Raw genomic sequence first — 57,671 nt, 5'->3', positions numbered from 1 at the left:
ACGGACGCAAGCCAGCCGATGAGAATATGCGCCGGAAAGTTGCCGAAAATTTCGTCGAAGATTCCGAAATAGCAGTGGCCATGTGACCCCCTAAGCAGTGCTTAGGGAAGACGTCTGATACAAAAGTTAACACTACGTATAGCAATTCCCGTACACTGCCTAAGGGGTTTTCCGTACACAGCTCCTGGTCAAACCAGATAGGCATTTCGTTTAACGTAACCAGAAATATCAATCCCGAATTCAATCCTGTTGTAAACTGCATTTATGATACGGATGATCCAGGCCAGCAATGCTGACCATGCCAAAGCCTACTTCAAGCAAGCCCTCTCCAAAGCTGATTATTACATCAATGATCAGGAGCTGAATGGGCAGATCCGCGGCAAACTTGCCGAGCGGCTTGGCATCACAGGTATTGCATCAAAGGAGGCGTTCTACGCCTTATGCGACAATATCGACCCGGCGACTGGCAAGCACCTGACGCCACGGACAAAGGCAGAGCGGACGACGGGATATGATATCAACTTTCATTGCCCGAAATCGGTGTCGATCTTGCACGCCCTATCCGACGACGATCATTTGATGAAAGCTTTCGAGGATAGCGTGCAGGCGACTATGCGCGACATTGAGGCGGACGCTAAAACCAGAGTGAGAAAGGATGGCCAGTATGACGACCGGCAAACTGGTGAGCTGGTTTGGGCGGACTTCGTCCATCAGACCGCAAGACCGGTAGACGGGCATTTACCCGACCCCCACTTGCATGCTCATTGCTTTGTCTTCAATGCAACGTGGGACGCAGACGAACAGCGGGTCAAGGCAGGACAGTTCCGGGACATTAAACGGGACATGCCCTATTATCAGTCAAGGTTCCACAAATATCTTTCCGATAATCTGATTGATCAGGGCTACGGCATTCGGCGCACAGAGAAGTCCTTCGAGATCGAGAATGTGCCTGAGCAGGTAATCGACCTGTTTTCGAAACGCACGGATGAGATTGGTCGTATCGCTAAGGAAAAGGGCATTACCGATATCGACGAGTTGGGCGAGCTTGGTGCCCGTACCCGCGCCAAAAAGCAGCCGGGTGTCGGCATGAACGAGCTCAGAGCGGATTGGCGTAGACAGATCCGCGAGCTCGAGCCGCCTCAGGACGGCAAAGGCGAGCGGATCATCCGCAACGCCCAGGAAAAGCAGGCCGAGATTGTTCATGCCAAGGACTGCGTTGATCACGCATTGCAACACAGTTTTGAGCGGGCCTCGGTCGTTCACGACCGCAGGCTGCTTGAAAGCGCTTACCGACAGAGCATCGGCCACAGGACCGTCGCTCTGGGTCAGATTACCGACAGCTTGAATGCCGATCAGCGGCTTATGAGTATTACCGAACGCGGCCAAAAGCTCATGACGACCAAAGAGGTTCTGTCCGAGGAGCATTATATGGTCAAACTCGCAAGGGGCGGTCAGGGCAAACTTCGGCCACTTTATGCGAAGAGTCCAGAGGTAAAGCTTGACGGCCAGCAAGGTGAAGCTGTCAAGCACCTTCTGACAACCACAGACAGAGTTTCGATCATTCGCGGCACCGCTGGCTCTGGCAAGACGACACTGATGCAAGAGGCCATCAAGCATATGGAGGAAGCTGGAAAAACAGTGACCGTTGTTGCGCCGACCTCCGAAGCTTCGCGAGGAGTTTTGCGCAAAGAAGGCTTCGCGCAAGCTGAAACCGTCTCTCAGCTCCTGGTCGATAAAAAAATGCAGGAAAAACTAAAAGACCAGGTCTTGTGGGTGGATGAAGCGGGCCTGCTTGGCACCAAGGATATGACCGCCCTGCTCGACCTTGCCACCAAACAGAACGCCAGGTTGATATTGGGAGGCGATACCAGGCAGCATAGCTCGGTCGTCCGTGGGGATGCCTTGCGCATCCTCAATACGGTCGGCGAGATTAAAACTGCCGAAGTAAGCAAGATTTACCGGCAGCGCGACGAAAACTACCGCAAGGCGGTTGAAGATCTCTCTGCGGGCAACGTTAAGAGTGCATTTGAAAAACTCGACGCATCGGGAGCCATTAAAGAAATCGATCCGCTTAGTCCGAACAAGCAACTGATCGACGATTATATGGTAGCCATTAAAAGTAAAAAGACGGCTTTGGTGATTTCTCCAACACACCAGCAGGCAGAGGATGTCACAGACAGCATCCGCCAAAAGCTGCGAAGCAGCGGCGAGCTTGGCAAACGGGAGATTACCATTGACCGGCTTGTTAACCGTAACCTGACCGAAGCGCAGCGGGCGGATTGGCGCAACATCAGTGAGGGCAATATTATTCAGTTCAACCAGAACGTCGCAGGTATCCAGCGCGGCAGCCGCTGGGAAGTAGCATACAGCAATGATCATCATGTCCTGATCAAGGATGATCAGGGCGAAACTCAAACTTTACCTACGGATAAAAGTGCCTGTTACGATATATACCGGATAAAACCGCTCGATCTTGCAAAGGGTGACAAGGTGCGAATCACACGCAACGGCTTTGATGATCAAGACAAGAGGCTGAACAACGGTCAGCTTCTTCAAGTCGCGTCGGTCAAAAAAAGCGGTGACGTTGAACTCTTAGGTGGTGACGGTAGAACCAAATACAAAATTGGAAAGGATTTCGGGCATATCAACCATGCATATTGTATCACAAGTCACGCCTCACAGGGTAAGACGGTCGATGAGGTGTTTATCTCACAGCCGGCGGCCACCTTCCCGGCGACGAGTTCCAAGCAACTCTATGTGTCGGTTTCTCGCGGACGCGACAAAGTGCATATCTATACCGATGACAAAGAAGAGCTTCTGACACACGCGCAACGCCTGGGCGACCGTCAGTCTGCCTTGGAGCTGATGCAAAAGCGCAAGAACATTCAAGCTATGGCAGAGCAAGTTGCGCGCGAGCGCAATGCTCCATACAAGGACAAAAATCCGACAAGAACGATTACTCCCAAACAGCGCACAATTGATATCGACTATGAGCCACGGATTTAAACTGCGCTTCGACCAGATGCGGGAGAACAGTCCCGCGAAAACCGACGGCGAAGAAGAACCTGTTCTTGGCGGGTCGGATGATGCCATGCATTCCTTGGGCCATGCCCGCAACCTATGTCTGGTCTGGCCTGACGGCAGGCGTGCGTTTTTCAACTATGCATACTTGATCTCAGCCGACTTTAATCCCGGCAACGAAATGAATTTGATCAAACTTGGTTTTTCATCGCAGACTGTCGTCTTGAAGGGCTACGGGCTGGAATCCCTGTTTATGCAACTACTCGACCATCTTCCAAAAATCATTGCAATGATTGATAAGCGCTACACCATGAATGATGAGAGCTCCCAGGTCTTGGAAATCATCATTGAAGAATAATTTCAGCAACTAAATATACTTGTTACATTCTATCACTTAAACACCCCCTCGAATGAGCAAATTTTCAATCCCCGAATTTTTTAGGCCCAAAAATGGTGTCTATTTCTGGATGACCATCTGGCCTCTTGCCGCCTTTGTAGGAACTTGGTTCATTTTAAAATTCCAAAACCTAATCGAACATAAGGCTGCGATGTTATGGATGACAGGATTAGCCTTGGCTAGCGCAGTCTTGGGTATGGTATTCGCGATTCCAAAGATTCTATCTGCTGAACCTGACTCGAGCAAGCAACAGAATACACGCAAACTATTACAGGAAAATACCAATCTGTTTCAAATATCGGATTGGCTGACCAAAACGATTGTCGGAGCAGGATTAGTGGAGATGAAAAGCATCCCTTCGTATGTGTTAAAAGTCGCAACAAGGATGTCGGAAGGAATAGCCCTTAAAGGGAATGTGCTAGGGGCGAGGTCATTTTGTGCAGGTATTATAGTATACGCACTTAGTATGGGATTTATCGTCGGCTACCTGATCACCCGCCTTATTATCAATCGAATTTTAGACGATCAGTAGTCAAGCGGGGCAAAGCGCTTTGCCCCGCTTGGATGAATTATTCCTTTGGTTTATTCTTGCGGATAACCAGAGAAATCTTTTGTCCGAAAACTTCCAGCGATACGTTCATGCCGTCTTCGTCGACGTGTGCCCAAGCTGCGCCTGTTTTGTTCCAGTCTTTCTGGTCACTGCCTTTCTTCTCTGTCAGGAAGTAAACAGTGTGGGTCGGGTATTTCTTTTCGGTTTGGTTTTCTTGTGTCATCGTAATCTCCTTTGTTTGTTGGTCGATGATGGCAGCAAAACAGCGCAAAGAAGACGTGAAAGCTCCCCGAAGCGAAGGGGAGTCGTTAGATGATTTTTTTGCAAAAGCGAACAAAATCAGGGATAAGCGCCGTCACGGATTTTGGGCTAGGCTGACAGCATATATTGACAGACAAACAAAGGTTCATTTCAATGACTGCATTAAACCTTCCGGAATTAAATAGAAAATTCATCCCACTCCTGCAACCTCCAAACGTAAAAAGAGCTGAAGTACAACACATTGCCTGCCGCCTAGGATGGGCATTTTATAGCAGTGCTTATCGACCATACAGAGTCATTGGCTAGGTTAACTGTCAGCCGCGATCTTTAAAAAATCTGCTTGACGTTAACGATCATTAGACGGAGCGAAGGAGTTTCCCTAACCGGGATTTAACTGTCAACGGAAAGAGCGTAGATTTTAACACTTGTAAGATGTTCACACCTGAACGAGCCATCTTTCTTTGACACCTTCTTTTTATATAAAATTGTCCAGTTTTTTGCAAAAAATACTGGACATTGATAACGATGTGTGCTATACTTGCACTATGAAAACCTCTGATTATGTAGCGCTTGGCGTTGATAAACTTCCTAAAGGGTATGTGTTTACCTATGAGAGCCTGATTGACAACGTCAATCAGCGTGAGGCCGTCATTAAGGCGCTCAACCGTATGGTTTCAGCAGGCAAGCTGGCAAAACTGGCAAAAGGCAAATACTATAAGCCGGAGCAAACCCCATTTGGTACGTTATCACCCGATGTCAGCGAGGTCGTTAAAGATCTTCTCGAAGAAGACGGCAAATCGATTGGCTATCTAACTGGGCTTAGCATCTATAACAAACTTGGCCTCACAACACAGGTCAGCAATATTATTCAAATTGGAAGAAATGATATTCGTTCCCCCTTCCAAAGAGAACGATACACCATTTCGTTCGTCAAACAAAAAAATACCATTACCAAAGACAACATCCCCTTGCTGCAGGTTCTGGACACGATACGGTATATTAAAAAGATACCCGATACGTCCATCGAATCCGCTCTTGGGCGGCTAATAGCTCTTATAAAGAGCAATTCTGAGAAGGAAATGTCACGGATGATGCGACTCGCCTTGAAATATCCGCCATCTACAAGAGCACTGCTCGGAGCCCTATTGGATCAACTGGGTATGGATGCCATGTCGGAAGCTCTTTGCCCGACATTGAATCCCATTACGCAATATGAACTGGCGGGAGCTAGTAAGGTTCTCGATTACACGGACAAGTGGAATATCAAATGAACTTACACGAAAACAAAGCACTTTTCCGACAAGCGATACAAGCGACGGCGGATCGTATGCGCATTCCGGCTATATATGTTGAAAAAGACTACTGGGTAACCTACGCGCTCTATACCATTTTTCAAAATGAAATTGGAAAGGAGACCATCTTTAAAGGAGGCACCGCGTTATCCAAATGCTTCAAAATGATCGAACGCTTTTCCGAAGATATCGACTTGGTCGTTCTTCGAAACGAACGTGAGACGGATAACCGTCTTAAAACGAAGCTCAAAAATATAAGCGCCTCAATTGAGCGCGTCCTGCCCGAAATCGAGCTTGACGGACTTACACACAAAAGAGGTATGAACAGGAAAACGGCCCACACATTTCCAAAAGAGTTCGCCGGCACGTATGGTCAAATAAGAGATGTGATTGTTCTTGAGAGCACCTGGCTCGGCAATCATGAGCCATATGGAGAGCAAACAATCATTTCATTTGTTGGCGACATGATGCTGGATGCAAACCAAGAACAAATAGCTATGCAGTACAACCTGCTGCCATTTACGGTTCAGGTTCTGTCACCGCTACGAACTCTGTGCGAAAAAATCATGAGCCTTGTCCGCTTTTCCCATACGGATACGTCCATAGCAGATCTCCGGAAGAAAGTTCGCCATATCTACGACCTTCATCAACTATTGAACTTGGAAGAATATTCCCAATTCCTTCAATCTGGCGACTTCGAGAAAATGTTGATAGAGGTCGGAAGAGACGACTTCAAAGGCTTTCGAAACAACAATCAGTGGCTCAGAAAACATCCGATGGATGCCGTGATATTCAGCGAGCTAGAAAATACCTGGAATCAGATTAGGGACGCTTACACAAGGGAGTTCAGAAATCTGGTCTTTGGCACACTGCCGGATGAAGCATCCATTCTAAATTGCCTAAAACTCATTCAGTCCCGTTTAACGACGATCTCGTGGATTGAGTTTGAATGACCACCTATGAGTGGTGACGTGAAAACCATTGCAAACTACGTTCGGCGACAAACTGATTGTTGTAGATATCGCGATACACCAGCCTTACGTCAATAATTGACAATTTGCCTCTCACCAGATCAATCTCTTCCGGTGTCAAAGAAGTCACATTTTTCGCAAAGACGTCCATCTGTCCGTTGGGTGTCAACACCTTCTTGATCTCGCTATCAATGCTGGCCGAGAAAAATGACCGGCTATCCAAATCCAGGTATTCATCAATTTTTGAGGAAACTTTTCCTTCCTTCGAAAATGAAAGGCTTTCAATGATCATCGGCCCCAGACCACAATTTTCAATCTGTACAGCGAGCTGCGTTTTCTGATCGACAAATTTGATCTGGCCCAAAGGCCTTAAAGATTTTTCGTTGTGGGTACGTTGTAGGTATAATTGATAAAACGTAGCGATAAGTGCTAAGACTGAAATAGCGATTGCCACGCTGGCCTTCCTTTCCTGACTATCAGGAGAAATGGGTTGCAGGAGATTGTAGTTACATGATCTGATAATCTCGAAGTAATTTCAACCGCTCTTTTGCCAGAAGGTCATAAATGCGAGGGATAAATTTATGATAAATACTGCATTGGGGGTCCTTGCCATTGACACGGTATACAGGGCACCCACTGGTGCACACTGAACGGTATTTGCATATTTTGCAATCGCTGGACCGATTCGTCTCGATATGTTCGCCCTGCTCGATCATATCAACCAGGTCCATCTCCTGATCGAAGATGGAGAACGATTGCTGGGTATCGTCACCGAACTGAACATGGCAGTAGTGCATTGAACCGTCCACGTAAATCGCCCCGCCAGAAAACCCGGACGCACAGGTTTGGAAGCCAAGCTCTGCGGGTTTGAGATCACAGAACTGGTGTTTCTGCGAAAAGCGCCACCCGTTGTCGATCGCCATCTCGGCGATCTTATAAGATTCCAACAGTTCCAGTTCCAACAAGTCCGGATCAACCGGAGTACCTTTCACAATTGAATATCGGAAGGGAATATCCAGGTCAATTAAATAACGGGTTAGTTCGGGTAATCCTTCCAGATTCTCATTGGCAACGACTGTATTGACCGACACCCGGATATCATTGTCTATCAACGTCTTTAAATTTTGCTCGACTCGCGCGAATGTTCCATTCCCGGAATGAAACGAACGCGTCTGGTTTTGATACTGCGCGATACCATCCAGGGAAACACCGAAACCAACGTTGTGTTCTTGCGCAAACGAGACAATCTCGTCATTGAGGACGGTGAGATTGGTGAGGAACGAGATTTCCAATTCACATCCCAGCCCATGCAACCGGGTTTTCGCTTCACGAACAAATTCCGCCCATTTTTTGAATTGCAGCAATGGTTCGCCCCCGGCAAAGCGAAGCTTGATACTTTTGATATCCTTGGCGGCGACTGTTTCAACGAGCTTCCGAAGCAGTTGGCTACGGACGGGTTCACTCATGCCACCGGTGCTCTGCAACGTGGAGATATAGCAGTACCCGCAAGACAGGTTGCATTTGTTGGTCGTATGTATCCATATGTTCAGTGCATCTGTGCTATCAGGCCTGCCGGGCTGTCTGAACCTGTCGTCAAACCGCACGATTTCGGTACGTGATAATTGTGTGAAATACTCCCGTAATGCCAAACCATCCAGACCGAACCTTTCGGCCAGCCTGGAAACATCCGTTTTGCCATCCACAGCCGTCAGGACATCATATTGCCTGGAGTTAAGGATACGCAGTGAATTGGGGTAAAAACAATTCACTGCGTAGAACTGATTGCTATCAATGCTCCTGACCAGCAAACCGGGCGATTTCTTCGGTATCAATTTGTACGCGGTTTGAGGTAGAACCATAAGATACGCAGTCGCAATCGTTGTTTACCTTGGCGAAAAGCTGCAAATCGGTTTGTACGGCTTGCCCAAGCGCAGATAAGTCGTCGAAAAGCAGATCTGTTGAGGTTGTGTTGATCATGTCGGTTAGTTTTTAATTGCATTAGTGCCATTACGTTCTACGCAGTGAGTGCTCTACCCCCCCACAAAGGGGCACTTACTGCGATGTTTACAAAGATAAGAATACGTCCAGATGTTATAAGATCTTATAACATATTTTTTACTCAAAACTTCTTCATTCGCGAAAAAACGGAATGAAAGAAGATCGAGATCTATCAAGGCTGAAGGAAATCGGACTGTACCTCAAAGAATTGAGGAATCAGGCCGGATTGAGTCAAGATGAGCTCGCGGCAAAATGTGACCTGACGAAAAGCAATATCAGCAACATTGAAAACGGCAAAAAAGATTATTTCTTCACCACATTCTTGGAATACGCAAAGGGCTTGGAAATGCATCCCCAAGCACTCCTGGCAAAGGATTTCGACTTCATCTCACAGTACTAGCTGCTTCTGAACCAGAAGGAAGGCACACGCTGGCGGAAGTAGTAAAGCGCTAACAACATCATCAGTAAGGGGAATCTTCTCTGAAATTTTAAGCATTTTTGAATTCAGTTCCGCATAGCGTCAGGCTTGGGAAACCCGTTTTATCCGTCACATAGAGAAGTAACAAAGCACCCGTTGGAATATTCTGGCACGGCCTATTCCTTCACTTTTTTATCTTTCTGGACTGATTTCTCGTGCGGTTTTTTATCAAACGCACTAATCTCCCTTGATTTAATTTTGGATGAACTCAGCATGCTATTAAACCTTGTAGCAGGCTCCTGCGCCTTTTCTCCTTGCCAAACACCATTGATTCGAATGCTCGCGCTGTCGTTTACCCAACGAGCAAGATCCGGATCTTCAGGCGCCATTTCCTCTTTAATGCAGTTGAGAATCTCTCGCGCATAGGCGTTTCTCGCATTTTGCAACATAAATGTATGCCGCGCCTTGATATCATAGCGAAAACGCTCATTCAAGACCAAAGCCTCGCCCATGTCCGGCAAATTGCGAATAGTTTCATTCATTTGCTGGATTTGCAAACTCGCGGAGTAAACAAGGTCTCCGATGTGTGAGTAGGGTTCTGGAAAACTGTCATCGAACTGCTTTGGCATGGGTTTTAACTTTAAAGTGCCGAAAATTAGTTCAGCCGTAATAACCGGATTTCCCTTGGTTTATGGGCTTTAATCGCAATCTAACATTGTAAAACTAACGACCTGTTGCAAACCCTGGGGCATCGATCGATTTTGGAAGGATTCTATTTGTGAATAATCCGCTCCATTCTACCAGAGTCCATGGAGGCCGCTTCCTTCTCCAGGTATTCTATCCGATCAGGTAACGCCATCAAATGGATCATTCCAGGCGTCTCGGTAGGAAGGCCTTCTTTCTTTAATAACATTCTTCCCAGAAACACAACAAGCCCGTAAATGAGTACTCCGAATACAAATTGCAGAACGACCTTTGCAGGAAACTCAGTCACCAAATCCTGTTCTTTCCCAAAATAGTGTCCGGTATCAAAAAAATGATCCTTTTCTAGATCGTATCCAAGAATTCTACCGTCGTCACGCAAAATACGAAAGCCTAGACCAATCAATTTCAAAATGATAACCTTATGCTTCAGCGTCAGAGGGTCATCTGCGAATTTGGGATCGATAAGGGTTCTCCATACTGATTCAGAAATCCGATATTCCTTTTCCTGGAAGTTGTAGATTGTATCCATGAAGCCCTATTTTTTTGTTAGCTACCTCACCATCAGTTACATAAATATACGTAAACCGATTTTGTAACAAAACTTCTTCGTCACAAACATCGCAACAAAAGACATTAGAACTTTACGATTGCAGCAATATCGATGATCGATGTTTCAACCAGTTGCCTATTGGGGCGCAAACAGGAACTCAACCGCTTTTTGAGCATGTGACGCGGCGGAAAAAATAAACCGTTTGTCGTCTTTTAATACTTTCAACCATGACTGGATATAGGCGGCATGCTGCTCTTCAGGCATTGGTTCAAAATCTAACGTCACGCCGAGAAAGCAAGCCCCAGTTCTGCCACCAGTTCTTCTTTCCGTTACGGTCGTCGCCCCAACCTCGCAAGCCTCGCGCGGCGTACTCAAAGACGAAGGCTTTGACAAGGTCGAGACCGTGGCACAGCTGCTGGCCGATAAGAAGATGCAGGACAGGCTTAAAAACCAGGTGCTGTGGGTTGACGAAGCGGGGCTGCTCGGTACTCGCGACATGTCTGGACTGATTGATCTGGCACACCGGCAGAATGCCCGGTTGATACTAGGAGGAGACACCAGGCAACACGCTAGTGTTGCCCGAGGCGACGCGTTGCGTATCCTGAACACCGTGGGCGGGATAAAATCCGCCGAGGTCAGCAAGATTTATCGACAAAAGGGCGAGGCTTATCGATCTATCGTTGAAGATTTATCAAGAGGGAATGTCGCGCAAGCTTTTCAAAAATTGGACGATGCCGGAGCGATCAAAGAAATCGACCCACTCGGCCCCAATACGCAATTGATAGACGATTATGCGGAAACTATCCGGAGCGGGAAATCAGCGCTGGTTATATCCCCAACGCATGAGCAGGGTCATGAGATCACAAAATCGATTCGGCAAAATCTTCAGGAATCCGGACATCTTGGCAAAAAACAGGTCGAGGCAAAACAGTTCGTCGTTTTGAACCTGACTACCGCGCAAAAAGCGGATTGGCGCAATCTGCAACAAGGGCATATAGTACAATTCAACCAGAACCGCGCCGGGATCGGTCGCGGTAGTATCTGGACAATCACCAGTAGTACAGACCACAACGTCTTCATTAGAAAGGAAGGGGATGATGAAATTATCCCACTCCCTACGGAACATAGTGACTCCTATGATATTTACAGGGAGAGCAAGATAGCACTTGCCAAAGGTGATCTCATCCGGATCACCCGCAACGGGTTCGACAATCAGAAAAAACGGCTGAATAATGGTCAGATATTGCAGGTCAGTTCAGTCAGGAAATCAGGTGCTATTGCCCTGCACAATCCGGTCAGCAAAGCGGCTTACAGGCTCGATCAGAATTTCGGACATCTGGCTCATGCCTATTGTGTTACTTCGCATTCATCACAGGGCAGAACGACAGATGAGGTATTTCTACATCAGCCCTCCGCGACCTTCGGAGCAACGGATGCTAAACAAATATATGTGTCTGTATCGCGTGGGCGGGAGCGTATCAGGATTTATACCGACTATAAGGATGCGCTGCTCGAACATGCCAAAAAAATCAGCGACCGCAAATCAGCGATTGAGCTGATCGTCGGAGCACGGGAAGCTGCTATGCAGCATGTGCGCGAACAGATGGAAAAACGTCCCCTTCAAAAGGAAAAGGAACCTATCGATATCCACAAACCTATCCGCGTAACTAAAACCAAGGACCATGAGCCAAGGATTTAAATTGCGATACGACCAGCTCCGCGAAGGCAACCCGGCCCGGCCACAGCCGGAGCCGGAAGCCGAGCCGCAGGCCGAGCGGGAACAGCCCATCTCGGATCATGCATTTTACGAAACAGACGGCTCAGTTCGTAATTTGTGCCTGATCTGGCAAGATGGCAGGCAGATATTATTCAACTATGCCTATCTGCTTCCCGCCGAATTCTATCCTGGTCGTGACCTCAATGAAATTATCCTGAATTTTTCGGGATACCTTGTCTCATTGAAAGGTTACATGCTGGAGCCGCTCTTTATACAGCTGCGCGATCATCGTCCCCGGGTTATCCAGGCCGTAGACCCCAGGTATATAACCGAAGGTGATCCACGCGAAAGTATCGTCATTGAGATACAGGTGGCAAAACCGGAATGAACCGTCTGGATTTCAAAATGATGGGCCGTTTCCGGCCCATCATAAGGTCTAAAATGTATAAGGGTTATCGGAAGGGAAACATTTGTCGAGAAGCCGGACAATCAGGCGCGGGAGAAAGTCTCGCGGATTATCGTAACCGATCCTGGCCGTTTCTGGAATTTGCTCGATGCCTTCCTTCTTAATTGAAACAATTATCGCGTTGTGTAGTCCGTCCCCAATTACTCTGGCTTCGAAACCTGCTTCGGTCAAAGCGGCTTCAACCGTCCATGTTTCGACATGTCCGTCGCCATCGCCGAAGCCGAATTTATCGAACGCTTCCTCCCAGTTCCAATGGAAGTCTCCATCACAAGTGTCGCATTTTGATATGGGCATGAATTTTCTCCTTGTTCCTTGAAAAATGAAAGCCGGGCAGATTGCTCTGCCCGGCTTTGGGTTTAGTTTTCTTTTGGCTTGTATTTGCGCATCGTCAGCGGGATTTTCTGGCCCATCAGATCGAGCGAGATACTGAATCCCTCTCCGTCTGCGTGAATCCAGGCAGCCCCGACTTTGTTCCAGTCTTTATTGTCGCTGCCTTTCTTATCGGTCAGGAAGTACAGGTTGTGGGTCGGGTATTTCTTTTCGGTTTGGCTTTCAGTTGTCATCAGCAAATCTCCTTTGTTTTGTTGTTGATGATGGCAGCAAAATAGCTCGTAAGCACAGGACAGCTCCCCGAAGCGTAGCGGAGTCGCAGATGGTTTTTTTATGCAGTAAAAAAATCAGGGATAAGCGTCATCCTATGCGTTGAGCTATGCTGACAGCATATATCGACAGACAAATCAAAGAAGATTTACTTGCCTACGTTAAGCTAAGTGGAATCAAATACCCGAAGCGTCGAAATTTCCACCGCTAAAAGTGTGATGAAAGGTCTAGCATAAGTCCGGGACTTTCTCTCTGCAACCCAGACAAAAGGTGCATCAATGGCCCCATAAGCCAGGGCTCTCGCACTGAATGAGTTGATACAATTTAAACAAAAGCTGGCTGACTGGAAGGTTGCATCCATTGATAATGTCCGACACATAAAAATTTTAAGCCTTACTGTACCAGTCTCCCCGACCAACAGGCGTTATTCGTCCATCGGCGCTTCAAAATCAGATCTAAGTTGAGACTGTTGATACGGATCTGCCTTGGGATCTCCACCCCCAAAGCGCATCTCCATAATGGAAAAGGCCACAGGAGCTTCAAGCCCTTAGGGAAAATGATCCGCTCCTAGCGGTAGAGTGATCTGCATTTTATGTAACGGAACATTATTTTGGGGGGGGCGTTTTGACCAGTTATCATCAATCTTCTTTCTTTGTTAATGATGTCAGCAAAAGACGGTAACAGCTCCCCAAAGTGAAGCGAAGCCGTCAGGTGATCTTTGCGTAACAAAAAAATTCAGGACCTCCTGCCATTAGATTAATTCTACAATCGCAGCGAGATATCCATCCAATTGAAAATTCATTCTTCTCACCGTTCATGATTCTCTAATGAGCTTGCGGCATGTTTTTGCTAATAGATACGCCGAGTTTTACTAGCAATCAGACTATGTCCACGATACAGTGAGTAAATGCTGTGCCATGCGGATGTTGCAAAGTGAGGCCCAAATGGTACGGGGCAAACATAAAGTTGTGATAAATATAGTAATTTGTAACCGAAAAAATATTTACAATAACTCCCTTGTTTATTAAAAAATTCGACATAACATTGTAGCAATATTTCTATTACAATAGAGGTATTATCTCCATAAGCATCCTACACTTTTTGTATTTCGCTAGAAACACCTCGGGGCGTAACGCATTCCTATTATCCAATATTTATGAAAGTTACCGATTCGTACAAGTACGCAATAGTTGTTCTTTGTCTGCTCTTGTCAACAAATTCAGTTGCACAAGAAGAACCGAATAATGAAAAAAAAACACCGCTCTATAAATATGATTTAAGTATTGATCTGTATCAGCTTTTTTCAAATGGCGAAGCTACCGTAATGCTACGTTACGGATCTTGGGAAAAGGGAGCACTCAGAGCACAACTTGGAACCTCTTATTTCTCAAACAGAGAAAATAATTCTTCTCAATTTGATACCATACCTCAGCCACCAAGTTCAAAATTCAAATTTAAAACTGGAAACCTAAACTTACGAATTGGGTACGAATTTCATAAGAGCTACGATAAACATCAAATATTCTATGGTTCAGACATCGGATATGGGCATTACTTTGCAGACAACAGTTACATCAATGTTGGCGTTGCAAAAAATAACAAAATTTCGCTAACCCCATTTTTTGGAGTGAAGTATAAAATTATACCCAGATTGTCAGTTTCAATGGAAATGGCTCTATCTATGGAATACTTCGTTCAAAGTCAGTTCAACCATTTAAATATTAAACAAGGAGAAGATAAACAGCTATCGATATCATTTTACCCACTTCGATTTTTAAATGTCTCTTATCATTTTTAACCTTTATCAGCATGAAAGTTAAATACGTCATCATTTCAGTCATTCTCTTATTGATTTCTAATTTGACCTATGGGCAAAATCCAACTTTAACAATCGGTTGTACTGCTCCGGTAGCGAACAGTTTCGATGGCCGCCCAAATGGCCAGGGACATGTTTACGTTGCGGTGATTGCGCCGTATGCAAATTGTGGATTCTCTGGCGCTTCATGTAGGTTTAAATGGGAAGTTACAAATGGGAAAATTGTCGGCGCATTACCAACATCTCCCGGGCAACTTGAAGCAGATCAGCTAAATGCTATCACGGTGCAATGGAATAATGTAAACAGCCCAGGTAAAGTAAAGGTAACATCAAGTGCATCAAGTATTACTGGATGCTCAGACTGCCCCGGTTTGACGGCAGAAAAAGATATAAATATTAAGTACCTGGGAACTCCTGGCTCTATAAAAGTCAATGGTGTGACTCAGTCGGGCTCCGTCTCAGTTTCATGTGTTGGCACCAATATTACCTTGTCGGTAGATCCAGTAACAAACGCAACCAATTATCAGTGGGTAACACCGTGGGGAAACTATAATGGTCAAACTGTTAGTGTCACCACCACTGCAAATTTATCCGGAGGTATCAGGGTTTTAGCAAGTCGGTCCGATGTGCCGAGTTTCACTACTAATAGCGAACTATTTAATGTCTACCGCGAAACTCCTAAACTGGATGAATTAGAAGCCGCACAGGCAGTTTTCTGCAATACGTCCCAATCGCTTAACGTTACTGCTACATCCGAATACTATCCACCATACGGGTCGGACGCTTTCATCTGGACCACCACAGGGGGTGTCAAAGTAAATGGCCAATCAGGTACCATAATCACTTCAAATGCTTCCACCGGGGAAGTACATGCTACAATTTCTGCCACCTCTGATGGAACGTACTCTGTCCGTGCTTACAACTCTGTATGCGGAGTTTCAAGCGACAATGTTGAAACGAGAAACGTGTATTTTGGCCCGCCCGCATTGAGCAGTGGTTGGTATGAAACAAATGGTTTAACATATGGCCTCGCGGAATCAGAAGATCCACCTTACCCAAATGCTTTTTGTTACACAGGCCCTTCCTCACCGGCAATATCAAAAGTCAACTATTTAAGAGCAACTGGTACAACTTGGACCAAAATATCTTCCACTCCCGCCAATATGCCGTGGGCACCAAATCAATACGGGGGGTTGGATGTTACCTTTAAAGCAGTAAATCAACAAGGACTGTTCAGCGTGAATTATTCAAATATTTGCGGGAATACGACAAAATTTTTCGGATTTAGGTCCATCAGCTGCTCTCAGGCATTGACAATTTTTCCCAACCCCTCGACTCAGAACACAATCACAATTGAATTGGAAAATGTAGAAAACGAAGATGTAATGCCACAGAGCATTGCTCTTTTCTCGGAAAGATCAACATCGCCAGTAAAAACTGTATCGGCAATTGATGTTTTCAAGAGAAAGTTATTTAAAGATGACAATAAAATTGAAATTGACACCCATGGGTTAGCAAAAGGTGTTTACTACCTTCATATCGTACATGGAAAAATGGTCAATAAGGAAAAGGAAAAAATAAGGCTGCTCATCGAATGAAACACAGGAAAATGATTAGTTAATATTTCATTCTGAATGTTTCGCACAAAAATTAACGTCCAGAAACTAATAAAGCCCACAAGATAATGTGGGCTTTATTAGTTTCAATGGCATTGGATATTATTTAATTTTTATTAAAACGCTATCTATGACCTGTATTAACCCGTTACTAGCACTAACATCCTTAGTTACGACCCGATTCAAGTTAATCAATATATCACTATTTTCTGCGTCCTTTGTCACAGCGATCGTTTGTTTATTAATATTTGTCAGCTGCCCCTTTTCAAATCCGGAATAGTTCAATTGTTTGCCAAGTAAATGATACTTGACGAACCACTTTACTGAATCTTTTGGCATTCTTAAAATTGTCGATGCATCACTTATTTTTATCTTCTCTAGCGCAGAATTGCTTGGCGCAAACATTGTGAAAGTTCCGATAGCAAGTGTGTCAGACATGCCAGCATATTGTATAATGGACTTCAATGTTGTGAATTCCGGATTACTTGATATAATTTCAATTATTGACTTAGATTTCACTATATCCTTCTCACTTTCACTGCATGAAAACAATGACAAGGCAAACCCTCCAATAACAAAACAGCCAGCGCAAAAATATTTTCTCATATAAAAATTAAATTAATGATAATGGTTGCAGATACGTCTTAAAGCTTCAAATTTGATGATATTCCTTGAAATAAATAAGGTGAGGTTTATACAGACATTGTGAAACCCGTGTCATATCGTGTCTCAAATCTACGAAAAAATACCCGCTTCCGCTTCCATGGCCGCTCACAACAACATGAATTCCTAATCCAGTGAGCTACTATAGTCAATACAGCACCAAAAAAGCCAGGTGTAGAGCCACCCGGCTTTTGGTCACACAATCACCCATGAAGCCCTATTTCAATAGGACTTGAATTTTTTCGATCGTCTTGGAATTTGCATAGGTAGCGTGTATAAAATATTTGCCTCTGGCAAGTTCCCTTACATTGAACGACACTGAATTACTTGCCGACTGCCCCGTAGCCATTTTTGACGTCTCAACCGAATGTATTGGCATGGTAGACTCTTCGCTGTATAATTCTATTTTGCTTGGCATAGCTCCATTCACTTCTATCGTAATAACATCCTCAGCTGGATTTGGGTAGACGGATAACAGGGTTGAGGTGTTCCGAAAACGAGTGGTGCGTGAAGAACTGCCGCACGAATTAGTAGTATTAATGTTGAAATCAGCTTGCTGGCCAGAATTCAATGAAAAGGTATACTCATGACTGTCACTAACGTAACCATTGATAGAAGGGGTCACACTCCATGTTGTACTACCACTGATGATATTTGTTCTTACCCAGTAAAAGAATGGAGATGCATTTACATTATTTACCGAGAGTACAGACGACCCTGCACTTGTCCCTGTTACACCATAAGTCATATACGTTAGGACCGGTGATCCGACCCAAATATTTTTTACTTTCGTGAGCGCCACACAGCCAGATAAATTTATTGTCGCTGTGATGGTAATTGGTCCGCTGTAATTATTGACACGTGTCGCAACGCCGCTTGAAGTAATCGTTAAACCTGAGGAATTACTCGATGACCACGTTACTGACATTCCAGCAGGAAGATTGACAATACTAAAATTTCCAGAAGAGCAGATCAAATCGGGGCCGCTAAGATAGTGTACCCCTATTCCATTCATTGTCGTCGGATTCGCCGTTTTGGGGTCAAGCCAATTACTGAGCCTTGTTCCATTTGTTCCGTTTCCTGTCCATGACCAATCAAATTTGCCATACCAGTCGACTCCTCCCTGCGACGGCTCACATACCGAGGTACCGCCATGCAATTGTCCAATTATTAAGTTATTCTGATTTAACAGCGGCCCACCAGAAGACCCACCTTCGGTAGCTCCCAAAGTCCACTGAATTCCCCAGTGGCTATTGTCGACAAGTGCCCCATCGACCCAAGCGCTCTGGGAGCTGAAAGTAGCATTAGTACTTTTTGCAACTTTCATTACGTCACCGGACGGATGGTGAAGAGTTGCTACATTAGAAGTGGGCAGTGTGGATCGATCCCAACCTAAGTAAGTCAGCGCTGAAGACCCAAATAACCCACTTGGTTGGGAAAACAATTCCAAAAGCAGGAAGTCTGACGTAATCCCGTTTGCGCGGAACGTGGCACCATTAAATGTCAGATAGTTATTTGCGTCCTGCGTTGGATCACATTGTGGGCTCCAATACTGGAAAATAAATCTCCAGGTATTAAAACCTTCGGCAAGTGCGCAATGGTTCGCCGTTAGGACATATGGTTTGTTGTCGTTACATGTGTTATTTACTAATGATCCGGAACAGATCGCAGTACCATTACCGGAAAGGATGAGACAGATCGCATTTCGTTGAACCGAATAGCCATAGCATAAAACATTTTTATTATCCTGACAATTCGCAGAATCTCCAAATCCAAATACCTTACTAATTGACTTATACCCGAAGGCCGCACTACCGATAATAAGCTGAAGCTCAGGCCTCTCTCGCAAAGGAAGTTTAATTTCAATCCAAATTTTTCCGCCGTTAAAAATAGGACTACCCCACTTCAAGTCTGCCTTATTTTCATTGCTTGTGATAGGCCCTGCAACGGTTCCCTTTCCGTTGTAAATATGTAGCTCACAATGTCTGGGAAGCCAGAATCTCTCGAAGCTAATACTTACTGTCGTAGCCTTAGGAAGGTCGATAGCAAATCTCCCATATGCCGTGTCACCTCGCACCACCCATTTAGCATCTTTTGCAACGTCTAGCTTCGCTTGTATTAGAGTTGCAATGCGGTACCCTTTTGATTCTATACCTGCGCTGTCTTCCTTAAGTAATCGTTTTACTTCTTCTTGCGATGGACCAACCAGTGTAACAGGATTCTCTGAATAATTGATTCCATATATGCCGGAAGTCAGATCCATCTTTGAACTTTCAAGACTCTTCGTCACGATCTGAGCTGACGAAAATTTAACGCCCACCAATAAGGCTAGAATTTGAAGATAAAATACCCGCATGTCATTTGTTCAATTAAAGGTTCCAATTAAAAATTTGCAACTCGATAAGCAATAATTATTTGTAACCACAATTAAACAAAAAAGTTCGAACTGCAGTTTACGACATTGTAAATTCTCGCAATTCGACAAGCAAATATTACAGTTCTATTTGTTTAATATATAAACCAGATAGAAATCCTATCTACAACTAAGCAATTATCAATAAGACAATACTGATTCAGATAAGCCGGCATGGATGAACCAAAATAATTCCAGACGTACGAACGAAGCAAGAGGCCAGAAGAAAATGCAACACGACTAATATTGCTAACATTAAAATGGTTAGACCTTGTTTATCCATTTAAAAGCTAGGAAATAAAGCTGTCAGCAATAATGCCAAAAGTAAGGTAACCAAGAAATCCCTCACTATGAGGAATGTGCAAAACCTAGACGTATTCTGACGCCGTTCTCAATTCGACCTGGTTAGAACTCTTTTGATTATCGAAGGTCAAGCCTTCATAATGGTTAGTGTCGATTATTTTGCCGGCTTATTTATTTGAAAACTTAAATTTAGGGAAATATTCTTCCTTGAAATTTGCCTTTGGATAAATGAAGATTGATCGTACAAGGTTGCTTTGTCTGTCAGTGCGTCGCCCCAGTAGTCCTGATACTCAGCAGAAAAAATAAATCGATCCATTTTAACACCTATTGCTCCAATCCAGGCAGGCACCAGCGCATTGAAGCTTTCAGGATTCCAACTATGAAAATCTAAATCAGCATATTGATGCCGGAACCGAATGATTCTATCAGCTTTAAGTCCTCCATCCACAAAAATCTTGGCATTTTTTCCATGAGACAGATAGAATCGTCCAGCTACTGCCAATGCGAGCGAATTATGCCATTCTCGATATTGTTTACCTCCTCCAACCTTACTTATTGAGTACTGAAGGAGTTGGTCGTTAACTTGCAAGGAATGAAAACTTAACTTGGAATATAGCGATGCTATACGATTAAAACGCCGTTCAAACCAAAAACCACCGCCGATGGCATAAGCTGATCTGGCAGAACCCCGCTCATCTGGCAAATCGCCCGCAAGATGATTGAATGTTTGATCAAATTTCTCGAACGAATATTCGGCATTCAATCCGTAGTTCCAATTCTGCGGTACTTGAGCCACAGAAGTTACACATGCAATCAAGTTAGTCATTAGGAACAAAAAAGTAGATCTTTTCATAGTAATATCGTTAGTCGGAAATTAGGTTAAAAGTAGTAAATAATACGGTCGTTTATGCACATGTGACCTCAGGCTACAAAAGCATGTCTCGTTTCTAATTTTGAGCATGTGTCCCGAAGGATGGTTTTGACGAAAATAAAAGATCACATCACAGTTGTTTGAACTTACCGACTCCATTATTACTCAGTCATAAGGTCTTCAAAATTTCACCCAAATGCCTTCTTGATTTGTTATCTTTTTGTGAATTCTTCAGGTGCAAGGATCAATACATGCGGATCCGCAGACTTATTTCATTCATCGACTTTACTAACTCACATTTTCCACGATTTCTAAGATTTCATTCATTTTGCCTTGCAACGTTCAGAGTATATGCATGATTGACCATTACCCGTACATTCCTCCTACTACTGGCTTTGACGTCCGCAATATGGAATCCTTCACGATATTGATTGACTCATAGGTATTCGGTAAAAGCATTGATCTATACTGCTCTTTAAATGCTTTTTGCGACGCCAATGTATTCCAAATTAAGTATGTCCAGTTTTTTTTTACAAAAAACTGGACAATTTCCGTCATTTACAGTATACTTGCTGTATGAAAACCTCTGATTATGTTACTCTTACCGTAAGCAGATTGCCCTACGGCCATATATTCACCTATGAGAGTCTTGTTGATGATATCAACAAGCGGGAGGCAGTCATCAAGGCGCTCAACCGATTGGTTTTTGCGGGTAAACTCGCAAAGATGGCAAAAGGAAAATATTACAAGCCGGAACTAACTCCATTTGGCACATTACTGCCTGATGTCAGCCAAGTTGTAAAAGATCTTCTTGAAGAAAACGGCAAGCCAATAGGCTATTTAACGGGCCTAAGCATCTATAATAAGCTTGGCCTTACAACCCAGGTCAGCAATATTATCCAAATCGGCAGAAATGACATCCGCTCCCCCTTTCAAAGAGAACGGTACACCATTTCGTTCGTCAAACAAAAGAACACCATAACCAAAGACAATATCCCCTTACTTCAAATTCTGGATACAATCCGGTATATTAAAAAGATACCCGATACCTCTCTAGAAGCCGCACTTAGACGGCTCATAGCTCTTTTAAGGGTTTATTCAGAGAAAGAAGTGTTACGAATGATGCGACTCGCCTTGAAGTATCCGCCATCTTCCAGGGCACTGCTCGGAGCCTTGCTGGATCAACTAGGTATGGATTCCGCATCAGAAGCTCTCTATCTTACACTGAATCCCATCACGCAATATGAACTCGTAGGCGCTACTCATGTTCTCGATTACACGAACAAGTGGAATATCAAATGAACCTGCACGAAAACAAAGCACTCTTCCGGCAGGCAATTCAAGCAACAGCGGACCGCATGCGAATTCCCGCCATATATGTTGAAAAAGACTACTGGGTAACCTACGCACTTTTTACGATTTTCGAAAATGAAATTGGCGATGAGACGATCTTCAAAGGTGGCACTGCTCTATCTAAATGCTTCAAAAAGATTGAACGCTTTTCCGAAGATATCGATCTGGTCGTTCTTCGCAAGGAAGGTGAAACAGATAACCGCCTTAAAACCAAGCTCAAAAAAATAAGCGCTTCCATTGAGCCCGTCCTGCCTGAGATCGAGCTGGAAGGACTTACACACAAAAGAGGCATGAACAGGAAAACGGCCCACTTATTTCCAAAAGAATTCGCCGGCACTTATGGTCAAATAAGAGATGTAATTGTTCTCGAAAGTACATGGCTCGGAAATTACGAGCCATATGGGGAACAAACTATCGTTTCATTTGTCGACGAAATGATGCTGGAGGCAAACCAAGAACAAATAGCAGCACAGTATAACCTGCTGCCATTTACGGTTCAGATTCTGTCACCGTTACGGACTTCGTGCGAAAAAATCATGAGTCTTGTCCGGTTTTCCCATACGGGCACGCCCATAGTGGATCTCCGGAAGAAAGTACGCCATATTTACGACCTTTATCAATTATTGCAACTGGAAGAATATTCCCAATTCCTTCAATCCGCCGAATTTGAGAAAATGTTGACAGATGTTGGAATAGACGATTTTAAAAGCTTTCGGAATAATAATCAGTGGCTCAGAAAACATCCAATGGATGCTGTGATATTCAGCGATCTGGAAATTACATGGAATCAAATTAAAGATGCTTACACACGGGAGTTTAGAAATCTGGTATTTGGCAAACTGCCGGATGACGCATCCATTCTAAATTGCCTAAAATCCATTCAGTCCCGTTTAACGACGATTTCCTGGATCGAGTTTGAATAATCTTGTCTGTGAGTGATGACGTGAAAACCATTGCAAACTACGTTCGGCAGTAAACCGATTGTTGTATATATCGCAATACACCAGCTTCACACCAACAACCGACAATTTGCCTTTCACCAAATCAATCTCTTCGGGAGTCAAAGAAGTTACATTTTTCGCGAAAACGTCCATTTGGCCATTTGGTGGCAAAACCTTCTTGATTTCACTATCAATGCCCTCCGAAAAAAATGAGCGGCTATCCAAACCCAGATATTCATCAATTTTTAAAGAAACCTTTCCTTCCTTCGAAAATGAAAGGCTTTCAATGATCATAGGCCCCAGACCACAATTTTCAATCTGCACTGCGAGCTGTGCTTTCTGATCGACAAATTTGATCTGGCCCAGAGGTTTCAATGACTTCTATAAACCGTGTAAATTGATTGCGATCTCCCTGCAACATTTTGAACGGTTTATGCAGCTGAACCCAGACATGGACGAGGTCTACTATATAGCAATGCGGGAGACGGCTACCTTTCAGGCAAATTATATTCGCAATGCCACGAAACGGAACGGCTATCAATTGCTCAAAAAATTTAGCAGAGATTTCCCTTACCTGTATAAACATACCGATCCTGCCGAACTGGAAAAGATCATGTCGTTACCAGCAGGCCTGATACCACGCCCTTGCTGACAGGTTTATTGCCTAAGTTGGGTATTGATGCTTTTCTCACGCTTTGTCCGGAGCCGAGACGTACCAATACTTGTGTCCGATTGTTCATGTCCGTCAAAGAGGTGATGGTGCTAAATAATTGTAAGTCTGGTGTTTTTTCGAGAAGTCCCATAAACGGGAAAATCTGAGAGCCGATAGTGCAATTGAGGTAGTGAGTACGCGAACCCTTAGTGTGCGCGTTAGTATAACAATTATTTACCGGTAATAAATTTGAATATTTGTATATTATATTCACTGATATTGGAAGTAGTCTGAAAGAGCTCAATATCACATAAAGGTGTATTCAATTCCAAGCTGCCTAGCGAGAGTTTGCAGGATTTTTGTTTACAGGCTTACGTTTTGGAGCTACATCAGATACCGCCATAATCCAAGGTTATTTCAGATAATTGCATCAGTGTTTGCAGATGAAAACTTCCTTATCTTGATGTGCTTCAGTTCTATTATTATTCCAAGTTGGTCACAAAGCGTCCCGGGTCCTTTTGATACCAACTCGTTTAGTGTATTGAATGACAAGAGGACTCAGCTGAATGTGTTAATACCAGACCTCGAGTCTCAATTACTTAATTTCTCAACGGACTATCGGGATTCTGCACGAATACAACAGATCGACATTGTTAGAGAGTTTCTACGAACTCTTAACGCTCGTTGATTTTCACTCATTGGGACAGGCTGACTGGGTTATATACGATGGATTGACAAACGTGAAACGGCCCTGACGTGCTTATGGCTGTGAATACATTAGAGCTGGTGCACTATGTGGTGAAAGTGAGATTACGGATAGTGGTTATTGCAGGATTTTTAAGAACAGGCATATGATGTTATAAGCTCAAATGAGAGTACAGGTAGGTGCCAGGAATCGATTAATCTGGAACGAAATTGTTTAATAGAAACCTAGCAACACTGAAATTGTATTTGGAACGGGTAGAAATCGGGTAGAAGGATTATAATGAATCTCGGAGACGTTTATGCCACGCCGTCATAGAAGGTTTCGTTGAGTGCACTGATATATTGATGCGAGGAGCCTGGCAGGGAACTCGAAGGTGGCTATTATGTGAGTGCTATGACTAGGGGGAGGGATCCGTCGACAATAATTCATAGGATTCAAAAGTGATTACTATGTTAGAAATGAAGTAAGGGGACAAAGTAATTGTTAATCAGGAGCTGTGGAGAGATAACGGGTGTCAAAGTGCGGAAGGAAATCGGAAGAGGAAATCTTGTGAACTATCATAGAGCCGCTACAGCGACCTTCTAGAGTACGTGGAGGCCTGGGTGTTCAAACGCAATAACCTAGTGTCAACCCAATGGAGGCGCACGGCATGGCCACAACATCGAAGAATTGTACACGCGCCGTTTGTTCGAAATAACGGTTAGATTGTCGCCTAGCTTAGGTTTAACAAAGCCTTTAAAGATGTTCCGCTCAGGTCGCCCTGTCGGATATCTGAAATGTACCGCATTTGTGTGATTGACGACAGGACAACTGTCGCGATCTCAGGTTTTGTTACACAGTCGGCTGAGCTAGCATACGGCACTTGAAACGAAATGAAATTTGGGTGAAAGGTGACGTATTCGGAAATCTCCGGACAGAGAGGGATCATGTTATTGTCGGCTAGCTAGTTCAGAAAATACCAATTTCTACGCATCATTGTGATACTTAAAAAAGCTCTTGTTGAAAACTTCGGACATCTATGGAAAATACTTCAATTCCTGCATCAAATGCCGATAGCTCTGATGCAGGTAATCAGGATAATGCCAAACTAAGGAAAATCAAGCTAGTGGGTGAGCTAGTTGCCGTACTAGTGGCCATTTCCGGAATGGTGTATGGGGGTATCCAGTTGTACAATGATCATAGAGAGGATGAAATTTCTGAAAAACGGGAGGAAACCAAGCAAAAGGAGCAGGAGGCCATTAAAAGTGACAATGAACTCCAAGCAATTAAGGTCCTGTCTGCTGAGAAAGTAAGCTTAGTTACAAAGGAGATTGAATTGCAGAAAGAAAAGCAAAATTTGGCTGCAATTCAGGAACGTATAGAAGGCCAGACTTTGAGGAGCATCGAGGCTATGACGGGACAAAAGAGATATGAGCTGGATTTGGCAAAGCAAATTACGAAGAGAAATAACGATGAATTGGAATCGAAAATATCGATAGAAAAAGAGAAGACCGTTCAGATAGATAAGGCAAGGATTTTAAATGACAGCGCTCAGATTCAAAGAAATCGGCGAGATTTAGCAGATGCCATAAGCAAACTAGCCACTTCGAGCCCTGGTCAGGATGTTATGGAGAAATTGTCAGCGTTGGAACGGGCGATAAATTTGAATGATGGTTCCGGCTATGTTTTGTCATCATTGTTTAGTATAGATCAGGTACTCTTGTCACAACTGGTAAAATCAAGGAAAATGGAGGAAATAGATTTTATCCAGTCGATTTATGACCAGAACCATGACTTGTTCGATATGAGACTAAGCGTTGCTGCAAGAAACAGGGGAATAGATTTGCTCTTAAATACTAATAGGCAAATATTTGCATCAATTGGAGATAATCTTGGACAGGCTTTACTTGACGGAATGAATAGAGTAGCGTCGCGCACGTTGGGTCGCAGCCCAAGTGTTATCTATGGAAATATAAAAAGAATGTCAAATAGAGAAGATTTTGAGTTTAACTGTCAGGTAGCGCATTTTTTTTTAGAAAAAAGGGGGAAAATATTTCACAGAAACAGGTTTGTGGGTAATGAAGAATTAGGAGTAAATCAGAAAGGAAACATCCTATCGTTTTATATAAAAGGAATTAAAACAGATAAAATTAGGATTGATAGCCTTAGAAACGAGAACGATATAGCTTGGTATAAGCTGGATAGAATGATGGGAAATGTTGATGACTATGTCGACGAGGTCGATGGTGAGGAGCTCACGGAGACGTACATAGATCCTAGAATGTATAGGATCAGGCAGTCGAACAGAATTAATTTTTTAGATGATAGTTGGGTAAGAAAATTTCCAAAATCGTTTATACTTCATAATAATGATAGTGAATATATGCTAAATATTTTTTCGAATACGACGTTCCCTAACTTCGTTCCTAACTATGAATTCGTGAAATGAATATTCATTAGATATTCTCTCAGGATACATGATATTTTTGAGAATACTGAGCCGATAGAATAAGATGACCCTAAGCCATGTCAACAAACGGAATAATGACGTACGGGATCTTCGTGCACTTCCCTGGGTTACGAGAGGTTGTTATGCTCTGCCTATATAACCAATTGAGGCTTACTCAAATATTCAACCGCTTTTTGAGCATGAGATGCTGCCGAGAAGATAAAACGCTTGTCATCCTTCAACACCTTCAACCAAGACTGAATGTAAGCTGCATGTTGCTCTTCAGGCATCGGTTCAAAATCCAGCGCTGCACCAAGGAAACAAGCCCCTAATTCTGCCACCAACTCTTCTTTGGCATAACCATCATCACCAAAGTGCTTCCGCCCAAAGTCACGGTTCAGGCGCGTAGGATGTTTTGTCCAGTGCGTAAGCTCATGCGCCAACGTGCTGTAATAGTCTAGCGGACTACCGAAGCTTGCAAACGGAGGCATCTGGATCTTATCGGCGGTTTGGTTATACACCGCCTTGGTACCAGTATGAATTTCAGCTTTGGTGCTAGCGAAGAATTCTTCCAGCTTTGCTATGCGCTGAGCAGACCCATCTTTTCTAACCGCAGGAGTTTCGTAGTAGCTCTCCGGCAAACCGTCGATTTGCGATGCGTTGAAGACCGTGTAAGCCTTCAGGTATGGAATACGTTTTTCTTCAAGTTCGCCTTTGTCGTTTTCCTCTTCTTTAACAAGACTGTCAGCATAAACGACTTGGGTACCCTTCTCACCCTTGCGGACACTGGCTTTCATGTCTACGGCCTGCTTGAATGTCATCCAATGCGGTAATGCATAGCTTTGTTCTGCCGCAGTTGCCCACAAGACAATGATGTTGATTCCGGTATAGGGAATGCCGTTCCAGCGTTTGGGAACGGTAATCGATCCGGCCAGATGTTCGTTGCTCCAGGGTTTGCGCCAGGTCAATTCCCCTTTTTCAAGGTCGGCCAGAATCTTGTTGGTGACCCGAGAATAAATATCGCCAGCTGGCTGTCCATTGGTTTGTTTTTCGGATATGTGTGAATGGGAATGTAAAGTCATAGTAATCTCTCCGCAGGTTGGGGGATGTGAGTGACCAAAACCCGGCTTTAAGCGAATGAACCGGCAAGAATTTTGACGCGCGAGGAATGCCGAAGGCAGGGGAAAATTCTTGTTGGTGGAATGAGCGGGCCGGGTATAGTCACACAATTCCATCCCCGACCTGCGGAGACCGTGACGATATATTTCCGGCAACAGATGCTGTTACAGTTTCAGGTGATTTTTCCTGGTTTCTGGGGCGACATGCCAGGCATTTACAGAAAGAAAGTCCTCATAGACCCGGTTCATTTTCAAATGCACCAGTCCAGGCTGGCTGCGGACAAAGCCGTGCAGGACATTTGTCGTACTTTGACCAGCAGGGTCATTGTCCATCCAGGTATACAAGGTCTTATAATCGTAGTGCTGAATATACGGAGCTGCGAGTGCCGCATTGGAATTGGCGTGCAAGATGATTGTGTCGTGCTCCCATGCCTGGCAATCTAGCTGAGTAAGAACCGACAGAAAATCGAATATGTCCTTGAAGACATGTATGCCACTGGAGCGGGGGGGTTTCCCCCGAAAAAACGTAATACCTCGCTGCTGGACAAACCCGTTGAAAAATGGATTGCGCAGTTCATGCCCTCCGTTTTCATTTTCGATACCGATAGCGATAAACGTCTTGCCGGTTTTGTGGTTGAAAACTTTCAGCTCTGTCGCGTACCGACGGGCAAGCGACAGTGGGATGCCCAAGCCTTCAAGATATTTGATCAGGCCAATAAATCGGATTTGCTCTACAGATTTGGCAGTTAGGAAGGGTCCGTCTACTTCGTTGGGCGGGAAAATACTTTTGTCGAGTTGTTCGGTTAGAAGCCCTCCCCTCGCCATATTAACAATCCATCGCTCGACATCAACAGGTGTGTAGGCCTCTCCGGCGAATCTTAAATATCGCCAGGCGAGCTCATGAAGATCGCCGCCCGCCGGTATGGCATAGTCATACCAGGTATTTGTCTTGAAATAGACCCAGAAACTTGGCTGCTTCTCCTTGCTGAACGGAGAGTGGTATAACGCTTTTGCCTTGCCACTATGCTGGGGTTGGATTTGAAGCTTGTCCAGAATTTCGGAAATAGCTATACTGTCCGCATGGTCCTTGTCCATTGCGATCCTCCTGGGAAATCGATGTATAAAGGGCACAGGGGAAGAAAAGTTTGTCCAGAACCTTTCTTCCCCGTTTTTGATTTTGTGTTTTTAAGCGAAGAACATTCGGTTCAGGTGGCTATCGAGGTCGTCTTTATTATAGTAAACCATTCCTGAAATCTTTTTCGGCTTGAAGTCATACCTTTTCAGGCAATCCCAGACGGCCATCACACCTACCGTCGTACCAAGGTATTCAGCAGCAGCCCTTCGGCTCATCAATTGCTGTGCATCAGGTTCGTCGATTTTCATTTAAGCTCCTCAATCTATGTCGGGTTCGGCACCAGATGAATCAACCGGCTGTAACCAGTCGTTCATAGGATTTCTATCATAGATTGTCAATTTTACCTTAATATTCCCGAAGCGTTAAAGATTGATTACGTTCTACATAACCATACTCGATAAGGTTTCCTCCGCACTCCTCTTTCATGGCCCGAGAAGAGATTTAGCTGATGGTGCCCGATTCAAATTATGATGTTATTCCTGCGCTGCCAAACGACAATGCGGTTGCGGATGTGACTTAGTAATGCGCTTTCATTAAAGTGTATTTTCTTCCGATTGGCTTATCAGTCTCATACCTCGCGGCTTGCCAGTATTGGGTACCTTTTTTCGGCCGGTTGTTCTCCAAAAATGTCGAGAGCGTAGTGAGTAACACCCTCGTGTTGAAAGATTAATGTAGTAAAAATACATTTACGGTTCGCAAGGTCGATTCCGCCTTTCGAAAGGATCAATCGAGCAGAAGCGATAGAATAAAAGCCATTTGACTATTATTCTTCTTTGAAAGTTAGGTCCCAAATTCATCCGACGGCCTTTAACCTTTAACAAGACAAACATTTCCAGAAAAAAACAACAAGTTGCAGTAGAATTTAGGTGTCGCAATGCCACTTCTCAGGAACAATTCGGACGATCGTAATTTGAACTTTCTAATGAATAGTTGAGAAAGGTTGGGTGGCAACCAAAATTCAATTCTCTTTCCAAAGGACCCGCTATGGACGATTCATATACCCGTTTACCTTATCTCATCGGTTTCCTGAGACTTGAGCAAATATTGAAACTTATTCCTGTGAGTGAATCTACGTGGTGGAGAGGTTGTAAGTCGGGACGATTTCCCAAGCCCTATAAATTGTCTCAGCGAATTACGGCCTGGAAAATCAGCGACATCGTCGAATGCCAGAAGATTTTCTTAGCTTCTCCGGAGTAACTCGAGCCTTCACTAGATTCTTGTCTTTTCCCGAAACGCGATCAATATAATCAGCCCACTGCTGCATCATTTTTATCCGATCGGGAAGGAACATCGCTCGATCGTATGCTTTGTCAATCTTATTCTTAGGTTGATGGGCTAGTTGCCGATCCACCACTTCATGACGATAATTAAGTCTCTCTTTAATTGCGCTCATTGCTAATGACCGGAACCCGTGTCCGGTCATTTTCTTTTTGTAACCCAATCTGCCAAGCGCAGTTAAGATTGCATTGTTACTCATCGGCTTCCCTCTTTTAAAAGCACTTGGAAGAATATACCCATCCTCCCCATATAATTTTTTCAACTCCATCAGGATTTCGATTGTCTGGCTAGAAAGCGGAACAGTATGCGCTATACGCGTTTTCATCCGCTCCGGCGGAATATGCCAAAGTTTCTTTTTTAAATCGAATTCGCCCCAAGTTGCATTGATGAGCTCACTTGTTCGAACGAACGTTAATAAAATTAATCTAATTGCTAAAACGGTCTGTCTGAAAAGGCGAACATCGTTCCTTTCAAGCGCTTTCAACAATTTAGGTAACTCATCAATATCAATGGAGGCGAAATGCCCCTTCCTATATTTTTTTAGCGCACCTCTCAGATCAACTGTCAGGTCTCTTTCTGCCCGGCCTGTAACGACTGCATACCGCATAATCTGGCCTATCATTTGTAAAACCCGATGCGCCAGATCCGACTTCCCCCGGTTCTCTACTTTCTGAGCACAGACCAGTATGTGCTGAACCGTTATTTTTGATATCGGATGCTGACCGATAAAGGGAAACACATTTAGTTTCAGCCGAGATAATACATTTTTTCCATAACTAGGTGCCCAGGTCGACAGATTCTTTCGGTACCACTCCATCGCGATTAATTCAACAGTTTGAGCGTTCTTAAACTCGGCTAATTTCTTCTCGTCCTGTTTGAGCTGACATGGATCAAGGCCACTTAACAGCCTTTCCTTAGCAGCTTCGCTCTTTATTCTGGCATCTAATATGGAAATTGCTGGATAAGGGCCAATCGTTAACAGCTTTTCCTTTCCTTGAAAACGGTACTTCAAACGCCAGGTACGTCTTCCGGTTGGAGACATATCAAGGAACAGCCCACCAGAATCGACCAAGCGATAAGCCTTGTCTTTCGGTTTGGCAGTACGGCACTTCAAATCGGTCAACGACATTGAAAACTCTCGATCTGGGGGTAAAATTTTTAGAGGGTAAAATTTTACCCCCAATTTTACCCCCAAAATGGTGGGATTTGACGACTTCCAAGGAAAGCCCCTGACATACAGGATAAAAGAAAACCCCTTGAAAAACAAGGGGTTTTGACATCTTTTGACTGGTTGTGAAATGGTTAATTGGCTGGGGTGCTAGGATTCTAAAGTATGGGTCTAACTGTTTGATCTATATAAGCCTGAAACTTTCAAGCATCGATTTTACCCCCATTTTTACCCCCAAATCGAATTTTTCTTTAGTGATGTCAATATCTTATAATGACATCAGGAAGCGTCTTTAGGCGTCATATTCCGTCATGACACTTCAGAGCTAGATGGATTTTAGGTCACGATCTTCTTTTACAGCTAACTTTGGACCAGAGGGCGAGAGCAGAAGTCACTTGTAAAGCTAGCGGAATTACAAAGGAGCCATACCTAAGTGCATGTGTTTTCGATCTCGTCGCGACTGGCGATCAGAATATGACCAAGTCTTCTTTATGGGCTCAAGAAAATGAGACCAACAAAAATATTACGGAATTAGTCACTTACAACAATATCGATTACTTCCAAAATGTAAAAGTCACAATGTCTGAGTCTCAGGATAATATTGAAGATAGCTGTCTTGTCAATTATTCGACGGGTAAGGTTTTTCAGTTAAAGGATGGCGCGAAGTATGCGGATCAAATTGATGGTTTGTTTTTGATTTATTGCGGAGCTGCGCTCTATACACCACAAACCATAATTACATGTGGCGGAAGCTGTGGCGTTAGCAGAATGAATGGGATTATCGTAGAACAAAAATGGAAAGACTACCGACGCGGAACGATCGAATTCATGGCATTTCCCAGGGATGATGATCCTACAAATAACAGCCTCGTAGCTCGTAACTCCTGGAGTGCCATCACCTCTTCGGAAACCATTGAAGACGCCTTTAAAAAGGGAAATGGAAAGTATACTGTCGACAATGATTATACATCTTCTAACATCGTCAGTACAACAAATAATTGTAAACCTGATATCCTCATGAATAAAACATTGAGAAGGTTCCTGACACAAGATGGAAGGAAGGGATTAATCAGGTTAAACAGCTTCGTAGCTACTGAAAAAGGATATTCATTAACTTTCGATATTAAGATACAAAAATCGAAATAGGTAAATTCCTCTTGGCGCTTACCAAAAAAACAAAGCCCTTATTCTATGACATAGAAAAAGGGCTTTGTTTTAGTTCAATTATCACATGAAAAACCTGCGCAAAAAAAAATTTGTTGTCTTTAAGAAATAGCGCTCTTTAAGTGGACCCGCTTGCCCGGAATGTGGGCCCAAGTTCAGGCTCTTCGCCACTTTTGAGGGCCGTTTTCTCGATTTGAGCTGAGGTTGCCGTCGCTCTACTTGCTATATAAGCAACGTGCTTCGGCTTTTGCCACGCCGGATGAAAGTAGCAAAGGCACCTGATTCATCCAGCAAGAAAAGCACATATCAAATTTGTTAAGACGTGATTTCGACCGATGCTAGTACTTCAACCCTAACTATAATTTAAGCCTAAGATACAAGCGGTTTTGAATTTATTTTCCCTTTGAAAATCCTCGATTTACGCTCAATTGCGTAGTATGAGGGAGATAAAAAACTATATTTCCACTTCTCTTGATTTCTCCATTTACAATGTCGTTACCATTCGTTTCTTCAAGCATCTTTTTTAATCCCGAAATCCAGTTTCCACAATCGTTTCTATTAGATAATTTCGCAATAGCAAAGGCAAGTGAATCCGTAGATTTATATCGATTCCCAGTGTATCTATATTCCTGACTATCCTGAGAAATATCAAAGTCGCAACTATCTAGTTCCGCGCCATTTTGACTCTGAGGTGAACTACCATATTCAGACTGCTGAACAAACTCATCTTCTTCAACTTTATCTGTTTCTGAAAATATTGGTGCTGTAAGAATCCATAATATAAGAATCACCAGCAAACCAAAAATAAATGGAATTATCGGAAGCCTCTGATGCTTTTTGGCCACCTCTCCGTTCACAACTGCATCTGGCTTTCTCTTGTGTAACAGGCCAGCACGTATTTGTGATGCAAAAACAACAAGCTCATCAACAAATTTCGCTAATACCGATGAACCATTTTGACTTTGACCCTCAGAATCTTCATTCGGGCTAGTTACCACATTAGTGAGTGTGTCCTTACTAGAGTCTTCTAAACCCATCCCGCTCCCCTCTCCTATCGCATTTTCACTAACAGATGAGTCCTGCCGACGTTTCTTCTTCCCCCCCTTGCCCGCAGCCCCCTCTTGATCTAATTCCAACTTTTCAATAATCCTGCCGTAGTTATTAATTTGCAATTTTAACAAATCGATTTCCTTACGTAACTGATTGTTGTACTCATGCAGTTTGTCCTGCGATTCCCGTAGCTCGCTATGAGACTCTATCAATTGCTGATTGGTTTCTAGCAACTGGTCGATATTATTTTCAACTGCATTAATTTCCGTGGAGGGGTCTTTCCCCCCAGTGGAACTCTTGATTTCAAGTGGAATTTTGGGCGAAAGTTTAACTGAACCATACCGTGTAAAGAGCCCACTAACTACATCGTTCGGCGTCTGATCATTAACACCGATTATTTTTTTGCCACCAACCTTCTCAACATTATCTTTTGGAATCAAATAAGCTAAATACTTTCCTCTAATAAATTCTTCAATCCTTAGAGTCATTCCATCTAAATACTTGCTTACCTCTGTAAGATTATAGGGTTTAAAAGCAATAAGATCGGATACACGAGAGAGCAAAACCCCTTCCTTTAATAATATCTCAATCACCTTATCGATAATCGAAGCCTTAAATATCTCGAAATCAGAAAAATAACAATCTTCAAATTCAATTGCAATTCCAAAGCAGCTGCCAGTTCTCCCATTTGCCACAGATGTTAGAATCCCATACCTTACGTATGTATAGAACACTGATTTCTGAGTGTTATTAGCTAACACAAACCAATCTGTTTCGGAATTATTATAATAGGTTGAAAAAATATTATCTACACCTGTATGATTTGGATAGACTTTAAATCCATCGGCAAGAGCTCCAAAATAGTATATGTTTCTTATAATTTTATCCATCTTTTATTTCGCATTCAGATGTCTACCAAATTTTCCACCACGCTTTTCCTTCTATGGAATTATGAATTTCCTGCCATAGCCGCGCTGGATATTGTTTGTCGGAAAGTGCAAAAGCGAACTTCCCCTCACCATCGTCAATAAAACTTCCCGCAGAAAACGGAACAAATGGTATGTGTCCAAACCCCCCTTTCTCCAAAGTGTCATACAATAGTCTAAATGTATCTTGCTTGTATAACGCGTCGCGAAATTCTCTTTCAACTGGTTTACCCGCGTTCATAAAAGGCTGCAGATCGGCCTTATTGCAAACTATTACCACTCGATCACGCTTAGAATTAACTCTTTCCCTTAGAAGTCTTCCTATTTTACTTGTATAGTTGAATTTATCTTGATCTTTTTTAAACATATCCAACGAAAAGAAAATAACGTAAACTTTCCTGTAGTCAGAGTTGATTATTTTGTTAAGGTATACAGGGTAATCTTTGCCAGGATTTTCCTCATCAAAAAAATGTTCACCTGGCGCTTCTAAAATTTGGCAAAATCTACTTCCCATATGTGTAACGTTGAGCAAAAGAAAGTTTATATTGCCGGTAGCAGATGGTGCGAATTTTAAGTTTCTTCTTACTTCTTCAAAAGTTTTGATAGTATCTTGGTATTGGTCGTCCGTTCTAAACGTCTCGTCAGGCCTTATATCGTAATGCGCAATATGAGTACAAAGTCGCAATAGAGTAACAGTCTTACCAATGTTCCGTGGCCCAAAAAAAATTACTAGAGGACCAGAAATACCATTTATTTCTATATGCTGAAGATTTAGAGCAATCTGCGGGTCTTTTTCGAACGGCAACGAGTTCGATTCGCTTGTCTTCTGTTCCGGGAAATCGTTTTCTGGCATCTTATTAAATATTTTTGTTTTCGAAATGAATTAATAGTTGTCAATCCTCGTCCGCAAGAACTCCAAAATACCAAAATAGGAAACAAGCCAAATCGAGAACCAGGGCGATTACAATTGACCAAATAAAACGCGACGTATTTAATTCGCCCTGACTGAACTTACCCCAGGAATAAGAGATATCATCCATTTCAATACTTTCAGGAACTTCGGGCAAAGATTGTATTTTAGAGCTAGTATTTTGCTTAATAAATGGTTCATTAAATAACGAATTAAAATATTCTTGACATTTTTGATATGTCGAATATCCATTCCGTAGTCCAACTATGATATCCCGCTCGCTACTATCCTCGTAATTCTGAATCAAAAATTCAATTCTCTCATTTGTTGTTTTGAATTCCTTTTGTTCAAAGAACATCTCCAGTTGTTTGATCTTTTCATCGATTATCCTAAGTTTCTGGTCTTTAATGGACCTAATTTTTTCTGACATAGCTGTCGCATAACTTCTAAGCCCATTTCTATCGCTTGGAGGGTTGGTTAACATATCGACTTCCGACCCAAGTAAGTGTTCAATTCTGTTTAGTATAATATCTGTCTTGGCACCTTGTCCCAAGTTATTGGGATTCTGAATTTCATTCTTCAAATTTTCAATTTCACTTTCCACTTTGCTAGTAAATTTCGCCTTCCCTGTATTAAGGGTCGAAATCCCCTGGTTTTGTACCAACTCAAATTGATTCTTCAGATTTCGTAGTTCCTTTTGGCGCAATTTATTTATCGTCATAATGTAATAAATATTATGAGTATTGGCCATCAGGATACAAAACCAGAGAAACAAAAATCCTACGAAACCAAAAGCAGCCTTAGTGGTGCGATTTGATATATAGCCTCTACTGGCACTTTGCTTTAGCAGATTTAGACAAAAGGACGCAGTCGCTAGCCCGGCAAACGCAAGCGTATAACATAAAATTTTACTAGTCTCCAATGTTCTAGCTAACGACTCGCCAGAGGCCCAAACGCTCGCAGCGAGGAAAATTAAATAGAAGAAAAAAGATGCTTTTTTAGAGGAGGACCAGGATTTATCCATGGAATTGCTGAATAGCGCCATCGAATTGCAATAATTTAGTTAGAGGTATGGTTAGTACGTATAAAAACCTTCTATAAATTGGAAATATTGACTGAGTTCAACTTTTAATAGGTTCTGAAGAGGTCGATAACAGACAGCCAAATTTTTCAAAAAAAATGAGGCAACCAATAGTTATAAATTAGTCAGCCCATTGGACACGGATCAGAAAAAGTCAATAACATTTGTCGTGACGCTATGACCGCATCACATAAAAATGTTTAACATATAGTGAATAACTAATACGAATAGAACACACCGCAACGGAAACTGTCCTTTGCAAACGCACAAATGCTTTATACGCAAGGTAACATATATTCTTTGCTAACTGCCAAACGTAATATATTTTTTTTGTGAAGTTAAGGGTATAGCTTTAAGGAACCCGCTTCAGGCCATAGTCCTGAAATCTCCTCGGTCAATCGCTTCTTTATGGCAGGCACAGCCTTCTTTGCAAACTTGCTTTAGAAGTCTGACTTTTCAAGCCTAAGACGACAACGTGTCTTCAAGCAGGCATTATCTTTTAGTGGCTTAGAATTACCTATATCGTTTGAGTCCCCCATTCAGTCGTAGATATTCTACTAGTTGTAGAAATTGGCCTCACGAGTACCAACCCTTGCCTCGCAGGCCTTTCGAATGGCAGCCAACAGCTTCTTCGAAAGCAAATGAGCTCGGCCTCCTGTTTGACAACGCCAAGATAATGTGCATTCGCTATTAGGCAAATTCGACATTGTATCCGATTTTGTAATGTTCCCCGAAGGACGCAGCTATTGTCACAGCGTTAGAAGCTACCTGTCGTCAGGTAAAAACTTGTATTTCGCAATTATATCTTTTATAAAATCAAAAATTTTACTAAAAACGTCACCTTTTCCTTCCTTTTTTTTTCGATAAACTTCCTGTTCAATGATTCGTGCATTCCGTAAGACCTCAAGAAATGTAGGATCGTCTTTAAACTGATAATAATCTTCCTGTGCTTGCCGGTTTGAAAGAATCCGATCAATAGAGTCAGTTGGCGCAGCCTCAGCGATATCGTCAGCTATCCTTTCTTTGTATGCAGTTGTTAATTCTTCACGATGATTAAAAATGAAGGCATTTAGATCTACCAATGGCTGTTGAGAAACTGAAATAGATTGCAAGTAGGGAAGATTCGCACTTGTTTTTGGAAAGCTGCTCTCGAACTCTTGTTCCAGCCTACCATTTTTGTAAAGTCCTGCAATTTTGTAGAGAACAACTTGGGCATTATAAGAATCCTGCTGTACAAAGTTAATAATAGTCTCCGCACTTCGGACTCTCATCTCTTCCCGTTGGCTTTCTACAACAATATTTTTTGCATGTGTCCACTTTCCGGGAGAAGTTAACACATTGTCCATCGCGAAATCAACCTGCGCAAAGCGAATGTCCCACAGAGGATCTCTTAAAACCATATACTCACTTTGCGGGTTGTAGTTCTCCAATGTTACAAGCGCTGGGGTAACACCGTTTTCCAACAGATAGTCATGGACGTTATTTTTCATGAATGGATCCTTCAACCAATCGTGAAGTTTACCTTTCTGCACGTAGAGATATTCTTCCAATGTCACTGCCTCTCCGGCATCTTCCGGTATCAACAGATACCTAGTTAACGTTTCTACAAGGAGGCGGTCGCTGATGCTTCTTTTTCTGAAATATTCTTGTGACATCGTTTGGAAAATTTAGTACTATCGAACAACTGATCCCTCGGCAGTTTAACCACTGGCGGTGCTTCGCGATCTTCTAGCTAGCTATCAAACAAAAGACAGATACGACATATCAAGACATGCCAGCCTCGCCAAAGGGATTCAGAAGATTAATCGTGCTTGTAATTTCCACATTTGCAACGGATTTTCATACATGAAAGGTCAAACTTCCCCGCTTATTGGCTACTGGCCAATCTATGCAAAACGATCCACGATTCGCTAAATCGAGTTCCTAGCTCTATGGTCACAAGGTAACGGTCCAAATCTAACTTCAATGTCACTGCTATTAGCTTCAGCAGGCTCAGGTCATATGCGTTACAAGACTGAAACACCTTGAGAGGGTGACCGCCGGAGGGAGTACTTGATATCTCGGATGCCCTGCTCATCATCTCGGGCAACCATGTAAATTATCTCTCGGCCTGGAAAATCAAAGCACTTTGGAAGGTCCCTTAGGTCTGCATCTGATAAAAGCCATAGACTAGCGAAGTCATTCCTTTTTATCTATGCTTCGCCACGGGAATTAATCATGCGCTAGTTCCACTTTGAGAAAAGTAGACTTTAGATATCCCTAAAACAAAACTCCGTTCCCATCCTCTCGGACGTTTCTGAAATTCTTACAAGAGTCCAATAGTTACGCACCGACTGATCCATCAAATATTCGATCCCGATGCATAATTTAACTACAAATGAGTTTACACTATGGCCTGCACCAGATTGTTGCTAATTTATTAATTCTATAATTAGCATATTGACTATGATAATATAATTAATAATATTTACTGGTTACATTTATTCACTACTAAATATCATTTTATGATCAAGACTCTAAGCTTATCGCTATGCGTAGCACTGGGGATCACGGCCATTTTCTATGGCTGTACAAATGAAATAGATCCTGGCGCCATGGTTGCAAATAAAACTAATGCACAATTAAAAAGCGAAATACAAGAAGATTTCGCAGCCTCACTAGCTAAGGCGATGCAAGAAAAAGAAATTCGTAAATTAATAAAGAAGGCATCACTAGAAAAACTTGATGGCGACTTCGATGTGCTATACGCGTACGTTAAGGATCGAAGAGTTGCGGATGGAAGGACGTTCACAGAGGTGCTATCTTCGTACTCTGGCAAAGCGCTCTCTGGTCAATGGGAGCGTCACTTTCCCCTCCTAACAATATATATACCAGAACTCGAAGGTTTCTCGGCAGAGGATTGGAACGTTTCTGATCAAATACCGGCAGTCGCCATATATGATCCAAAATATTCAAAAGAGAAAGTACGTATCCTTTCCCAAAATGAAGATCCTTACGAGCAATTAATAAAAATAGTCCCGCGCTTGCCAGTCGTAGTGGTAAAAGAAAATGAACGTATAGTAGCAAGATTAAAGACTGCTCCTAGCCAAATCACAAATGATTTGGTACAGACTATGTCTACGGAAGAAGTATTTCGGGATGGCGAGAACATATTTTATCACATTGGAAATCCACAGTCTAAACCGAGAGCACATGACCGTTATGCTAGCCAGAACGAAGTGGCACCGATGGTTATCAACGCTTACAATTATAATGCACAATATCACAGAGATTGGATTTACTATCATATTGCACCTAACCTTGGCTATAATTCTGGAACACTGGCAAACTACACAGAAAGGCTACGAGGGGTAAAATTTGCTGATCCGTATTATATGCAACTTTTTGCTGAAGAAAACTGGATTGAAGGGCAACTTGAATTTCACGTCCACCTATTATTACTTAATCGAAATGGAGGTATTGTCACATTCCCAAGAACCTTTTCATGTCAGTTAAGCCAGTTGATGTCTTTCAATCCAACAACAGGTTATACCGCAATTGAATATCACCCTGATGTAGACTTTATCGGCTGGAATTTATACACATATGGAAGTCATTACAAATATGCTATAATGGAATTTGACCCAGGCGATCTGAAGGAGTCACCAGGTTTTGTAAATTCATACTTTGGAAGCAATTTCCCATCTGGTAATGCATCAACTAAAACGGGAATATTCCTGGGAACTCCATTGCCTAATGGCCCAGGCGTATTTGAGCAATCGGCCTTTTTCACACTTCCCCTCTCAGAAAACTCTTGGGGCCTTGGCACTGTCACGGTCTTTTTTCCCAATAATGTAATTATTGCGAGCGGCTTCGGCATTGATCCTGCTAGACCCTACATCTACTCATACGAAACTCAGCCTTTAAATTCTGGGCCACTTTTCCTAAGTATAGAACCAGTTCCGGTTGGTGTGGATACGAGGCCGTTATGTTGTGGCGGCCCATTGACGAGACATTGACCGCTATCTAGTAGCCATGTAGCTTCCGACTATTGGCTTAATTGTTTTTAGCGCTACATCGTCGAACAAGGAAATCGAGTAGAGGCGCTTTGTTACAGTTCTCAACAATCCGGGAAAGCTTACACAAAATCTACGTTTGATTAGCTTGATGTGACATTCTTCCCCTTTATGGAAACTTTAAATATATATAAGCAGAAGCAGGCAGGTCATCAAAGAGGATATTATTGGCGGCGAGAGCCGCTGTCCTCCTTCGATGGACCGCCTGACCTGCTAAACTGTACAATTCCACTAAATCGTCGGCGCTTGACCTGTGATATAACAAGCCAAAGCAACATGCTCACGAGTATGGATCCACAGGTCCAATTTTACAAAATCCCAGATCGGAAACGTAAACAGAGTATATACTTTGCTCCGCGCAGAACCTCTAGACCGCTATGTGATAAATCTGTGTTGAAGATAATTGCGCCTCCTTTGCCAGGATTTACTTTTAGATCAAGTGTGTCAAAATAGGTTGAACCTCCCTCGAAGTCACTGTTCAAGTAAATAAGTATTTTGTAGTTGGTATAAAGGTCTCTCCCGACTTGGGCGGGCTTATCAGAATGCGTTCGAACAAAATGACCAGTTTGATACGAATAGAATTCCAATGTTTCCGTAGTTTCTGCTTTTTGAAAAGAAACATTTAAAGTTTCCAGCGTCAACAACAATCGCGACCTTAATAATTGAAGCATTTCATCATCTCTAATAAAGACCGCTAAATTATATCGACCGTTGTGTTGCCCATTACGAGCGCCGTCAAATCCATTCCTTAGTGCCATCGCCAGTAAATATTCAGTTTCAACCTCCATTAAAAAATTTTGAAACTGCCAAATGCCCGTACCCAGCTCATATCCCTTGGGAGAATATACCCCGGAATATTTGACGGGCGTACGATCGACGGCGTTGCGCCATAATTTTTTGCAATCAATATTTTCGATTGGTTCTGGATAGTGTTCCGGAATACTTGGACAGTCTGTTAATTGCGGGTTTCTCCAAATTGCCATTGTTGGATTAACTGTCGTTCCGCGGCCATCGAACCCGCTGGTTTCGATGAGTGTATGAGGGGGTCTCAAACAAAGGCCATCATTTAGCATATGAAGGTACCACCAGCGGACAGCCCATAAATTCTTGTCAGCGGCCTCCAATGCCATCTTGGGCATATCCGAGCCATATTTTTCCACATCAATTCCACGGCTCAGGCACTCGCTATAAATCTCGAGCGCACTTCGCTCCATTCCTTTCCAAGCCCGCGACCAAGTGCCCCAACCCCAGCATTCAGACTTACCGTCAAAATAGGGATTTCCATGTAAATTCTTAGGAGTTATCAGAGGGTGAGTCCATCCTGTTACACTCATCACCTCAGGAGCATTTTCGTAGAATTCCAGCGCTGATACCAAGTAGCTATAAGTGCCTTTGACAAAAAAGAGGTCATCTTCAAAAATCAAGGCGGCGTAATGTCTAGACAACACTTCTGATATCCCCTGTATCTGAGACCGTCCCAGTCCAAAATTGACTGGTCTTTCAAAAACAACCACCTCGCACCAGTCGATCGCAGAAATTACTTCACGCACTTGATCGACTTTAATTTGATCCAAATCATCTTTGGGACCATCACTAAAAACGTAAAGCAGCGGTATCCCCTCTGATTTAAGACAATCTAACAAGGTTTCAACAGTGTCCCTGCGGTTGTAGACAAAAAGAGCTACCGGGATAATTCGTTTCGTCATCTATACTTCGATGGCAAATTGTTTCTCAAAATGTTCTGCGAGGACATCAACGACAATTTGTTTCTGATATTTGCATGCGATTGTTTCCGTACTGGAGAAACTTCCATTTTCAAAATATTTGTTAGATGGAGCTCCCCCTCCACAAAACGACCAATAGTCGCAATTATCCCGGCAACTATTTACCCCGACTTGTATTTCCTCGTGCATGCGCAAAAACAGGGGACTCGACCTTATGGCCGCAAGGCCGTCTGTCACAATGTTACCCATGATAAAGTTATTGTACTGCAAATCTTCGACCCCAATAAGTTCAGGGCAGAAAGTACTATAATTGCCATGGCAATCAAAGTTTAGAATTGCGAAAGGATTGTTGGTTGTATTAAATGGATTTTGGATATCTACAGTAAAGGGACGGATGTTCACCCAAAACTCCCTTATCTTAAACAGTCCTTTGGAAGCAACGGATCTATCAAATAACGTTTTTATAAACGACTTGTAAAGCCCGGCTTCTACATCCCGGAAAGTACTTGATTTGTTAATACCATCCATCTCATCGATATTAAAACCGATGTTGTAAATGTTGTTATCTAGAAAAAAATCACAAATTTCATTAGCGTAATTTAGACTATCATTAGTTATAACAGCAATTACACCAAACGGAATACCATTAGCCTGAAGTAGCCGCACTCCGTTCATTACCTGCGCATGAGTCCCCCGGTTTTTCCTATCGACCCTTTTCTTATCATGCAGAAAAGCGGGGCCATCAATACTCACGCCTATATTAACTTGATGTCTTTTGATTAGATCAATCCAGCTTTCATTAAGAAGCATTGCATTGGTCTGAAAAGTCAATGAATATTCAACAAAGTACTCCTTGTTAATCTCTTTTATTAAAGTAAATGCGTCTTCGTAAAAGGAGATTGGCAGTGCTAGTGGCTCACCCAAATGCCAAAGGAAATCAACTGGTTTTGAAATGAAAGAACTTGAAAACACCTCTTCGGCAATCTTTTTCACGACCTTCAAATCCATCCGCTTAGTCGACATTCGGCTTGGGAGGTAGCAATAGCTGCAGTCTATGTTGCAAAAGGGAGTGGGCTGCAAAATTAGCAATGTTCTTCGATAAGCCATCTTACTCTTAGGAAACAAGGTCGCTGTCCTCAATTATAGAAGTGTCACTGAAAAACGGACATATTTTTACCACTGACTTTGCTGCCATTGCTCCCATTTTTGCTCCCATTGGCAAAAGCCGACCACGTGGTCGGAGCTGTACCCAGATTCGATTTGCTTAGGAGTAAGTTGGAAGATACTCGCTTTTTCTTCCGGAGTTAAGGTTTTGAAGCGGTCACGAACGATTTGAGCTCTATCCGACAATGAGGGTTTACTTCTTAAAGCTTGTACTTCTACTTCCATCTGCATTTTAGATTTAGTTTCCCGGGATTACTTTTTTGTTCTCCAATGTAGCAATTTCAGTTCAAGAAAAAACTACCTTTTTGTTAAATTAACAATAATTTTTTGTGTCAAGTCAAAACCAAAAACTTAACGATACTTCATTGATGCACCATCGCCTAGTGCTCGCAATCACAGCTTATTAGGCCGAAAACTCCAATAGGTTTATCAGGAACACTTGCCCCTGGGCCAGTATCAATATCTTTAAAATTACCGTTAGTCTTATTTGAGGATTAAGTATAACAATATGGCCAATATAATGGTCAGAAGCAGAGCAATCAGGTTCAGAATTCTTGAATTTTTCCGGCAGCAGTCCTCCGTGTCAACTGGCGTTATGGGATAGGAATCTTTGCCTGGAATGAGCGGCTCCGTTCCTTCGACATATTTGGAGCGCACGGCCTCACGTTGAACTGGCTTTCCATCCCTGGATTGGCCATAGCAGGTGAACGTAAATGTATAGGTGCCCGACTGATCCGTACCCAAAAACGGAAGACCGTAGAAGCCGTCGTTGGATTGGTCGTCTCCATGTTGCCCATCGTCCGCCATATAATGAACGCTGGTGCGGCCATTTGGCTTTTGTGCCACGACTTTGATCTGACAGTTTCTGACAGGGCCTCCAAACTGCTCTACGGATGCAGTGAGCTGGATCATTTCACCTGTTTTGACGATGCCCGGTGTAACGAATGGAATGAAGCTAAATTCTGAATTGACCCCGATGGCAATGCCATACAACACATTCAGTCCGAATTCTTCCTTGCAGGATTTAGGCTTGAATCCAGTTTCGTAGTACTTCTCTAGTTGCTGGATCGAGTCCCGCTCCTTTTGACTATATACGAACGCTTCGTTGGCTACACAAGCACTTCCCAGATGCTTTACAATGACCGTCCAGGTCCCGGCATAAATCTCCGGCTTATCTGCGGGCATGAGTATTTCGACAAAACGTGCCGTAGGCGAGATCCCTGCTCTGATTGCAAAATCGACCGGAACGGTGGTTACGTCTATTTCGATACCGCCGGGAGTTCGGATATAGAACGGGATCCTGATGTGGTCTTTGTCGTACATCACAATGAGGGCGCTTTTATCGCCTTCCAGCACTTCGAATTGGAAATCGTGCTGCTGTTGAGGTCCAATGGTAAAAACGGGATCGGAAATGACCGCGTAATTTACAGCCTCCATGAAAACCTGCGTGAAATGTTTTTCAAGGTTGAAATAATCCTGCCCTTGAAACTCTCTCGCGTGCAGGTAGGCGCCGCCGGAAGATGTTGCGATCACCGATAACCGGCCATTGTCGATGTTGTCTCCGATGCCTACCGCATAAATCTTGATATCGCCGGGTACAGGAAGCGCAACGGTATCGTGAAAACCTGTACTCAAATCAAAGCCTGGTCCGCCTAATAAGGAATAGTACCTACCGTCATCAGGGTTCAGATAGGGTGCGTTATCTTTTCCATCCGTGAGCACAAGTACGACTTTGTTGAGCAGATCGGCAGGAACCACCCTCGGATTGGATCTGATGCTGTTCTGTGCAACCAAAATACCTCCCGCGATACAGGTATTTCCGAAAGGACTAAAATTGGTGAGCGAAAGTACATCTAAGAAATTCGTGCGGTTGGATGCCGTCAATGCGGTAATACTTTGACCATCCACGGTGACTACCTCGGGGACATCGTTATAGCGCACTAACCCGAGCCTGTCGCTGACGTCAGACCTGAATAATGATGCAAATAGTCGCGCAGCATCGAGAGCAGTGTCAATTTTCTTCCGGCTTCCCGACGATTCATTCATACTTCCAGATCTGTCCAAAACTATCTCCATGTCGACCGACACTGGGTTCGTTATTTCGGCAAGTAACTGATATCGCATGACGGCGCTCAGGGTGCTGTCATTGTGATCGTATAGCTCCAGAACCGCCGAAACGGCATTGGCTGAATGATTTGCATTGAAAACAACGCCGATCAGCAGCTCTCCGGAACCGTTTTGTCCCGGGCCACAGTTTGATACGGGCAGCACAGAAAGGTTTTCAAGTGTAGCCGATTGCATAAGTAACAAGGCACCTGTCTGCTCCATCAGGCCAAAGAGACCGGCCTCGGTTTCGGACTGACTATCTGCCGGAATCGCTGCTACAATCCTGGCACTGAAAACCAACGGACCATTACCCGTATTTGCCACTTTAAAAGAACGGATAGTTCTGAATCCTTGCTGAATTTGTCCGAAAGAAATGGGCGCCACAGCTGGCACCTGCATGGAAGGTTTAGGCGAACATCCCGCTCCCGTTAAAGTCACCTGGTGAATTCCAGCCGCTGTGCTTGCGTCAAACACAACGGGCAAAGAATAGCTTGTAACAGCCGTCGGACTAAATTTTATTTGAATGGAGAGACTGGCACCTGCATTGATCTGCGTGCCCAGAGACGGCGCTACCCATGTAAATGCGGAACCCAGGCTAGGAGCTGGAAAATTAATTGTAACAGGGACATCGCCGGTGTTTGTTATTTGCAGTGTGCGGGTTGGGTCGTCACCGACCAGGACTGAGCCGAAATTTATATTGCTATAGCCGATCGTTCGTTTGGCGGGCCTTGCGGTTCCGTTACAATCGATCCTGGTGTTAATGGATTCCGGCTGCGGAGAAATGGCGATAGTCTCGTCGAATGTTATAAGGGACGCGACATTTCCTGGGTCAAATTTGACGTCGAATGTGAGTGTCTCCGATGCGTCCAATCTTGCGGGTAACGGTCTAGAGAGGGATGCCATCTGCACCTTAAAGTGCGCGCTGTCAACAAGCTGATTGATCTGAAGACAATTGTTCCCGGTGTTTTTGATCGTTACCGGTTTGGTTTTTGTGCTTTGAGCGGCAGTTGTTCCCTGACCCGTAACCGCTTCGCCAAACCGGACCCTTCCCGCGTTCAGGGGCGAAACGACCGAAATCGCTTTCGGCTTCAGTACAGAAAACTGAACCTCGGTCCCGTGAAGAATTTGCAAATGCGTGGCAGTAGCGTTCGCCGATACTTGTAACGACGGCACGAAATCAACAGCAGTCGCTACTGACGAACCATTTCGCGATTGAAATAGACTTGCGGAAACGGTGCCCACGCTCCTAGAAGTAACGATCGCCACAATTGCTCCATCTCCGGGGCAGGTTGATATCGCCGGAGAAGAATCGCTAGGCATACTTGTTGTGAAAACCACTCCATGCAAAGCGATTGGACTAACGGTTGTATCAATGATATTAATGGATACTTCCGATCCGGTAAATCCATCACGCGTCATCACGGCTAGATAATTATCTCCCCAGGTGCAAAAAGTTGCTTGGCCATTTTGCGGACCAATAAATGGTATTGAATGTCCTTGCTTGGAAACAGTCAGACTAGATTGATCACTCCCTCTGGTGAGGGTTGTCCCATTAGCCAATACTATAGGAATGGCAGGAACAGGTGTGAAGACATTCGAATTGAATGAGCCGGTACCGCAATTTGAGCAAGACATAGGAGCGAGGATTTAATGGCCAATGAGATTAAGGCATTCTCATGTAATAATACTGCGAGATAAGTTACATTATCTCAAATGTAAAATACTCATTATCAACACTTTCTTAGTTTTCGGTAGCGAGCCTTGACCGAATGCGCTAAGTCGACCATTCATATTCGATCGGAACTAATTTAATTTCGGTCGGCTATTGTTCAAAAGGTGTTATAATTAAACCATTATTAGGCGCCTTCTTGACGAAACTTCAGCAAACGACCGCGTATACACGGCGGCTTACACTTGAAACCTTCCATCTCAAATTTTAAGTCCATCCAGCCGAGCTACGAACGATAACCACTACGCAGCACGTACTCGAACTTTTGTACATGGGACGGTGTCGTCGAGGATAAGACGATTGCTCCTCGTTGAGCCCTTTTTACCAGGATTGAATGTAAGCTGAATGCTCTCACTCCGGCATCGGTTTAAAATTCTGGGCCACAGACGAGGCGAAGCTATAACCCGCAATCATTTCTTCCTATCAGTATATGGCATGCAGCAGGTCACCGGTTCTAGACCGGTTAGCTCCACCAATAAAATCAAATATCATATCGATCCTCTGCGCGGTAAGTCCAACCGAAGGTAGCTCTGTGTACCATCCCGTGTACCGAAACGATGTCATCAAATATGATCGTTCCATTCTTGCATAAGAAGAAACATCAATAAGGACTTAGGGAGTCGCCGAACAATCAAGTCGTATTACAATCAAATTAATTAAACAGATAACATAAAATTAATTCTTGATTAGTTAGAAGTTTTTATATTGTGAAAGTTTTATTATTCTCAACTCAATTTACAAAAACTATGCTAAAAACTTTAAAGTATTTGCCAATGGCGGTCTTCCTCTTGGGATTGCTTACAAATTGCCAGAATGAACTGCCCGTGGTCCAAGACAAGGGCGACCGTCCTCTCGATGTTGTTAATAGCCCTTTGAGGGAACTCCAACTAAAGGTCATGGTTGAAGTTTTGTCATTAGCCAAAGAAACCGAATTTAGACAGTTTGTATTAGAAGAATGCCTAAAACAGAAGCATGGCGATTACAATGTTTATATCAGAGATATAATAGCAAACTATAAAGGCCAAGAAAAATATAAAGCCCCCATGCAAAGACTGGAAGCGCTGGTTAAGCAAATAAAACCGCTAGTTTACAATAATGAACCTCTTATTTTCTATCCGCGAGCTGAAACAATTGAAGAGCGTATGGTTGAGAATCCTACTGCGAGAGTAACGGACGTAGTAACTTCTGAACCTCTTGCAGTACTCCAAGCGGACGCAATCACTGTTGGCGCGGGTGCTGGCGGCCGGACTTCATCAGATTATTATCCTGATACCCCGGCGAATGCTTTAAATGGATATATGATTCAATCTGCGTATAGCGGTGTTTGGGTTTTTGTTCAGAAGGTGGATGAAGAATATGCATGGGAAAATGACATTTATGTAATTGGTACAGATGAAAATGTTGAACAGAACGGTGCTAGGCTTAATGGAGGTGCAGAATTTGGAGGCATCATTCAAGTAACTGATTTAAACGCGATTGAGCACTGGACATCTGGAAAACTAGAATTTAAGGTAATAATCCGCAGTGCTAACAATACGGAGATCTCAAATCGGGATTTTGGAAAACTTAAACGGAAAAACTTCAGAAATCAGGTATGGCACGAAATTGGCCATTCAGTTGGAAATTGGAATACAGGTAATTGGGGCAATTATACGATCGAAAACTGGTGGGAGCGAGATGGGGGTGGGACATCCTCCACTACCGTTTCGGTTCCCTCTTCGAACGGACTCCCAGCGCTATCCTATACAGTGAATCATGGGTCTGATGATAATAACTTTGGACTTTCCATGGTTCAGTTTACTGATCCAGCAACTCAGGTATATCAAATAAGTTTCATGAATTTTAAAAGGAGATTTTAATTAATGCATATTTTTCGGGGCCGGAAACTAGTCCGGTCCCCAAACAAAATCGCCGTATGAGAAAAATACTAATACTTTTCGTTTGTCTGTTAATAGTAAAGTCGTCACTTAGTCAAAGTATTCAGGCTATTCCCAGTCAAATATTTAGTAGTAATCTTGGGTTGGTTAAACTTGGCACTGGAGACAGTTATGGTTTGATGATAGGCATGGAATATGAAAGACAATTTCGACCAAGGTTTTTATGGTCAACGGAACTGGCCACTACTATACATGATGGCGCAGATATTTTAAAAGTTAAATTAGACAATTTACCAGAACAAGATTTATCATATAGATATACAATTGCAGCCATACAAATTGCAGGAAAAATCGGATATTACTTTTTACGCACTAACCAATTTGAGATTGGTGGTAAGGCGGGCTTATTAGCTCGCTATCAATCGTCCTCATTGGCGGACGACAGGGAGGTTCTTTTTCCCGCGCTCACAGGATATCCGTTGCCATTAAGAATTAACCGGAACACAGAACCGCAACGGACATTTTCAGGTGGCGTCACCTTACAAATCTTCGCCAGACATAATTTAAAAAACAATTGGACTATAGGTGCGACAACGGGCCTTCAATTGGACACTAATGGTGACGTTATATTCCCACAATTTTTAATTTCAATTGGAAAACGCTTCTAGACCTAAGAATATTCCTGATGTTTGTGACAGTTATCTATTGGATACAAGAGCGTAACTATCGAAAATACCACTACCTGTAGGGATAAGTAAAGTTCCAATTCTATCGTTTTCGAGTGCACGACGCTCAGCAACCGCTCTATATTCCTTGAAACAATTAAACTTTTCTCTGATGCGATCCGCGCCTTACTGCTTTCCGACTGCTGTTCGACAACTTTGATCGAAACTGATAGAAAAAGAGAAAAACAGAGTACTCCAAGAACGATGCGCCCAACTCCCGTCAGCCTTCCCGCTTCCTTGTCTTTATAGTTGTAGACTAGTGCAACAATACCTAACAAGCCAGATACCATTGTTGCTAGGAATTGTAGTATGCGTAAGACCAGTGGCCAATCAGTATTTTTCATTCTGCATTATGATATCAACATTACTATGCTCTTGAACAACCAGATGATACCCACCTGATTTTGTGAGCATGTAGATGATTGTATACTTATGCACTGGAATTGACAAATTTTGTCAATCAATCCCGTTTCAGACCAGGGCGGTATTCTTGAACACCCCATCTCACAAGTTAAGGAGCAAAATCAGGAGTCGCAGAAGCTCATCATTGTTAAATGGAATTGTGTTCGAATACAAATAACCTTGCCTTTAGGCTATTCCTTCAAGCTGCAACAGGTCTGCTGCGTCCCATCACATTGTAAAAAACTTACGCGATACCTAGTTTGATTCTCGAACCAAGCTTTATTTTGACAAGCTTTTGGTAAGTCCGTTGAGTATATTTTGCTTGAAAATTTCGGCAAAATATGAGTTGTTGACGAGAAGATCGTCGTATAGACCGCGATATATTGTTTCGCCATCCAAGTTGACCAAGTACTCATCTTCCTGTAAAGCAATCAAATATCTAGGCTGAAAACCAGCAAAGAAATTAGCCGTCTTTGTTAAGCCGATCATTCCGGTTCTTTGTGATTTTGAAACGTCGTCTTGCATATCCCCTTGAATTACGGTGATGCCAATATCAGAAAAGCTATCGGCAAGATCTGTCGTGGTTTTTTCCATGACACGTTCTGGCCAATGATGCTCGGCAGGAAGATAGCGATGGATCGAATCGCTCCCGGATCTCGATGCCAGCCGATCGAGTAGTTCCGCAATCACAACCATTTTGTTTCCACCGTTGATATCCCGGAGCGCTTCTTGTGGATTGGCCAGGTCTTCCACAACGGGGGCCTCTAATAGGAAAAGTTCAATCCCTAGCGCAGGTTCTATCTGAGATATTTTCTGCTCAAACAACTTGAATAAATGTGAGGCACTACACGATCCTGCGCTCGTTCCGATCAAAATATGTTGGATGTTCCCATCAATACGAAAACATTTAAAAGAGGCCTGACGAATACCCAAGTTTTCTCTTCCAACAGTGTCACAGACTGGAACATTTAGGATGTTTCCGACGACCGGTGACTCAATGCTTCCTATTCCCGAAGGTGCAGATATTATATGCGAATATGTGGAAGATTGGACTAACCTCAAACCTGGCACACTCTGTGTCCTTATCTTAAAGGCCGAGCGAGACTTTGTTTTTAAACAGGTAACGATCAACAGCGCAACGAGGGCGATGCATCTGGAATCTTTAAACCAAGCCTATAAGTCATATGAAGTAAACATCTCGGACGTGCTGGAGGTTTGGAAATTTCACAGCTACGTTTCCGTGGAGGTGCCCGAGCGGATTTCCGACATACAGCATATTTCCATCACAATGAATACTGTCTTGAAGAGACTCAAAGTCATAGAGGATAAAATGGAAGAATAACTTTTGCGGCAATTTTTAATTATATTTATCCTTGATGAGCCAGCTGGGCGGTTTTCCTTGTCAACCTTGGTGGGTTATTGCAATCGCCGCCCTGTTGCTCTCAAACGAACAAATGTATCAATGGCGGCTGCTCAAATATTTCTCAGCCTGTAGGTTTATGTAGCTCTGAGCCAGGCTATTCAGCTCCCGTACAAACTCAGCTTCCGCCACATGTCAGCAGAGTAGAAACGCTTATTAAGAAGTTCAGTGTATAAGCTTGCTTCAACGCATTACGTCTTTTTATGTGACTTAATCTTCGAAATCGAAATGCATTTGATCAAAGCACAGCTCTTCCTCGAATACATCCACAATGCCCTCTAGTTGAGCAAAACAAACCTGATCTTGAATTTCCATAATTTCTGCAACCAGCCCGAAAGCATAGCTTTGGTCGTACGGGATTAGTGGATGCCGATATTGCCAGTCAGTCTCCGACAATTGCTCAAGCAGATAATGCTCCTTGGCACTGCTATCGTCTAAGATCACAAGTTTGAAAAATCTGTCTTCCTCCCCGTACGAGAAGATCTCCCCGGCCAAAAAACGCTCTCTGTTGGTCATATGATTACACTGGTTGGCTGAAACTGCTATTTTTTGCTAAGTAACTATCATTCAAACTTTTGAATTTACATCAGCCATATCCAAAATCAAGGTCATTGAGCGCAATAACTTCCTCATGTCCAACCAGCAATCCTTTTATAACGATAGTAAAACTGTCAGTATCCTCATCGATTGTGGCAATACCCATGCGCCGCGGAGGTAGATTCTTCCCTTTGTAGTGCACTATCATGCCCCCATTCTGAAATCCTCGGTGATCGTAATAGTATGTAAATTGCCCCCACTCATTGCTAATTGTAAAGTGATGGCCTGCAAGGAATCGCTCTTTATTAGTCATGTTACGTCGAATTGGTTGGTCGCATCAGCAATTAAGCAATATGAATTGAGACGACCAAGCCAAGCGATACGATGCAATTTCAGCAAAACAAATCAGATCTTGAATCCCTCAATTTCCGCGACTGACTAGATGACATGGGCTTAGGTCATATAGAGGATCTATGGACGAGTAATTGACCTTCGACCCAGAAGAATACTATCAACAAAATTTACGTCCGACCGCGGCACCTTAGCAGGACTTTTTGTACTCATTGGAACAAATGATCTGACATATCAATTTCAATGATTATAGAAGTACTAATTCTACTCGACGTTTAAATGAAAACGACCTAAGCAATCGCTGAGATGGAGATGCCTATGGAGTCGATCACATTTTTTTACATAAATGCTATATATAGCTGTGTGAGGTGGTTCCAAAAAGCGGCACACATTCTTGCGCAAGCTGATGTGCAATGGGAAACCGAACCGGGGTAAAATCCCGAAAAAGTTATGATGCTGATTTCAAGCAAGAACTGACTACGATGTTGATGTCTGGCAGGAGTGCGAGAGAACTTTCTCAGAGTTTTGGAATTGCAGAAAATCTTCTCTATCGTTGGAAAAGCATGGCGATGATGAAGACAAAGACAAAAACGAAAACGGGAGATAGTGAAAGCGGTAAGTCTGCTAAGCTTGCAGCTGAGAATGCAAGATTAAGGGCTGAGAACGAACGCCTGAAAACCGACCGTGAGATCCTAAAAAAGGCGTTAGGTCTTTTCAGCAAGTCCGACTGAGAGACGTCTATGACTTGATTTTCAGCCTGTCGAAGACCAATAAAGTAAGCTATCTGTGTCGATTATTTGACGTTAGCAGAACTGCTTACTACCGATACAGGCGCGGGGAAAGTCATAACGCGGACAAGAAATACAACCGTCCAAAGCATGAAGTCCAGATCGAATTTATCCGGAACATGAAACGCTACGGAAGTCGACGAATCAAGGAATCCTTGCAGCAAAAGGGCATCAGAATCGGTCGTAGAAAGGTTGTTGAAATCATGCGAAAAGAGGGCTTGAGAGCGATCCAGCCTCCCAGATTCATACCAAGGACTACTGACAGTAAGCACGGCAAACGGGTCTGCGATAATCTGCTGCTCGATCGGCCAAAGCCAGATCAACCCGATGCAGTATGGGTGTCGGATATCACTTATATGCCACTAAGGAGCGGGAAATGGGCATATTTGTGCATCTGGATGGACCTTTTCTCTCGCCAGATCGTCGGTTGGAAGATTGAGTAGCACATGCAGGAAAATCTCGTGAGAGAGCCATTGGAGAAAGCGTTATTGAAACGAGGAGTTAAGCCAGGGCTAATAATTCATTCAGATCGGGGAGGTCAATATCTGTCACGCAGAATGAAATTGCTCGTGAAGACTTTCAAACTGAGACAAAGTATGTCCCGCGCTGACGATCCCTATGATAATGCATGGGCAGAATCTCTATGGAGTCGATTGAAGGCCGAATTGGAAATTCCGAAAGGAGGCTACAGTAACCTTGCGGCTTTGAGATCCGTACTGTTTGAATACATTGATGGTTATTACAATACGAGGCGATTACATTCTTCTTTAAACTATCGTAATCCCGCAGCTTTCGGGGCTGATTACTATCGAAAAACGGGTTGAAAAAAGAACCAAAATTAATTACTAACCAGCAAGAAGTGTAAACCAAAACGGAACCACGTCAGTGTCCACCATAAACTACGGGCGATAATTCTAAATAGTGCACCGATTAGTTGGCCTGACTGGCTAGAACGAGCGACCCATTTTGACATTGACAATACGATCCAGTACTGCCTAGATCCGTCTTCCAAAACAATACACATCTTATTCCCGGCGCTAATCACGCATAACTTAGCCGGTTGAATTAGAAAATACATATCAGCATGTATATACGTTGGTCAATGGATACTACCATATGGCATGCAAGAGGTCACCGGTTCGAGACCGGTTAGCTCCACCAATATTTTCAAAGACTTAACTCCCTGGTCCCTACACAAAGTTAGATAAGGCGTGATCCTGTGTACCTATACGTGTACCATAGAAAATCTATTTACTTCTAAATTAAAATTCGGTTCATCTTGAACTTGTCCAGATCACCCGATCCGGTGCCCCACGTCACCTAGAAGGTGATCATCTCCGCTTTAATCGCTCATCATTTCAAAAGCAGTCCCGACAAAGTCTCAACTATTAAAGCCCACCGCTATTATATGGCCGATGGAAAAATCCCCTAACTTCACATACTATCATGAAATTCAGATTTTCATATATTATTCCGATAGAAAAATGTCATTCTTAGATACATACCGCAACAATGTTCAACGTAAAAACGATGAAATTGCGCGCTTGCAGCATGAAAAAGCAACTGCCAGCAAAAAGATCGCCGAATTATCCGGCAAAATAAATTCGGCGTCACAATCACTTTCAAGGGCCACCAGCACTAGCGCGGCCAAGTCTAAGCTTGGCGAAATTGAGCGGTACAGAAAAGACCAGGCATCGGCAGAAAAGAGAATCGCGGAGCTGCAAACAAAAATTGGGCAAAAGCAGAAGGAAATAAATGCAGAACAGAAAAAAATATTTAAGGAAGAAGAAACCCTTCAAAAAAAGCAAAATGCTTTATATGATAAACAGTCAAAAGCTAATCAGGCGCAGATAAAGACATTAAACGCCGCAATCACTAAACATGATTCGTTACATAGGTCAACCCTCTCGAAGCTCGAAGAACTACAGCGGCTCCCCAAAAACATTGTCGTTCTCTTCCTAGCTTCCAACCCGGTCGATCAGGCGGCTCTAGGGCTTGACGAAGAAGCAAGGTCTATCACAGAAATGATTAGAAAAGCGAAGCACCGAGATTCTGTCCGGCTAGAAACTCGCTGGGCAGTCAGACCGCTAGATATTTTCCAAGCCATCAATGAGCTCGATCCAACGGTTCTCCATTTCAGTGGTCACGGCACTGATACCAACGATCTAGTTTTACAAAATAATCAAGGCCAAGCACAGTTCGTAAGAAAAGAAGCCATCATAGAAACCATAGCTGCCACCTCGGATACAATACGATTAGTCTTTTTTAATACCTGCTACTCGTTCGCGCAAGCAGAAACCATCGTTCAACATATCGATACAGCAATTGGAATGAACACGAGCATTGGAGATGTTGCCGCTCGGGTGTTCTCTTCTCAGTTTTACTCTGCAATCGGGTTTGGGCTTTCTGTTAAGAAAGCTTTCGATCAGGCAAAAGCAGCAATAATGCTGGAAAATATCGGTGAGGAAAACACGCCAGAATTATTCACCAAAGACGGCCTAGATGCTAACGACGTTATCCTAGTAAATCCGAAAGGATAATCGAGCAGGAATCTAAGAATTGCACTAAATACTTGACAAAACTTACTATATCTCCACGTAAGAGATAATCTACTCGCAATGCTACCCACAGTGATTCTGTCTTTTACTCTACCATATCGGACGATTTACCGACATCAAAATATAGGCTTAGACCTTCGGCTTATGACTTGCACAACTATCGGTATCGACCTGGACAAGGCTTGATATGAAGAAAAACACTGTAATTGTCAACTTCGTTTGCCACCGTCTGAGGCGTTAATCATACGGTCGGATCTTTTGCAAGGACTGTTTCATGAAACTAAGTCTCAAAATATTTAGAAAGCAGAGGGCAGAGCGGTCGATGGAATCGTGCGTTTCGTCTGGATTGCTTTGCCGAATACTAATTACATCAAAAATTTTTTTTGAATTTACAATAAAACTTTAAATTCACCAGTCATCGAAATCCTCCTTTAATATGCGCGTCCTCTCATGGATAATACTTACGCTGAGCTTCTGTAGTTGCTCAATTTTTAGTAAAAAAAATGGCACTCAGAATGCAGAAAAACTAGAAGACTTTTATAGTGAAAACTCTACGCTTCTGAAAGGTTACCAACCCATTGATCCCGTCAGACTTCCCAAATCAGAAAAAGAGGAATTTGGAACAATAGATTGTCTACCAAATGAAGCATCAAGGCTAGTTATTGGAAAGCTAGACAATTTAGGCACTTTGTCTTACGGTTCATTTAATGTCGCAAGAAAAGGCCAAAGTTACTCAGTAATAGTTGACTATATCAAATACCAAACTTTATCCTTATCAGCACAATACGCAGAGAGCAATAAGATCATTTCCAATGATGAATATAAAAACCTTGTCAAGGCTCAACCATCGCTAATGGGCATTTTGCCGCACTTTCAAGTTGAAGTTATAGATGGCAAAATTGATGACGCTACTAAGATCAATCCAAAAAAAATTATATATACTGAGCAACAACTAAAAATCGATCAAGGAAAAATACAAAAATCATCCTTTCGATTTATTCCTGAGTCTTCTGAATTCAGTGAATACAATGTCGATAATGCTTTAAATATCCCTGTTTATGTTGGTATTGGCTTGCGGATTCAAGCAAATATCACAGCATTAAAGGATTCGGTAAACATTGGAAATCTATTTGGTCTAGGTTTTGCTGCATCTGAAAATAAGATAGTAGGGTCACTAGTTATCCAAACTTTGGGAATAAGCGGCGAGAAAATATCGTCGGCACTACCAATCCCTGACAAAATAAATGAAAGTACTATCCAAGCCGCAATACAAGCCGTTGGAGTGATAAAATCCAAAATTTATGACAAGGACACGCACCTTTCGCCCCAAATTGTAGCTTTCTCCTTACCGGTAAGTATGACAGGCGCGAAGGATCTCATGGAGTCTTCTTTGCAAAAATTCACGATAGAGCAAAAAAAGTAGGGTGCTAGGATTAATTTTTCTTTATAGGCACCTGAAATAAAATGCATAAATTTTAAAATTAAGCATACTATCACCGCATTTACCCCCTGGACTAACTTTAATTCACATCTACAGCTCGTAAAAATAGGTAGTGCGAGCTCAACCAAGTGGCAGGTTATCTGGCGGGAATAGTATCTATCTGTAATACTCCCCAAAATTGAGGCCATCGGTTAAGTTTAGTAACTTGACATTAAACCGATGAAACAATGAAACAAAGCCGTAGGAAATTCACAGC

General features: G+C 43.1%; 54 protein-coding genes (1 of these 54 running past the window's edge). 26 read left to right on the top strand and 28 right to left on the bottom strand.

Features of this window, described 5'->3' with window-relative positions; translation table 11 throughout:
- The 4 genes from LZD49_RS32435 to LZD49_RS32420 all read left to right on the top strand — a co-directional run.
- Positions 1-86: the 3' end of a hypothetical protein gene (locus LZD49_RS32435; RefSeq protein WP_234672430.1), read on the top strand. The gene continues 697 nt to the left of window position 1, outside the view; the window shows 86 of its 783 coding nt (coding positions 698-783); the start codon falls outside the window, past its left edge; it ends in the stop codon at positions 84-86.
- A 178-nt stretch (positions 87-264) separates the two neighbouring features.
- A complete protein-coding gene (gene mobF, locus LZD49_RS32430; protein ID WP_234672429.1) occupies positions 265-3,006 on the top strand; it encodes a MobF family relaxase in 2,742 nt (913 codons plus the stop codon).
- Positions 2,990-3,379, top strand: coding sequence for a hypothetical protein (locus tag LZD49_RS32425; protein WP_234672428.1), 390 nt, complete (start codon positions 2,990-2,992; stop codon positions 3,377-3,379). The genes mobF and LZD49_RS32425 overlap by 17 nt, the downstream gene beginning before the upstream one ends.
- Positions 3,380-3,431: 52 nt before the next feature.
- The gene (locus LZD49_RS32420; protein ID WP_234672426.1) at positions 3,432-3,950 is read left to right on the top strand and encodes a hypothetical protein; all 519 of its coding nucleotides are present in this window, start codon (positions 3,432-3,434) and stop codon (positions 3,948-3,950) included.
- A 37-nt stretch (positions 3,951-3,987) separates the two neighbouring features.
- On the opposite strand, the gene LZD49_RS32415 is transcribed toward LZD49_RS32420, so the two are convergent.
- On the bottom strand, positions 3,988-4,191 hold the full coding sequence (locus LZD49_RS32415; protein ID WP_234672424.1) for a hypothetical protein: 204 nt from the start codon (positions 4,189-4,191) through the stop codon (positions 3,988-3,990).
- 583 nt (positions 4,192-4,774) lie between these two features.
- Between LZD49_RS32415 and LZD49_RS32410 the strand changes: the two genes are divergently transcribed.
- Together LZD49_RS32410 and LZD49_RS32405 are read left to right on the top strand one after the other, a co-directional pair.
- Positions 4,775-5,500 (top strand): DUF6088 family protein, encoded by a 726-nt coding sequence (locus LZD49_RS32410; protein ID WP_234672421.1) that lies wholly within the window; start codon positions 4,775-4,777, stop codon positions 5,498-5,500.
- Positions 5,497-6,474: a nucleotidyl transferase AbiEii/AbiGii toxin family protein gene (locus tag LZD49_RS32405; protein ID WP_234672419.1), complete on the top strand. Its 978-nt coding sequence runs from the start codon at positions 5,497-5,499 to the stop codon at positions 6,472-6,474. Before LZD49_RS32410 ends, LZD49_RS32405 begins: the two co-directional genes overlap by 4 nt.
- A 4-nt stretch (positions 6,475-6,478) precedes the next feature.
- Here the strand turns inward: LZD49_RS32405 and LZD49_RS32400 are convergent, their stop codons facing one another.
- From LZD49_RS32400 to LZD49_RS32390, 3 genes are all read right to left on the bottom strand, one after another.
- Positions 6,479-6,856: a hypothetical protein gene (locus tag LZD49_RS32400; protein ID WP_234672417.1), complete on the bottom strand. Its 378-nt coding sequence runs from the start codon at positions 6,854-6,856 to the stop codon at positions 6,479-6,481.
- Positions 6,857-6,998: 142 nt separating this feature from the next.
- Complete coding sequence (locus LZD49_RS32395; protein ID WP_234672415.1) at positions 6,999-8,324, bottom strand: radical SAM/SPASM domain-containing protein; 1,326 nt, start codon at positions 8,322-8,324, stop codon at positions 6,999-7,001.
- Positions 8,281-8,469 (bottom strand): hypothetical protein, encoded by a 189-nt coding sequence (locus LZD49_RS32390; RefSeq protein WP_234672412.1) that lies wholly within the window; start codon positions 8,467-8,469, stop codon positions 8,281-8,283. The genes LZD49_RS32395 and LZD49_RS32390 overlap by 44 nt, the downstream gene beginning before the upstream one ends.
- A 172-nt stretch (positions 8,470-8,641) precedes the next feature.
- On the opposite strand from LZD49_RS32390, the gene LZD49_RS32385 reads away from it, so the two are divergent.
- On the top strand, positions 8,642-8,890 hold the full coding sequence (locus tag LZD49_RS32385; protein WP_234672410.1) for a helix-turn-helix domain-containing protein: 249 nt from the start codon (positions 8,642-8,644) through the stop codon (positions 8,888-8,890).
- A gap of 194 nt (positions 8,891-9,084) precedes the next feature.
- Here LZD49_RS32385 and LZD49_RS32380 read toward each other — a convergent pair whose 3' ends face one another.
- From LZD49_RS32380 to LZD49_RS32370, 3 genes are all read right to left on the bottom strand, one after another.
- Positions 9,085-9,537, bottom strand: a complete 453-nt coding sequence (locus tag LZD49_RS32380) for a hypothetical protein (RefSeq protein ID WP_234672408.1) — start codon at positions 9,535-9,537, stop codon at positions 9,085-9,087.
- 143 nt (positions 9,538-9,680) lie between these two features.
- Complete coding sequence (locus tag LZD49_RS32375) at positions 9,681-10,142, bottom strand: hypothetical protein (RefSeq protein ID WP_234672406.1); 462 nt, start codon at positions 10,140-10,142, stop codon at positions 9,681-9,683.
- A gap of 156 nt (positions 10,143-10,298) precedes the next feature.
- Positions 10,299-10,538: a zincin-like metallopeptidase domain-containing protein gene (locus LZD49_RS32370; RefSeq protein ID WP_234672404.1), complete on the bottom strand. Its 240-nt coding sequence runs from the start codon at positions 10,536-10,538 to the stop codon at positions 10,299-10,301.
- Between LZD49_RS32370 and LZD49_RS32365 the strand changes: the two genes are divergently transcribed.
- Both LZD49_RS32365 and LZD49_RS32360 read left to right on the top strand, forming a co-directional pair.
- Positions 10,426-11,862 (top strand): AAA family ATPase, encoded by a 1,437-nt coding sequence (locus LZD49_RS32365; protein ID WP_310590520.1) that lies wholly within the window; start codon positions 10,426-10,428, stop codon positions 11,860-11,862. The two genes, LZD49_RS32370 and LZD49_RS32365, sit on opposite strands and share 113 nt — an antisense overlap.
- Positions 11,846-12,268, top strand: coding sequence for a hypothetical protein (locus LZD49_RS32360; RefSeq protein ID WP_234672402.1), 423 nt, complete (start codon positions 11,846-11,848; stop codon positions 12,266-12,268). The genes LZD49_RS32365 and LZD49_RS32360 overlap by 17 nt, the downstream gene beginning before the upstream one ends.
- Positions 12,269-12,316: 48 nt before the next feature.
- On the opposite strand, the gene LZD49_RS32355 is transcribed toward LZD49_RS32360, so the two are convergent.
- Together LZD49_RS32355 and LZD49_RS32350 are read right to left on the bottom strand one after the other, a co-directional pair.
- Positions 12,317-12,640, bottom strand: coding sequence for a hypothetical protein (locus LZD49_RS32355; protein WP_234672400.1), 324 nt, complete (start codon positions 12,638-12,640; stop codon positions 12,317-12,319).
- Positions 12,641-12,702: 62 nt separating this feature from the next.
- On the bottom strand, positions 12,703-12,909 hold the full coding sequence (locus tag LZD49_RS32350; protein ID WP_234672399.1) for a hypothetical protein: 207 nt from the start codon (positions 12,907-12,909) through the stop codon (positions 12,703-12,705).
- Between the two features lie 1,193 nt (positions 12,910-14,102).
- Here LZD49_RS32350 and LZD49_RS32345 point away from each other — a divergent pair.
- Both LZD49_RS32345 and LZD49_RS32340 read left to right on the top strand, forming a co-directional pair.
- Entirely contained in the window at positions 14,103-14,744 is a 642-nt protein-coding gene (locus LZD49_RS32345; protein WP_234672398.1) for a hypothetical protein, read from the top strand.
- 11 nt (positions 14,745-14,755) lie between these two features.
- The gene (locus tag LZD49_RS32340; protein WP_234672396.1) at positions 14,756-16,360 is read left to right on the top strand and encodes a T9SS type A sorting domain-containing protein; all 1,605 of its coding nucleotides are present in this window, start codon (positions 14,756-14,758) and stop codon (positions 16,358-16,360) included.
- Positions 16,361-16,480: 120 nt separating this feature from the next.
- Here the strand turns inward: LZD49_RS32340 and LZD49_RS32335 are convergent, their stop codons facing one another.
- From LZD49_RS32335 to LZD49_RS32325, 3 genes are all read right to left on the bottom strand, one after another.
- Entirely contained in the window at positions 16,481-16,984 is a 504-nt protein-coding gene (locus LZD49_RS32335) for a fasciclin domain-containing protein (RefSeq protein WP_234672394.1), read from the bottom strand.
- Between the two features lie 274 nt (positions 16,985-17,258).
- A complete protein-coding gene (locus tag LZD49_RS32330) occupies positions 17,259-19,397 on the bottom strand; it encodes a T9SS type A sorting domain-containing protein (RefSeq protein ID WP_234672392.1) in 2,139 nt (712 codons plus the stop codon).
- A gap of 514 nt (positions 19,398-19,911) precedes the next feature.
- Complete coding sequence (locus tag LZD49_RS32325; RefSeq protein ID WP_234672390.1) at positions 19,912-20,610, bottom strand: hypothetical protein; 699 nt, start codon at positions 20,608-20,610, stop codon at positions 19,912-19,914.
- A gap of 594 nt (positions 20,611-21,204) precedes the next feature.
- Here LZD49_RS32325 and LZD49_RS32320 point away from each other — a divergent pair.
- Positions 21,205-21,930, top strand: a complete 726-nt coding sequence (locus tag LZD49_RS32320; RefSeq protein WP_234672388.1) for a DUF6088 family protein — start codon at positions 21,205-21,207, stop codon at positions 21,928-21,930.
- The gene (locus LZD49_RS32315; protein ID WP_234672386.1) at positions 21,927-22,904 is read left to right on the top strand and encodes a nucleotidyl transferase AbiEii/AbiGii toxin family protein; all 978 of its coding nucleotides are present in this window, start codon (positions 21,927-21,929) and stop codon (positions 22,902-22,904) included. Before LZD49_RS32320 ends, LZD49_RS32315 begins: the two co-directional genes overlap by 4 nt.
- Here the strand turns inward: LZD49_RS32315 and LZD49_RS32310 are convergent.
- Positions 22,872-23,216 carry a hypothetical protein gene (locus tag LZD49_RS32310; protein WP_234672384.1) on the bottom strand — a complete coding sequence of 115 codons (345 nt, stop codon included), beginning with the start codon at positions 23,214-23,216 and terminating at the stop codon, positions 22,872-22,874. The genes LZD49_RS32315 and LZD49_RS32310 overlap by 33 nt on opposite strands.
- Before the next feature lie 139 nt (positions 23,217-23,355).
- On the opposite strand from LZD49_RS32310, the gene LZD49_RS32305 reads away from it, so the two are divergent.
- Positions 23,356-23,574, top strand: coding sequence for a hypothetical protein (locus LZD49_RS32305; protein WP_234672382.1), 219 nt, complete (start codon positions 23,356-23,358; stop codon positions 23,572-23,574).
- Positions 23,575-25,298: 1,724 nt separating this feature from the next.
- Entirely contained in the window at positions 25,299-26,708 is a 1,410-nt protein-coding gene (locus tag LZD49_RS32300) for a hypothetical protein (protein ID WP_234672380.1), read from the top strand.
- A gap of 152 nt (positions 26,709-26,860) precedes the next feature.
- Here the strand turns inward: LZD49_RS32300 and LZD49_RS32295 are convergent, their stop codons facing one another.
- The 3 genes from LZD49_RS32295 to LZD49_RS32285 all read right to left on the bottom strand — a co-directional run bounded on the left by LZD49_RS32295 (position 26,861) and on the right by LZD49_RS32285 (position 29,209).
- Positions 26,861-27,790, bottom strand: coding sequence for an ArdC family protein (locus LZD49_RS32295; RefSeq protein WP_234672378.1), 930 nt, complete (start codon positions 27,788-27,790; stop codon positions 26,861-26,863).
- Between the two features lie 201 nt (positions 27,791-27,991).
- On the bottom strand, positions 27,992-28,921 hold the full coding sequence (locus LZD49_RS32290) for a hypothetical protein (RefSeq protein WP_234672376.1): 930 nt from the start codon (positions 28,919-28,921) through the stop codon (positions 27,992-27,994).
- 90 nt (positions 28,922-29,011) lie between these two features.
- The gene (locus tag LZD49_RS32285) at positions 29,012-29,209 is read right to left on the bottom strand and encodes a DNA-binding protein (protein WP_234672374.1); all 198 of its coding nucleotides are present in this window, start codon (positions 29,207-29,209) and stop codon (positions 29,012-29,014) included.
- A gap of 736 nt (positions 29,210-29,945) precedes the next feature.
- On the opposite strand from LZD49_RS32285, the gene LZD49_RS32280 reads away from it, so the two are divergent.
- Positions 29,946-30,158, top strand: coding sequence for an AlpA family transcriptional regulator (locus tag LZD49_RS32280; RefSeq protein WP_234672371.1), 213 nt, complete (start codon positions 29,946-29,948; stop codon positions 30,156-30,158).
- Here LZD49_RS32280 and LZD49_RS32275 read toward each other — a convergent pair.
- Positions 30,109-31,368 (bottom strand): phage integrase central domain-containing protein, encoded by a 1,260-nt coding sequence (locus tag LZD49_RS32275; protein WP_234672369.1) that lies wholly within the window; start codon positions 31,366-31,368, stop codon positions 30,109-30,111. The genes LZD49_RS32280 and LZD49_RS32275 overlap by 50 nt on opposite strands.
- A gap of 513 nt (positions 31,369-31,881) precedes the next feature.
- Between LZD49_RS32275 and LZD49_RS32270 the strand changes: the two genes are divergently transcribed.
- On the top strand, positions 31,882-32,553 hold the full coding sequence (locus tag LZD49_RS32270) for a hypothetical protein (protein ID WP_234672367.1): 672 nt from the start codon (positions 31,882-31,884) through the stop codon (positions 32,551-32,553).
- A gap of 410 nt (positions 32,554-32,963) precedes the next feature.
- Here LZD49_RS32270 and LZD49_RS32265 read toward each other — a convergent pair whose 3' ends face one another.
- The 4 genes from LZD49_RS32265 to LZD49_RS32250 all read right to left on the bottom strand — a co-directional run bounded on the left by LZD49_RS32265 (position 32,964) and on the right by LZD49_RS32250 (position 38,193).
- Positions 32,964-34,511: a hypothetical protein gene (locus LZD49_RS32265; RefSeq protein WP_234672365.1), complete on the bottom strand. Its 1,548-nt coding sequence runs from the start codon at positions 34,509-34,511 to the stop codon at positions 32,964-32,966.
- 22 nt (positions 34,512-34,533) lie between these two features.
- Positions 34,534-35,400: a hypothetical protein gene (locus LZD49_RS32260; protein ID WP_234672364.1), complete on the bottom strand. Its 867-nt coding sequence runs from the start codon at positions 35,398-35,400 to the stop codon at positions 34,534-34,536.
- A gap of 40 nt (positions 35,401-35,440) precedes the next feature.
- A complete protein-coding gene (locus LZD49_RS32255; protein ID WP_234672362.1) occupies positions 35,441-36,481 on the bottom strand; it encodes a hypothetical protein in 1,041 nt (346 codons plus the stop codon).
- A gap of 821 nt (positions 36,482-37,302) precedes the next feature.
- Positions 37,303-38,193, bottom strand: coding sequence for a hypothetical protein (locus tag LZD49_RS32250; RefSeq protein WP_234672360.1), 891 nt, complete (start codon positions 38,191-38,193; stop codon positions 37,303-37,305).
- 849 nt (positions 38,194-39,042) lie between these two features.
- Here LZD49_RS32250 and LZD49_RS32245 point away from each other — a divergent pair.
- Entirely contained in the window at positions 39,043-40,536 is a 1,494-nt protein-coding gene (locus tag LZD49_RS32245) for a hypothetical protein (protein ID WP_234672358.1), read from the top strand.
- 365 nt (positions 40,537-40,901) lie between these two features.
- Here the strand turns inward: LZD49_RS32245 and LZD49_RS32240 are convergent, their stop codons facing one another.
- The 4 genes from LZD49_RS32240 to LZD49_RS32225 form a co-directional block, all read right to left on the bottom strand.
- Positions 40,902-42,299 (bottom strand): 2OG-Fe(II) oxygenase, encoded by a 1,398-nt coding sequence (locus LZD49_RS32240; protein ID WP_234672355.1) that lies wholly within the window; start codon positions 42,297-42,299, stop codon positions 40,902-40,904.
- Positions 42,300-43,424 (bottom strand): cyclophane-forming radical SAM/SPASM peptide maturase GrrM/OscB, encoded by a 1,125-nt coding sequence (grrM, locus tag LZD49_RS32235; RefSeq protein ID WP_255721388.1) that lies wholly within the window; start codon positions 43,422-43,424, stop codon positions 42,300-42,302. It lies immediately after the preceding gene.
- Between the two features lie 66 nt (positions 43,425-43,490).
- Positions 43,491-43,706 carry a hypothetical protein gene (locus tag LZD49_RS32230; RefSeq protein WP_234672353.1) on the bottom strand — a complete coding sequence of 72 codons (216 nt, stop codon included), beginning with the start codon at positions 43,704-43,706 and terminating at the stop codon, positions 43,491-43,493.
- 258 nt (positions 43,707-43,964) lie between these two features.
- A complete protein-coding gene (locus LZD49_RS32225) occupies positions 43,965-47,222 on the bottom strand; it encodes a choice-of-anchor D domain-containing protein (RefSeq protein WP_234672352.1) in 3,258 nt (1,085 codons plus the stop codon).
- 840 nt (positions 47,223-48,062) lie between these two features.
- On the opposite strand from LZD49_RS32225, the gene LZD49_RS32220 reads away from it, so the two are divergent.
- Positions 48,063-49,175 carry a hypothetical protein gene (locus tag LZD49_RS32220; RefSeq protein WP_234672351.1) on the top strand — a complete coding sequence of 371 codons (1,113 nt, stop codon included), beginning with the start codon at positions 48,063-48,065 and terminating at the stop codon, positions 49,173-49,175.
- Between the two features lie 56 nt (positions 49,176-49,231).
- Positions 49,232-49,861, top strand: a complete 630-nt coding sequence (locus LZD49_RS32215) for a hypothetical protein (protein WP_234672350.1) — start codon at positions 49,232-49,234, stop codon at positions 49,859-49,861.
- Positions 49,862-50,599: 738 nt separating this feature from the next.
- Here the strand turns inward: LZD49_RS32215 and LZD49_RS32210 are convergent.
- Positions 50,600-51,145 carry a hypothetical protein gene (locus LZD49_RS32210; RefSeq protein ID WP_234672349.1) on the bottom strand — a complete coding sequence of 182 codons (546 nt, stop codon included), beginning with the start codon at positions 51,143-51,145 and terminating at the stop codon, positions 50,600-50,602.
- A gap of 172 nt (positions 51,146-51,317) precedes the next feature.
- Between LZD49_RS32210 and LZD49_RS32205 the strand changes: the two genes are divergently transcribed.
- A complete protein-coding gene (locus tag LZD49_RS32205; RefSeq protein WP_234672348.1) occupies positions 51,318-51,662 on the top strand; it encodes a hypothetical protein in 345 nt (114 codons plus the stop codon).
- Between the two features lie 288 nt (positions 51,663-51,950).
- Here LZD49_RS32205 and LZD49_RS32200 read toward each other — a convergent pair whose 3' ends face one another.
- Positions 51,951-52,256 carry a hypothetical protein gene (locus LZD49_RS32200; protein ID WP_234672347.1) on the bottom strand — a complete coding sequence of 102 codons (306 nt, stop codon included), beginning with the start codon at positions 52,254-52,256 and terminating at the stop codon, positions 51,951-51,953.
- 70 nt (positions 52,257-52,326) lie between these two features.
- The gene (locus tag LZD49_RS32195; RefSeq protein WP_234672346.1) at positions 52,327-52,590 is read right to left on the bottom strand and encodes a hypothetical protein; all 264 of its coding nucleotides are present in this window, start codon (positions 52,588-52,590) and stop codon (positions 52,327-52,329) included.
- A gap of 451 nt (positions 52,591-53,041) precedes the next feature.
- Between LZD49_RS32195 and LZD49_RS32190 the strand changes: the two genes are divergently transcribed.
- The 5 genes from LZD49_RS32190 (at position 53,042) to LZD49_RS32170 (ending at position 57,397) form a co-directional block, all read left to right on the top strand.
- Positions 53,042-53,359 carry a transposase gene (locus LZD49_RS32190; protein WP_234672344.1) on the top strand — a complete coding sequence of 106 codons (318 nt, stop codon included), beginning with the start codon at positions 53,042-53,044 and terminating at the stop codon, positions 53,357-53,359.
- Positions 53,360-53,373: 14 nt separating this feature from the next.
- Positions 53,374-53,859, top strand: a complete 486-nt coding sequence (locus LZD49_RS32185) for an IS3 family transposase (RefSeq protein ID WP_409021368.1) — start codon at positions 53,374-53,376, stop codon at positions 53,857-53,859.
- A 3-nt stretch (positions 53,860-53,862) separates the two neighbouring features.
- Positions 53,863-54,240 (top strand): integrase core domain-containing protein, encoded by a 378-nt coding sequence (locus LZD49_RS35895; protein WP_310590519.1) that lies wholly within the window; start codon positions 53,863-53,865, stop codon positions 54,238-54,240.
- Positions 54,241-54,900: 660 nt separating this feature from the next.
- Positions 54,901-55,956: a CHAT domain-containing protein gene (locus LZD49_RS32175; protein WP_234672338.1), complete on the top strand. Its 1,056-nt coding sequence runs from the start codon at positions 54,901-54,903 to the stop codon at positions 55,954-55,956.
- Between the two features lie 454 nt (positions 55,957-56,410).
- Complete coding sequence (locus tag LZD49_RS32170; protein WP_234672335.1) at positions 56,411-57,397, top strand: hypothetical protein; 987 nt, start codon at positions 56,411-56,413, stop codon at positions 57,395-57,397.
- The last annotated feature ends 274 nt before the right edge of the window (positions 57,398-57,671 follow it).

The organism is Dyadobacter sp. CY261, from assembly GCF_021440085.1.
Lineage (GTDB): Bacteria > Bacteroidota > Bacteroidia > Cytophagales > Spirosomataceae > Dyadobacter.
Note: the sequence above shows the minus strand (reverse complement) of the source record. Positions and strands in the feature narration are given on the sequence as shown.

Bases quoted from the DNA above. Each gene is read 5' to 3' on its own strand.
- mobF (WP_234672429.1), top strand. From the start codon at position 265: ATGATACGGATGATCCAGGCCAGCAATGCTGACCATGCCAAAGCCTAC.
- LZD49_RS32425 (WP_234672428.1), top strand. From the start codon at position 2,990: ATGAGCCACGGATTTAAACTGCGCTTCGACCAGATGCGGGAGAACAGT.
- LZD49_RS32420 (WP_234672426.1), top strand. From the start codon at position 3,432: ATGAGCAAATTTTCAATCCCCGAATTTTTTAGGCCCAAAAATGGTGTC.
- LZD49_RS32415 (WP_234672424.1), bottom strand. From the start codon at position 4,191: ATGACACAAGAAAACCAAACCGAAAAGAAATACCCGACCCACACTGTT.
- LZD49_RS32410 (WP_234672421.1), top strand. From the start codon at position 4,775: ATGAAAACCTCTGATTATGTAGCGCTTGGCGTTGATAAACTTCCTAAA.
- LZD49_RS32405 (WP_234672419.1), top strand. From the start codon at position 5,497: ATGAACTTACACGAAAACAAAGCACTTTTCCGACAAGCGATACAAGCG.
- LZD49_RS32390 (WP_234672412.1), bottom strand. From the start codon at position 8,469: ATGATCAACACAACCTCAACAGATCTGCTTTTCGACGACTTATCTGCG.
- LZD49_RS32385 (WP_234672410.1), top strand. From the start codon at position 8,642: ATGAAAGAAGATCGAGATCTATCAAGGCTGAAGGAAATCGGACTGTAC.
- LZD49_RS32380 (WP_234672408.1), bottom strand. From the start codon at position 9,537: ATGCCAAAGCAGTTCGATGACAGTTTTCCAGAACCCTACTCACACATC.
- LZD49_RS32375 (WP_234672406.1), bottom strand. From the start codon at position 10,142: ATGGATACAATCTACAACTTCCAGGAAAAGGAATATCGGATTTCTGAA.
- LZD49_RS32360 (WP_234672402.1), top strand. From the start codon at position 11,846: ATGAGCCAAGGATTTAAATTGCGATACGACCAGCTCCGCGAAGGCAAC.
- LZD49_RS32355 (WP_234672400.1), bottom strand. From the start codon at position 12,640: ATGCCCATATCAAAATGCGACACTTGTGATGGAGACTTCCATTGGAAC.
- LZD49_RS32350 (WP_234672399.1), bottom strand. From the start codon at position 12,909: ATGACAACTGAAAGCCAAACCGAAAAGAAATACCCGACCCACAACCTG.
- LZD49_RS32345 (WP_234672398.1), top strand. From the start codon at position 14,103: ATGAAAGTTACCGATTCGTACAAGTACGCAATAGTTGTTCTTTGTCTG.
- LZD49_RS32340 (WP_234672396.1), top strand. From the start codon at position 14,756: ATGAAAGTTAAATACGTCATCATTTCAGTCATTCTCTTATTGATTTCT.
- LZD49_RS32335 (WP_234672394.1), bottom strand. From the start codon at position 16,984: ATGAGAAAATATTTTTGCGCTGGCTGTTTTGTTATTGGAGGGTTTGCC.
- LZD49_RS32330 (WP_234672392.1), bottom strand. From the start codon at position 19,397: ATGCGGGTATTTTATCTTCAAATTCTAGCCTTATTGGTGGGCGTTAAA.
- LZD49_RS32325 (WP_234672390.1), bottom strand. From the start codon at position 20,610: ATGAAAAGATCTACTTTTTTGTTCCTAATGACTAACTTGATTGCATGT.
- LZD49_RS32320 (WP_234672388.1), top strand. From the start codon at position 21,205: ATGAAAACCTCTGATTATGTTACTCTTACCGTAAGCAGATTGCCCTAC.
- LZD49_RS32315 (WP_234672386.1), top strand. From the start codon at position 21,927: ATGAACCTGCACGAAAACAAAGCACTCTTCCGGCAGGCAATTCAAGCA.
- LZD49_RS32310 (WP_234672384.1), bottom strand. From the start codon at position 23,216: ATGATCATTGAAAGCCTTTCATTTTCGAAGGAAGGAAAGGTTTCTTTA.
- LZD49_RS32305 (WP_234672382.1), top strand. From the start codon at position 23,356: ATGCAGCTGAACCCAGACATGGACGAGGTCTACTATATAGCAATGCGG.
- LZD49_RS32300 (WP_234672380.1), top strand. From the start codon at position 25,299: ATGGAAAATACTTCAATTCCTGCATCAAATGCCGATAGCTCTGATGCA.
- LZD49_RS32295 (WP_234672378.1), bottom strand. From the start codon at position 27,790: ATGACTTTACATTCCCATTCACACATATCCGAAAAACAAACCAATGGA.
- LZD49_RS32290 (WP_234672376.1), bottom strand. From the start codon at position 28,921: ATGGACAAGGACCATGCGGACAGTATAGCTATTTCCGAAATTCTGGAC.
- LZD49_RS32285 (WP_234672374.1), bottom strand. From the start codon at position 29,209: ATGAAAATCGACGAACCTGATGCACAGCAATTGATGAGCCGAAGGGCT.
- LZD49_RS32280 (WP_234672371.1), top strand. From the start codon at position 29,946: ATGGACGATTCATATACCCGTTTACCTTATCTCATCGGTTTCCTGAGA.
- LZD49_RS32275 (WP_234672369.1), bottom strand. From the start codon at position 31,368: ATGTCGTTGACCGATTTGAAGTGCCGTACTGCCAAACCGAAAGACAAG.
- LZD49_RS32270 (WP_234672367.1), top strand. From the start codon at position 31,882: ATGACCAAGTCTTCTTTATGGGCTCAAGAAAATGAGACCAACAAAAAT.
- LZD49_RS32265 (WP_234672365.1), bottom strand. From the start codon at position 34,511: ATGGATAAAATTATAAGAAACATATACTATTTTGGAGCTCTTGCCGAT.
- LZD49_RS32260 (WP_234672364.1), bottom strand. From the start codon at position 35,400: ATGCCAGAAAACGATTTCCCGGAACAGAAGACAAGCGAATCGAACTCG.
- LZD49_RS32255 (WP_234672362.1), bottom strand. From the start codon at position 36,481: ATGGATAAATCCTGGTCCTCCTCTAAAAAAGCATCTTTTTTCTTCTAT.
- LZD49_RS32250 (WP_234672360.1), bottom strand. From the start codon at position 38,193: ATGTCACAAGAATATTTCAGAAAAAGAAGCATCAGCGACCGCCTCCTT.
- LZD49_RS32245 (WP_234672358.1), top strand. From the start codon at position 39,043: ATGATCAAGACTCTAAGCTTATCGCTATGCGTAGCACTGGGGATCACG.
- LZD49_RS32240 (WP_234672355.1), bottom strand. From the start codon at position 42,299: ATGACGAAACGAATTATCCCGGTAGCTCTTTTTGTCTACAACCGCAGG.
- grrM (WP_255721388.1), bottom strand. From the start codon at position 43,424: ATGGCTTATCGAAGAACATTGCTAATTTTGCAGCCCACTCCCTTTTGC.
- LZD49_RS32230 (WP_234672353.1), bottom strand. From the start codon at position 43,706: ATGGAAGTAGAAGTACAAGCTTTAAGAAGTAAACCCTCATTGTCGGAT.
- LZD49_RS32225 (WP_234672352.1), bottom strand. From the start codon at position 47,222: ATGTCTTGCTCAAATTGCGGTACCGGCTCATTCAATTCGAATGTCTTC.
- LZD49_RS32220 (WP_234672351.1), top strand. From the start codon at position 48,063: ATGCTAAAAACTTTAAAGTATTTGCCAATGGCGGTCTTCCTCTTGGGA.
- LZD49_RS32215 (WP_234672350.1), top strand. From the start codon at position 49,232: ATGAGAAAAATACTAATACTTTTCGTTTGTCTGTTAATAGTAAAGTCG.
- LZD49_RS32205 (WP_234672348.1), top strand. From the start codon at position 51,318: ATGCTTCCTATTCCCGAAGGTGCAGATATTATATGCGAATATGTGGAA.
- LZD49_RS32200 (WP_234672347.1), bottom strand. From the start codon at position 52,256: ATGACCAACAGAGAGCGTTTTTTGGCCGGGGAGATCTTCTCGTACGGG.
- LZD49_RS32195 (WP_234672346.1), bottom strand. From the start codon at position 52,590: ATGACTAATAAAGAGCGATTCCTTGCAGGCCATCACTTTACAATTAGC.
- LZD49_RS32190 (WP_234672344.1), top strand. From the start codon at position 53,042: ATGGGAAACCGAACCGGGGTAAAATCCCGAAAAAGTTATGATGCTGAT.
- LZD49_RS35895 (WP_310590519.1), top strand. From the start codon at position 53,863: ATGCAGGAAAATCTCGTGAGAGAGCCATTGGAGAAAGCGTTATTGAAA.
- LZD49_RS32175 (WP_234672338.1), top strand. From the start codon at position 54,901: ATGTCATTCTTAGATACATACCGCAACAATGTTCAACGTAAAAACGAT.
- LZD49_RS32170 (WP_234672335.1), top strand. From the start codon at position 56,411: ATGCGCGTCCTCTCATGGATAATACTTACGCTGAGCTTCTGTAGTTGC.